Annotated in this window: 46 protein-coding genes, 4 tRNA genes, 3 rRNA genes and 1 riboswitch (2 of these 54 only partly in view); of the genes, 17 read left to right on the top strand and 36 right to left on the bottom strand. The window is 54.1% G+C overall.

Features of this window, described 5'->3' with window-relative positions:
- The 4 genes from wzzE to trxA all read right to left on the bottom strand — a co-directional run.
- A protein-coding gene (gene wzzE, locus M8Q36_RS06750) for an ECA polysaccharide chain length modulation protein (protein WP_249880400.1) crosses the window boundary here: on the bottom strand, positions 1-442 show its start. It extends 605 nt beyond the left edge of the window; only the first 442 of its 1047 coding nucleotides appear in the window; it begins with the start codon at positions 440-442; its stop codon lies beyond the left edge, outside the window.
- Between the two features lie 13 nt (positions 443-455).
- Positions 456-1559: a UDP-N-acetylglucosamine--undecaprenyl-phosphate N-acetylglucosaminephosphotransferase gene (gene wecA / locus M8Q36_RS06745; protein ID WP_249880399.1), complete on the bottom strand. Its 1104-nt coding sequence runs from the start codon at positions 1557-1559 to the stop codon at positions 456-458.
- A gap of 244 nt (positions 1560-1803) precedes the next feature.
- Positions 1804-3063 carry a transcription termination factor Rho gene (gene rho, locus M8Q36_RS06740; protein WP_004386383.1) on the bottom strand — a complete coding sequence of 420 codons (1260 nt, stop codon included), beginning with the start codon at positions 3061-3063 and terminating at the stop codon, positions 1804-1806.
- Positions 3064-3407: 344 nt separating this feature from the next.
- Positions 3408-3737 (bottom strand): thioredoxin TrxA, encoded by a 330-nt coding sequence (trxA, locus tag M8Q36_RS06735; protein WP_017459713.1) that lies wholly within the window; start codon positions 3735-3737, stop codon positions 3408-3410.
- Positions 3738-3881: 144 nt separating this feature from the next.
- Here trxA and rhlB point away from each other — a divergent pair, with 144 nt between their 5' ends.
- Together rhlB and gppA are read left to right on the top strand one after the other, a co-directional pair.
- Positions 3882-5150 (top strand): ATP-dependent RNA helicase RhlB, encoded by a 1269-nt coding sequence (gene rhlB / locus M8Q36_RS06730; protein ID WP_249880398.1) that lies wholly within the window; start codon positions 3882-3884, stop codon positions 5148-5150.
- Between the two features lie 4 nt (positions 5151-5154).
- On the top strand, positions 5155-6639 hold the full coding sequence (gene gppA, locus M8Q36_RS06725; protein ID WP_200553529.1) for a guanosine-5'-triphosphate,3'-diphosphate diphosphatase: 1485 nt from the start codon (positions 5155-5157) through the stop codon (positions 6637-6639).
- A 173-nt stretch (positions 6640-6812) separates the two neighbouring features.
- Here the strand turns inward: gppA and rep are convergent, their stop codons facing one another.
- Entirely contained in the window at positions 6813-8834 is a 2022-nt protein-coding gene (gene rep / locus M8Q36_RS06720) for a DNA helicase Rep (RefSeq protein WP_017459710.1), read from the bottom strand.
- Positions 8835-9095: 261 nt separating this feature from the next.
- On the opposite strand from rep, the gene ppiC reads away from it, so the two are divergent.
- The gene (gene ppiC / locus M8Q36_RS06715; RefSeq protein WP_001140255.1) at positions 9096-9377 is read left to right on the top strand and encodes a peptidylprolyl isomerase PpiC; all 282 of its coding nucleotides are present in this window, start codon (positions 9096-9098) and stop codon (positions 9375-9377) included.
- Positions 9378-9411: 34 nt separating this feature from the next.
- On the opposite strand, the gene M8Q36_RS06710 is transcribed toward ppiC, so the two are convergent.
- The 3 genes from M8Q36_RS06710 to ilvC form a co-directional block, all read right to left on the bottom strand.
- Entirely contained in the window at positions 9412-9777 is a 366-nt protein-coding gene (locus tag M8Q36_RS06710; protein WP_097407616.1) for a DUF1360 domain-containing protein, read from the bottom strand.
- On the bottom strand, positions 9777-10214 hold the full coding sequence (locus M8Q36_RS06705; protein WP_249880397.1) for an RrF2 family transcriptional regulator: 438 nt from the start codon (positions 10212-10214) through the stop codon (positions 9777-9779). Before M8Q36_RS06705 ends, M8Q36_RS06710 begins: the two co-directional genes overlap by 1 nt.
- A 157-nt stretch (positions 10215-10371) precedes the next feature.
- Positions 10372-11847 (bottom strand): ketol-acid reductoisomerase, encoded by a 1476-nt coding sequence (gene ilvC, locus M8Q36_RS06700; RefSeq protein ID WP_249880396.1) that lies wholly within the window; start codon positions 11845-11847, stop codon positions 10372-10374.
- Positions 11848-12064: 217 nt separating this feature from the next.
- On the opposite strand from ilvC, the gene ilvY reads away from it, so the two are divergent.
- Positions 12065-12955, top strand: coding sequence for an HTH-type transcriptional activator IlvY (gene ilvY / locus M8Q36_RS06695; protein ID WP_249880395.1), 891 nt, complete (start codon positions 12065-12067; stop codon positions 12953-12955).
- On the opposite strand, the gene ilvA is transcribed toward ilvY, so the two are convergent.
- The 7 genes from ilvA to ilvL all read right to left on the bottom strand — a co-directional run bounded on the left by ilvA (position 12952) and on the right by ilvL (position 19633).
- Positions 12952-14496, bottom strand: coding sequence for a threonine ammonia-lyase, biosynthetic (gene ilvA, locus M8Q36_RS06690; protein WP_249882726.1), 1545 nt, complete (start codon positions 14494-14496; stop codon positions 12952-12954). The genes ilvY and ilvA overlap by 4 nt on opposite strands.
- A 2-nt stretch (positions 14497-14498) precedes the next feature.
- Positions 14499-16349 (bottom strand): dihydroxy-acid dehydratase, encoded by a 1851-nt coding sequence (gene ilvD / locus M8Q36_RS06685; protein ID WP_249880394.1) that lies wholly within the window; start codon positions 16347-16349, stop codon positions 14499-14501.
- A 186-nt stretch (positions 16350-16535) separates the two neighbouring features.
- Positions 16536-17465, bottom strand: coding sequence for a branched-chain amino acid transaminase (locus M8Q36_RS06680; protein ID WP_020455988.1), 930 nt, complete (start codon positions 17463-17465; stop codon positions 16536-16538).
- A 17-nt stretch (positions 17466-17482) separates the two neighbouring features.
- Entirely contained in the window at positions 17483-17752 is a 270-nt protein-coding gene (ilvM, locus tag M8Q36_RS06675) for an acetolactate synthase 2 small subunit (protein WP_017459702.1), read from the bottom strand.
- Entirely contained in the window at positions 17749-19395 is a 1647-nt protein-coding gene (gene ilvG / locus M8Q36_RS06670) for an acetolactate synthase 2 catalytic subunit (protein WP_249880393.1), read from the bottom strand. The genes ilvM and ilvG overlap by 4 nt, the downstream gene beginning before the upstream one ends.
- Before the next feature lie 2 nt (positions 19396-19397).
- Positions 19398-19448, bottom strand: coding sequence for a peptide IlvX (gene ilvX / locus M8Q36_RS25560; protein WP_202819293.1), 51 nt, complete (start codon positions 19446-19448; stop codon positions 19398-19400).
- Positions 19449-19534: 86 nt separating this feature from the next.
- Complete coding sequence (gene ilvL, locus M8Q36_RS06665; protein ID WP_015966468.1) at positions 19535-19633, bottom strand: ilv operon leader peptide; 99 nt, start codon at positions 19631-19633, stop codon at positions 19535-19537.
- Between the two features lie 318 nt (positions 19634-19951).
- Here ilvL and M8Q36_RS06660 point away from each other — a divergent pair, with 318 nt between their 5' ends.
- Positions 19952-21472 carry a YifB family Mg chelatase-like AAA ATPase gene (locus tag M8Q36_RS06660; protein WP_249880392.1) on the top strand — a complete coding sequence of 507 codons (1521 nt, stop codon included), beginning with the start codon at positions 19952-19954 and terminating at the stop codon, positions 21470-21472.
- Between the two features lie 26 nt (positions 21473-21498).
- Here the strand turns inward: M8Q36_RS06660 and M8Q36_RS06655 are convergent, their stop codons facing one another.
- On the bottom strand, positions 21499-21837 hold the full coding sequence (locus M8Q36_RS06655) for a MaoP family protein (RefSeq protein WP_017459699.1): 339 nt from the start codon (positions 21835-21837) through the stop codon (positions 21499-21501).
- A 106-nt stretch (positions 21838-21943) separates the two neighbouring features.
- Here M8Q36_RS06655 and hdfR point away from each other — a divergent pair, with 106 nt between their 5' ends.
- A complete protein-coding gene (gene hdfR, locus M8Q36_RS06650; protein WP_249880391.1) occupies positions 21944-22777 on the top strand; it encodes an HTH-type transcriptional regulator HdfR in 834 nt (277 codons plus the stop codon).
- Positions 22778-22871: 94 nt separating this feature from the next.
- On the opposite strand, the gene M8Q36_RS06645 is transcribed toward hdfR, so the two are convergent.
- The 9 genes from M8Q36_RS06645 to btuB all read right to left on the bottom strand — a co-directional run bounded on the left by M8Q36_RS06645 (position 22872) and on the right by btuB (position 31276).
- A tRNA-Trp gene (locus M8Q36_RS06645) sits at positions 22872-22947 on the bottom strand.
- An 8-nt stretch (positions 22948-22955) separates the two neighbouring features.
- A tRNA-Asp gene (locus M8Q36_RS06640) sits at positions 22956-23032 on the bottom strand.
- 54 nt (positions 23033-23086) lie between these two features.
- Positions 23087-23202 (bottom strand): 5S ribosomal RNA (gene rrf, locus M8Q36_RS06635).
- Positions 23203-23293: 91 nt separating this feature from the next.
- A 23S ribosomal RNA gene (locus tag M8Q36_RS06630) occupies positions 23294-26201 on the bottom strand.
- Positions 26202-26380: 179 nt separating this feature from the next.
- Positions 26381-26456, bottom strand: a tRNA-Ala gene (locus M8Q36_RS06625).
- A 107-nt stretch (positions 26457-26563) separates the two neighbouring features.
- Positions 26564-26640 (bottom strand) — tRNA-Ile (locus M8Q36_RS06620).
- Positions 26641-26712: 72 nt separating this feature from the next.
- Positions 26713-28252: ribosomal RNA gene (locus M8Q36_RS06615) — 16S ribosomal RNA — on the bottom strand.
- Together the 16S, 23S and 5S rRNA genes with 4 tRNA genes alongside form the textbook arrangement of a ribosomal RNA operon.
- A 377-nt stretch (positions 28253-28629) precedes the next feature.
- Positions 28630-29481, bottom strand: coding sequence for a glutamate racemase (murI, locus tag M8Q36_RS06610; RefSeq protein ID WP_249880390.1), 852 nt, complete (start codon positions 29479-29481; stop codon positions 28630-28632).
- Entirely contained in the window at positions 29426-31276 is a 1851-nt protein-coding gene (gene btuB / locus M8Q36_RS06605) for a TonB-dependent vitamin B12 receptor BtuB (RefSeq protein ID WP_249880389.1), read from the bottom strand. Before btuB ends, murI begins: the two co-directional genes overlap by 56 nt.
- Positions 31277-31342: 66 nt before the next feature.
- A riboswitch (cobalamin riboswitch) is annotated at positions 31343-31514 on the bottom strand.
- A 117-nt stretch (positions 31515-31631) separates the two neighbouring features.
- On the opposite strand from btuB, the gene trmA reads away from it, so the two are divergent.
- Entirely contained in the window at positions 31632-32738 is a 1107-nt protein-coding gene (gene trmA / locus M8Q36_RS06600; protein ID WP_249882725.1) for a tRNA (uridine(54)-C5)-methyltransferase TrmA, read from the top strand.
- A 266-nt stretch (positions 32739-33004) separates the two neighbouring features.
- Here trmA and M8Q36_RS06595 read toward each other — a convergent pair whose 3' ends face one another.
- From M8Q36_RS06595 to fabR, 3 genes are all read right to left on the bottom strand, one after another.
- A complete protein-coding gene (locus M8Q36_RS06595; protein WP_249880388.1) occupies positions 33005-33454 on the bottom strand; it encodes a cupin domain-containing protein in 450 nt (149 codons plus the stop codon).
- Positions 33455-33696: 242 nt separating this feature from the next.
- The gene (locus M8Q36_RS06590) at positions 33697-34056 is read right to left on the bottom strand and encodes a YijD family membrane protein (RefSeq protein ID WP_020455977.1); all 360 of its coding nucleotides are present in this window, start codon (positions 34054-34056) and stop codon (positions 33697-33699) included.
- A gap of 3 nt (positions 34057-34059) precedes the next feature.
- On the bottom strand, positions 34060-34704 hold the full coding sequence (gene fabR / locus M8Q36_RS06585; protein WP_017459617.1) for an HTH-type transcriptional repressor FabR: 645 nt from the start codon (positions 34702-34704) through the stop codon (positions 34060-34062).
- Between the two features lie 196 nt (positions 34705-34900).
- Here fabR and sthA point away from each other — a divergent pair, with 196 nt between their 5' ends.
- Positions 34901-36301, top strand: coding sequence for a Si-specific NAD(P)(+) transhydrogenase (gene sthA, locus M8Q36_RS06580; protein ID WP_044489539.1), 1401 nt, complete (start codon positions 34901-34903; stop codon positions 36299-36301).
- Here sthA and oxyR read toward each other — a convergent pair.
- The 4 genes from oxyR to argC form a co-directional block, all read right to left on the bottom strand.
- On the bottom strand, positions 36284-37201 hold the full coding sequence (oxyR, locus tag M8Q36_RS06575; protein WP_017459619.1) for a DNA-binding transcriptional regulator OxyR: 918 nt from the start codon (positions 37199-37201) through the stop codon (positions 36284-36286). The two genes, sthA and oxyR, sit on opposite strands and share 18 nt — an antisense overlap.
- 261 nt (positions 37202-37462) lie before the next feature.
- Complete coding sequence (gene argH, locus M8Q36_RS06570) at positions 37463-38836, bottom strand: argininosuccinate lyase (RefSeq protein WP_045512284.1); 1374 nt, start codon at positions 38834-38836, stop codon at positions 37463-37465.
- 74 nt (positions 38837-38910) lie between these two features.
- Entirely contained in the window at positions 38911-39687 is a 777-nt protein-coding gene (gene argB, locus M8Q36_RS06565) for an acetylglutamate kinase (protein ID WP_020455972.1), read from the bottom strand.
- Between the two features lie 13 nt (positions 39688-39700).
- Positions 39701-40705, bottom strand: coding sequence for an N-acetyl-gamma-glutamyl-phosphate reductase (gene argC, locus M8Q36_RS06560; protein ID WP_045512287.1), 1005 nt, complete (start codon positions 40703-40705; stop codon positions 39701-39703).
- Positions 40706-40874: 169 nt separating this feature from the next.
- Between argC and argE the strand changes: the two genes are divergently transcribed.
- The 5 genes from argE (at position 40875) to gldA (ending at position 47883) form a co-directional block, all read left to right on the top strand.
- Positions 40875-42026 carry an acetylornithine deacetylase gene (gene argE / locus M8Q36_RS06555; protein WP_249880387.1) on the top strand — a complete coding sequence of 384 codons (1152 nt, stop codon included), beginning with the start codon at positions 40875-40877 and terminating at the stop codon, positions 42024-42026.
- A 261-nt stretch (positions 42027-42287) separates the two neighbouring features.
- On the top strand, positions 42288-44939 hold the full coding sequence (gene ppc, locus M8Q36_RS06550; RefSeq protein WP_200553156.1) for a phosphoenolpyruvate carboxylase: 2652 nt from the start codon (positions 42288-42290) through the stop codon (positions 44937-44939).
- Positions 44940-45031: 92 nt separating this feature from the next.
- On the top strand, positions 45032-45892 hold the full coding sequence (locus M8Q36_RS06545) for an AraC family transcriptional regulator (protein WP_249880386.1): 861 nt from the start codon (positions 45032-45034) through the stop codon (positions 45890-45892).
- 213 nt (positions 45893-46105) lie between these two features.
- Positions 46106-46768: a fructose-6-phosphate aldolase gene (gene fsa / locus M8Q36_RS06540; RefSeq protein ID WP_249882724.1), complete on the top strand. Its 663-nt coding sequence runs from the start codon at positions 46106-46108 to the stop codon at positions 46766-46768.
- A gap of 11 nt (positions 46769-46779) precedes the next feature.
- A complete protein-coding gene (gene gldA / locus M8Q36_RS06535) occupies positions 46780-47883 on the top strand; it encodes a bifunctional L-1,2-propanediol dehydrogenase/glycerol dehydrogenase (RefSeq protein ID WP_045512293.1) in 1104 nt (367 codons plus the stop codon).
- Between the two features lie 214 nt (positions 47884-48097).
- Here the strand turns inward: gldA and metF are convergent, their stop codons facing one another.
- The 3 genes from metF to metB form a co-directional block, all read right to left on the bottom strand.
- Positions 48098-48988, bottom strand: coding sequence for a methylenetetrahydrofolate reductase (gene metF, locus M8Q36_RS06530; protein WP_249880385.1), 891 nt, complete (start codon positions 48986-48988; stop codon positions 48098-48100).
- Positions 48989-49195: 207 nt separating this feature from the next.
- Entirely contained in the window at positions 49196-51628 is a 2433-nt protein-coding gene (locus M8Q36_RS06525) for a bifunctional aspartate kinase/homoserine dehydrogenase II (protein ID WP_249880384.1), read from the bottom strand.
- Positions 51629-51630: 2 nt separating this feature from the next.
- Positions 51631-52791 carry a cystathionine gamma-synthase gene (gene metB, locus M8Q36_RS06520; protein WP_020455964.1) on the bottom strand — a complete coding sequence of 387 codons (1161 nt, stop codon included), beginning with the start codon at positions 52789-52791 and terminating at the stop codon, positions 51631-51633.
- 262 nt (positions 52792-53053) lie between these two features.
- Between metB and metJ the strand changes: the two genes are divergently transcribed.
- Entirely contained in the window at positions 53054-53371 is a 318-nt protein-coding gene (metJ, locus tag M8Q36_RS06515) for a met regulon transcriptional regulator MetJ (protein ID WP_007369220.1), read from the top strand.
- A 313-nt stretch (positions 53372-53684) separates the two neighbouring features.
- Here the strand turns inward: metJ and rpmE are convergent, their stop codons facing one another.
- Entirely contained in the window at positions 53685-53897 is a 213-nt protein-coding gene (gene rpmE, locus M8Q36_RS06510; protein ID WP_007369223.1) for a 50S ribosomal protein L31, read from the bottom strand.
- Between the two features lie 207 nt (positions 53898-54104).
- Here rpmE and priA point away from each other — a divergent pair, with 207 nt between their 5' ends.
- From priA to ftsN, 3 genes are all read left to right on the top strand, one after another.
- Positions 54105-56297 (top strand): primosomal protein N', encoded by a 2193-nt coding sequence (priA, locus tag M8Q36_RS06505; RefSeq protein ID WP_020455962.1) that lies wholly within the window; start codon positions 54105-54107, stop codon positions 56295-56297.
- A 124-nt stretch (positions 56298-56421) separates the two neighbouring features.
- Positions 56422-57447 (top strand): DNA-binding transcriptional regulator CytR, encoded by a 1026-nt coding sequence (gene cytR, locus M8Q36_RS06500; RefSeq protein WP_249880383.1) that lies wholly within the window; start codon positions 56422-56424, stop codon positions 57445-57447.
- A gap of 94 nt (positions 57448-57541) precedes the next feature.
- A protein-coding gene (gene ftsN / locus M8Q36_RS06495) for a cell division protein FtsN (protein ID WP_249880382.1) crosses the window boundary here: on the top strand, positions 57542-57671 show its 5' end (the start). It continues 887 nt past the right edge of the window; only the first 130 of its 1017 coding nucleotides appear in the window; its start codon is at positions 57542-57544; its stop codon lies beyond the right edge, outside the window.

The raw sequence follows: 57671 nt of genomic DNA, 5'->3' as shown, positions 1-57671 counted from the left end.
ACTGGATGTTATTGATGAGCTCATCGAGCGTCGCCGCATCCGCTTTGCTGTTACCGACCAGACGCTGTTTGTAATAATCCGTTTGCGACCAGAAATCGCGGCGCGTATCCCAGGAGGCGAGTTGCATGATGAACTCTTTGTACGCCTCATCCATGACCGATACCTGATCGGTAGGTGTCTGGTTAGCTTTGTCGTCCAGGTTACGCAGGAACTGTTGCTGGGAATAATAGCCCCCCAGCATATTAACAGTGGGACGGTCGGTAACTGCGGTCGCACTCCACTCCTGGGTAGCAAAGAAGGTCCAGACTAAGGCGAGCAAAGCAAACAGCAGTGCTATTCCCGCGATCCATAATTTTCCTACCCACAAAGTACGGAATAAACCTCGGATATCCAGTTCGTTTTCCGTTCCCATTGAAGGTGTTCCTGACGCTGGTTGAATCATCGCTTTCCCGGTTTTACTTGGTTAGTGTTGATTTTTGACCCCTGCTACGGCGTATTCTGCGTTTTACACGTTTAATAAAACGCGCCACTTTCCACGCACGCTTAATGCAGTAGCCATATAAAAAGAACGCAAGCAAGAACAATGCCAACATCACCCATTCTGGGGTGAGACGGAGATATTCTGCGGCAACGCCAATACTGGCCAGCAAAGCGGCTGCAAGGGTAATAAGCACAAAGGCCTGACGAGAAGTAAACCCTGCGCGCATGATCAGATGATGAATATGCTGACGATCCGGCGAAAAAGGACTCATCCCTTTGCGTAAACGGCGATACATGATTGCCACCATATCCATTAAAGGAATGGCGATGATCCATAAAGCCGTAACCGGGCTGATCGGGTGTGTTTGGCCCTGCGTCGTTTCGAGCAAAATCCAAATGACGGTAAAACCGATAAGCGTACTTCCGGCGTCGCCCATAAAGACTTTGTAGCGACGTCCCAGGATACCCAGGTTCAATAAGATGTAAGGTAGTATCGCGGCAATCATGGCGAAACACCACAGCGCAAGGCTGGATTGCCCGTCAAACCATAAGATGAAGCCGATTGCAGCAAACGAAACGCAGGAAAGCCCACCGAGAAGGCCATCAATGCCATCAACCATATTAAATGCGTTGATTGCTGCCCATACAGCAAACAATGTCAGTAAGTAGCCGAAAGGCCCGAGCACCATCTCCCATGAGCCAAAAATATAGCCGAGGCTGCTGAGATAAAGCTTGCCGACGACCATCATGACAATGGCAATCAGCGCCTGAATAGAGGCTCGGATTTTCACACTGATATCAAAGCGATCGTCCAGCGCACCTATAAATACCAGAACCCCTGCGCAAAAGAGATAGAGCGCTGCATGGGGAATATAGTAATCGGTAACGCTAAAGGTAAAACAAATCCCCGCATAAACTGAGATGCCCCCAACCAGCGGAATCAACCCTTGATGCCGTTTACGAAAGTTGGGTTTGTCCACCAGACCGATGCGTTTTGCCACTTTGCGGGCAAAAAACAAAAAAACGGTGGTGAACAAAAAAATACTGAATAATTCCGTCAAAGCAGTGAGTAAATTCACAATGCATGCTCTCAGCTAATGTTTATCCTGACAGTATAACGACGATGCCACGCCCCATAAAAGGAGAATGCAGGTCATTCACAGGCGTTATTGTTTACTTTTCAAACAAATAAATCATTCAAAATGATGAATAGTCTATTTGTTGTCGCCAGCGTTGGACAATGCCTGTCCCAGTGCATATAGCGTATAGCTCGCAAATAAAAAACGCCACGTAAAAACGTGGCGCTTCCGAGGTTTATTTATATTAAGAGCGCTTCATCATGTCGAAGAATTCATCATTGGTCTTCGTCATTGCCAGCTTGTTAATGAGGAACTCCATCGCGTCGATCTCACCCATCGGGTGAATGATTTTGCGCAGGATCCACATTTTCTGCAGCTCTTCCTGAGTGGTGAGCAGCTCTTCTTTACGCGTACCAGAACGGTTGTAATCAATCGCCGGGAAGACGCGTTTTTCAGCGATTTTACGCGAGAGGTGCAGTTCCATGTTACCGGTGCCTTTAAACTCTTCGTAAATCACTTCATCCATTTTTGAACCGGTATCAATCAGCGCGGTCGCGATAATGGTCAGGCTGCCGCCCTCTTCCACGTTACGCGCGGCACCGAAGAAGCGTTTCGGGCGGTGCAGGGCGTTCGCGTCGACACCACCGGTCAGTACCTTGCCAGAGGCCGGAACAACGGTATTGTAAGCGCGTGCCAGGCGAGTGATGGAGTCCAGCAGAATGATAACGTCTTTCTTGTGTTCGACCAGGCGTTTAGCCTTCTCGATAACCATTTCTGCAACCTGCACGTGACGGGAAGCCGGTTCGTCAAAGGTAGAAGCAACCACTTCGCCTTTAACCAGACGTTGCATCTCGGTCACTTCTTCCGGACGCTCGTCAATCAGCAGCACCATCAGTACGCAGTCAGGATGGTTGTAAGCAATGCTCTGCGCGATGTTCTGCAGCAGCATGGTTTTACCGGCTTTTGGCGGTGCGACAATCAGACCACGCTGACCACGACCGATCGGCGACGCCAGATCCAGTACGCGTGCGGTTAAGTCTTCCGTCGAGCCATTACCACGCTCCATACGCAGACGAGAATTCGCGTGCAGCGGCGTTAAGTTTTCGAACAGAATCTTATTGCGCGCATTTTCCGGCTTATCGAAGTTCACCTCGTTAACTTTCAGCAATGCAAAGTAACGTTCGCCTTCTTTCGGCGGGCGAATCTTACCTGAAATGGTGTCACCAGTGCGGAGGTTGAAACGGCGGATTTGGCTGGGGGATACGTAGATGTCGTCGGGGCCGGCGAGGTAGGAGCTGTCTGCGGAACGGAGGAAACCAAATCCATCCTGCAGAATCTCCAGCACGCCATCGCCAAAGATATCTTCGCCACTCTTCGCGTGCTGCTTCAGGATGGCGAAAATGATGTCCTGTTTGCGCATACGGGCCAGGTTTTCCAGCCCCATATTTTCGCCGAGAGTGATCAGCTCAGAAACCGGCGTATTCTTTAATTCGGTAAGATTCATAATGGTGTGGGTTCTTAAACTCGGGGTAGATCTCGAACTTAATGTTGTGAATGGTATGGCAGGGTCATCCATGCCTGTTAACGGCCATCAACTTATGTCTGATCGGTGCCTGGTCACAGGAAAGTACGCAGAACTGAAACGATAAGACGGAATAAGTGATAAGCCCGGAATCTGTCGACTTCTCTCGCGATGGTGTTGCTCTGCGGGAAGTATCGGGGTAATGCAAGATTCAAACAACTAAAGGTATGTTCAAAACGAAGTCAAAACTAAATTAGCACGGCTGAAGCCGGGCGTCCAGCGATCCAAAAAAATTAGGACTGCTGGCACGCCGGCAGAGTCTGGGGTTACGCCAGGTTGGCGTCCAGGAACTCTTTCAGTTGGCCTTTAGACAAGGCACCAACTTTGGTTGCTGCCACTTCGCCGTTTTTAAACAGCAGCAGGGTTGGGATACCACGGATGCCGTATTTCGGCGCGGTGCCTGGATTCTGGTCGATGTTCAGTTTCGCAATGGTCAGCTTGCCTTCGTACTCATCAGCGACTTCATCCAGAATCGGGGCGATCATTTTACACGGTCCACACCACTCTGCCCAGAAATCAACGAGCACAAGCCCGTCCGCTTTGAGTACATCCGTGTCAAAACTATCGTCAGTCAGGTGAATAATTTTATCGCTCATATATAACTCCACAGGAATAAGCCTGGCATGTTGGTGTAGCATAAAACAGCAACGTGTTGATGCCACAATAACCAACTAAAGGTTGACTTTATTTCACCGGATACGCTTTCGTAAAGCAATAGTAAGCTGATATTCTACCACACTATGAGCAAAACACATTTAACAGAACAGAAGTTTACCGACTTCGCCCTGCACCCAAAGGTGATCGAAGCCCTTGAAAAAAAAGGGTTTCATAATTGCACGCCTATTCAGGCTCTGGCTCTTCCGCTGACGCTGGCGGGCCGTGATGTTGCAGGTCAGGCGCAAACCGGTACCGGCAAAACGATGGCGTTTTTAACGTCAACGTTTCATTATCTTCTCTCTCACCCGGCAATCGAAGACCGTAAAGTGAACCAGCCGCGCGCAATTATTATGGCGCCGACACGTGAACTCGCGGTGCAAATTCACGCCGATGCAGAACCGCTGGCGCAGGCGACTGGCCTGAAGCTGGGTCTGGCTTACGGCGGTGACGGCTACGACAAACAGCTGAAAGTGCTGGAAAGCGGCGTCGATATTTTAATCGGCACCACGGGCCGAATGATCGATTACACCAAACAGAACCATATTAACCTGGGCGCGATCCAGGTCGTGGTGCTGGACGAAGCAGATCGTATGTACGATCTGGGCTTTATCAAAGATATCCGCTGGTTGTTCCGCCGCATGCCACCCGTGACTTCACGTTTGAACATGCTCTTCTCCGCCACGCTGTCCTACCGGGTGCGCGAGCTGGCATTTGAGCAGATGAATAACGCTGAATACGTCGAAGTGGAGCCGGAACAAAAAACGGGCCATCGTATAAAAGAAGAGCTTTTCTATCCGTCCAACGACGAGAAAATGCGTCTGCTGCAAACACTGATTGAAGAAGAGTGGCCGGATCGCGCCATTATCTTCGCTAACACCAAACACCGCTGTGAAGATATCTGGGGCAGCCTGGCTGCAGATGGTCATCGTGTTGGTTTGCTGACCGGCGATGTTGCGCAGAAAAAACGCCTGCGTATTCTTGATGAGTTCACGCGTGGCGATCTCGACATTCTGGTGGCGACTGACGTTGCAGCTCGTGGTCTGCATATTCCTGCGGTCACGCACGTCTTTAACTACGATCTGCCGGATGATTGCGAAGATTACGTTCACCGTATCGGTCGTACCGGTCGCGCTGGCGCCAGCGGTCATTCAATCAGCCTCGCTTGTGAAGAGTACGCATTGAACCTGCCGGCGATTGAGACCTATATCGGGCACTCGATTCCGGTCAGCAAATACGATCCGGATGCCCTGCTCACCGAGCTGCCGCCGCCAAAACGCCTGACGCGCTCACGCTCTGGCAACGGCCCACGCCGCAGCGGTGGCGCTCCACGTAATCGTCGTCGTTCAGGTTAAAAATATGCTCGGTTCCGCCTCGCTCTATGCCGCTATTGATCTTGGATCTAACAGTTTTCATATGCTGGTTGTGCGCGAGGTGGCGGGAAGCATTCAGACGCTTTCTCGCATCAAACGTAAAGTTCGCCTGGCTGCAGGATTAAGCCCCGATAATCGCCTTTCTCAGGAAGCGATGGAGCGAGGCTGGCAGTGCCTGCGGCTGTTTTCCGAACGTCTACAGGATATTCCCCAGGAGCAAATCCGCGTCGTAGCAACGGCCACGTTGCGCCTGGCGGTTAACGCGCAGGAATTTATCGACAAAGCGCAAGAAATCCTCGGCTGCCCGGTGCAAGTCATTAGCGGTGAGGAAGAAGCGCGACTGATTTATCAGGGCGTTGCGCACACGACAGGTGGCGCGGATCAGCGTCTGGTGGTTGATATTGGCGGCGCCAGCACGGAGCTGGTTACCGGCACCGGTGCACAAACGACCTCCCTTTTCAGCCTGTCGATGGGCTGTGTCACCTGGCTTGAGCGCTTTTTTACCGACCGAAATCTCGGGCAGGAAAACTTCGCCGCCGCCGAACAGGCTGCGCGTGAGGTGCTGCGCCCGGTTGCCGATGAGCTTCGCCGCCACGGCTGGAAAGTTTGTGTCGGGGCATCGGGTACGGTTCAGGCGCTGCAAGAAATTATGATGGCGCAGGGCATGGATGAGCGCATCACCCTTGCTAAATTGCAGCAGCTTAAACAGCGCGCCATACAGTGCGGACGGCTTGAAGAGCTGGAAATCGAAGGCCTGACGCTCGAACGCGCGTTGGTGTTCCCGAGCGGTCTGGCAATCCTTATCGCTATCTTCACCGAAATGAATATTGAAAGCATGACGCTGGCCGGTGGCGCATTACGCGAAGGTCTGGTCTACGGCATGTTGCACCTGGCGGTTGATGAAGACATTCGTAGCCGCACGCTGCGTAATATTCAACGCCGTTTTATTATCGATACCGATCAATCCCGCCGCGTGACAACGCTGGCCGGGCGTTTTGCGCAGAGCGTTGCTAAAGTGTGGGAATTAGATGCGTACAGCATCGAAATCCTGAAAGTTGCCTGCGAACTGCATGAAATTGGTTTGAGCATTGAGTTTAAGCAAGCACCGCTGCACGCGGCATGGCTGGTGCGTAATCTCGATTTGCCTGGGTTTACCCCCGCGCAAAAGAAACTGCTCGCGACACTGCTGCTTAATCAGACGAACGCGGTCGATCTCTCATCGTTGCATCAGCAAAACGCCGTACCACCGCGCGTAGCCGAGCATCTTTGTCGCCTGCTTCGTCTTGCCATTATTTTCGCCAGCCGTCGTCGTGACGATCTGCTGCCAGAAATCGCGGTCACCGCGCAGGGAGAGAAGCTGGTGCTGACGCTACCGCAAGGGTGGCTGGCGAGTCACCCACTCGGCGCAGAATTGATTGATCAGGAAAGCCAGTGGCAGAGTTATGTGCACTGGTCGCTGGAAATCCAGTAATTCTCATACGGAATATAGCCCGCTTGCTGCGGGCTTTTTTATTGCTTGCTGAAAACTAACGTTCAGCAGCGCTGCCGGATCCAACCTTACAGAGCGGGCAGACACCTCTTTTTACGTTTCCAGCCCGTACTTCAGGAGCCGTAATCCATGCCGCCTTCGCTGACGGTGGATTTTTATTTGTCCTTCGCTTTCGCCAGCATCGCGCGAATATTCGCCACGTTGGCCTGACCTTTATGCATGCGCTCTTCGGCGCTGACCACTTTGCGTTCCTGTTCCCAAATCAGATCGTCCTGCGGTAATTCCAGCAGGAAGCGGCTCGGCTCGGGGCGGACTAACTCACCGTACTGGCGGCGTTCTTTGCAGAGGGTGAAAATCAGCTCTTTCTGCGCACGGGTGATGCCCACATAAGCCAGCCGCCGCTCTTCATCGACGTTATCTTCATCGATACTGCTCTGGTGCGGCAATAACCCCTCTTCCATACCAACGAGAAAAACATACGGGAATTCAAGGCCCTTAGAAGCGTGCAGCGTCATCAACTGCACCTGATCGGATTCGTCGTCACTCTCGCCACGCTCCATCATGTCGCGCAGGGTAAAGCGCGTGACGACTTCCGCCAGCGTCATCGGCTCGTCCAGTTCGCTGCCTTCCAGCATCTCCGTCATCCAGCCGAACAGCGTGTTGACGTTTTTCATGCGCATCTCCGCCGCTTTCGGGCTGGCGGATGTTTCGAACAACCAGGATTCGTAATCGATGCCATGTATTAAATCGCGCACCGCCGCGATGGGTTCGCGTTCCGACAAGCGCTGAACCTCACCCAGCCAGTGAGTAAACCGCGTCAGCGCGTCGTAACCGCGCCCGGTCAGCGTCTGATTCAGGCCAACGTCAAAGCTAGCGGCAAACAGGCTCTTATTGCGCAACATCGCCCATTCGCCCAACTTCTGCAGCGTTGCTGAGCCAATTTCACGCTTTGGCGTATTCACGATGCGCAGAAATGCACTGTCATCATCCGTATTGGTCAGCACCCGCAAATAGGCCAGCAGATCTTTGATTTCCGGGCGAGAAAAGAACGAGGTGCCGCCTGAAATCTTGTACGGGATGCGGTTCTGCATCAGGAATTTTTCGAATACGCGCGACTGGTGGTTGCCGCGATAGAGGATCGCATAATCCTTATATTCGGTTTTATTCACGAAATGGTGAGCAATCAGCTCACCGGTCACGCGCTCGGCTTCATGTTCTTCGTGGTTGGCGCTGAGCACTTTCAGCTCCGCACCGTAACCCAGCTCGGAAAAAAGTCGCTTTTCGAACACGTGTGGGTTGTTGGCGATGAGGATATTCGCCGCTTTCAGGATGCGCCCGGAAGAGCGGTAGTTTTGCTCCAGCTTAATCACCTGCAATGCCGGGAAATCCTGGCTCAACAGCACCAGGTTTTGCGGCCGCGCCCCGCGCCACGAATAAATCGACTGGTCATCGTCACCCACGACGGTGAAGCGCGCGCGCTGGCCCACTAACAGCTTTACCAGCTCATACTGACTGGTGTTGGTGTCCTGATATTCATCCACCAGCAGATAACGGATCTTGTTCTGCCAGCGTTCGCGCACCTCTTCGTTGCGCTGCAATAACAGCGTCGGCAGCAGGATCAGGTCGTCAAAATCGAGTACGTTACACGCCTTCATATGGGCGTCGTACAGACCGTAGCAATGAGCAAAAATACGGTCGCGCTCGCCGTTTGCTCGCGCAGCGGCCTGCGGCGGCGTCAGCAGATCATTTTTCCAGTTTGAGATCGTGGAGATCAGTTGTTGCAACACCACTTTGTCATCGTCGATCAGCCCTTCGGTCAGATCTTTCAGCAACGCGACCTGATCGGTGTCGTCAAACAGAGAAAAGTTAGATTTCATCCCCAACGCGGCGAACTCACGTTTGATGATATTCAGCCCCAGCGTGTGGAACGTAGAGATCATCAATCCACGCGCCTCTTTGCGCCCCAGCGTCTGCGCAACACGTTCTTTCATCTCGCGCGCCGCTTTGTTGGTGAAGGTTACCGCCGCGATATGTTTCGCCTGATAGCCACAGCCACGGATCAAATGGGCGATTTTATTGGTGATCACGCGTGTTTTACCGGATCCCGCTCCCGCCAGCACCAGGCATGGTCCGGTGACAAATTCGACGGCTTGTTGTTGTCCGGGGTTTAAACGCATAAAAAATCACTCAATGAAAAGTCTGGAGGGGAAATATATACACAAAATCATTCAGGCCGTGAATCTTCAGCCGCTTACTAATGTAAGTGGTGGGATAACGAATCTGCCGGGATTCAGATTTTAACGCAGCTTACTGCGGTACCACGGCCCTCGCATAAGTTGAGCCGCAGGAGCAACTCAAAGCCGGGGCAGAATGAAGATCGAAGTGTATAAACGCGTGGTAGTATAGCCAGCCTCAACAACCTCACTCAAGGCACGATCATGGCAAAAACCGCAGCAGCACTGCATATCCTTGTTAAAGAAGAGAAACTGGCACTGGATCTTCTGGAACAGATCAAAAACGGCGGCGATTTCGAAAAGCTGGCGAAGAAACACTCTATCTGCCCGTCAGGCAAAAAAGGCGGACATTTGGGCGAATTCCGTCAGGGCCAGATGGTTCCCGCGTTCGATAAAGTGGTGTTCTCCTGCCCGGTGCTGGAGCCAACCGGCCCGCTGCACACCCAGTTCGGTTACCACATCATCAAAGTGCTGTACCGCAACTAATGATTGAGCCTCTCATCACAGAGAGGCTGTTTTTTTATTTGTGCGGTTGCAGTTTCTGCTGCGCGTCATGCTTCATCACATGCATGCTGATTGCCGCCTGGAACACTTTAAACATCAGGCCATTAATCAGGGTCGCCAGCGTAATGGTAATAAACGCCGTCATCACCCAGTCAATCAATGCAAAGCCGCTGTGCAACAGCGCAGGACGGTACACCAGCATGCCGCCAAACACCGCCCAGTGGCTCAGACAATAGAAACACTGAAATAAGTGCCCTATCATTGCGTTCTTTTTCACCGTCCATTCACGAAAAGCCGCAAACAGCTCCGTTTGCGTCACCGTAATTGAAATGCTGCTGGCAGCCAGCGCAATCATCAGGCAGGTGGTTAAATCTGCAATCATCAGTGGTGCCCCTTTTCGTTGAAGTAACTGATAAATTCCGCACCGACATCCTGTAGCGTCAGGTTTTTAAATCGTTCAAGGATCAGCGATTGTGCGTCGGCAAGCGTTGACGACATCACCCGGTTCACCCCTTGTTCAACCAGGCACTCAGGGTTCTCATTACGATTACCCAATGCGAACAACGCAGGCGATCCCAGTGCAATATAGATGTCGTAAAGAGTGACATGGTTGGCGGAGCGACAAAGCCGCCAGCCGCCGTGGTGCCCTTTGGTCGCGCAGACAATCTGTTTTTCCCGTAACCCGGCGAGCAGTTTGCGAATAAACGCCGGGTTACCGTCGATGTATTCAGCCATCTGTTCCGATGTCATCGGTTTATCGGCCTGTTCCATATGGAGCAGGATGTGCAGCGTCGCGGAGAATGAGTTATTTATTTTCATGTAACTTACGATATTACATAAAGACGAATTCAACAAGACAAATGGGCAAAAAAGATCGCGTCCAGTGTCGCGCATAAAAAAGCCCGGAAGCGCTAACGCCTCCGGGCTTGAATTTTTCGATGAATGTCGTCTTATCGTTGCCGAAAAACGACAGGATTTAGCTCGCGACGGCGATACGTTTCATATCCGTCATATAACCGCGCAGTTTCTGACCCACTTTCTCAATGGCGTGGCTGCGAATCGCATCATTCACATCGCGCAGCTGCGCGTTATCTACCGCGCCTTCGGCAATCGCTTTACCCAAATCGCCCGTTTGCAGCGTGGTCATAAACTCTTTCAGCAGCGGTACGCAAGCGTAAGAGAACAAGTAGTTGCCGTACTCTGCGGTATCGGAAATAACCACGTTCATCTCATACAGACGTTTACGCGCGATGGTGTTGGCAATCAGCGGCAGTTCGTGCAGCGATTCATAGTAAGCGGACTCTTCGATAATGCCGGACGCCACCATGGTTTCAAACGCCAGTTCAACGCCCGCTTTCACCATCGCAATCATCAGCACGCCTTTATCAAAGTACTCCTGCTCGCTGATTTTGCCTTCAAACTGCGGTGCGGTTTCGAACGCGGTTTTACCGGTTTCTTCACGCCAGGTCAGCAGTTTCTTATCATCGTTGGCCCAGTCAGCCATCATGCCGGAAGAGAACTCGCCGGAGATGATGTCGTCCATATGTTTCTGGAACAGCGGCGCCATGATGCCTTTCAGCTGTTCAGACAGCGCGTAAGCACGCAGTTTCGCCGGATTGGACAAGCGATCCATCATCAGCGTAATACCGCCCTGTTTCAGCGCTTCGGTGATGGTTTCCCAGCCGAACTGAATCAGTTTTTCTGCGTAAGCCGGGTCGGAACCTTCCGCCACCAGCTTGTCAAAGCACAGCAGAGAACCCGCCTGCAACATGCCGCAGAGGATAGTCTGCTCGCCCATCAGGTCGGATTTCACTTCCGCAACGAAAGAGGACTCCAGAACACCCGCACGGTGACCACCGGTTGCCGCAGCCCAGGCTTTAGCAATCGCCATTCCTTCGCCTTTCGGGTCGTTTTCCGGGTGGACGGCGATCAGCGTCGGAACACCGAAACCACGTTTGTACTCTTCACGCACTTCAGTGCCTGGGCACTTCGGTGCCACCATCACGACGGTAATGTCTTTACGGATCTGCTCACCCACTTCCACGATATTGAAACCGTGAGAGTAGCCCAGTGCCGCGCCGTCTTTCATCAGCGGCTGCACGGAACGCACGACGTCAGAGTGCTGTTTGTCCGGCGTCAGGTTCACTACCAGATCCGCCTGCGGGATCAGCTCTTCATACGTGCCGACTTTAAAACCGTTTTCGGTCGCTTTGCGCCAGGACGCGCGTTTTTCCGCAATGGCTTCTTTACGCAGCGCGTAAGAGATATCCAGACCGGAGTCGCGCATGTTCAGGCCCTGGTTCAGGCCCTGGGCACCGCAGCCGACGATGACCACTTTTTTACCCTGAAGGTAGCTTGCGCCATCGGCAAATTCGTCACGCGCCATAAAGCGGCATTTGCCCAGCTGCGCCAGCTGCTGGCGCAGGTTCAGTGTATTAAAGTAGTTAGCCATTTGAGACCTCGTCGTGTGATGTTGTGTTGTGCCGTTCTTCTTTTGCGCTAACGCTTTAGATTTTCTGTTGCGCAAATTATTCAGGGCAATATTTATTGTTCAGTTCGCTGATAAGCGAGATTGAACCCACTATATGACAGGAAATGCGTTGCTTAAATTGATATATTAACAATGTCACATTGCAATTTTTGCAATGTAAATTTGTGGAGTCTGTCTCATGGATTTACGCGATCTGAAAACGTTCCTGCATCTGGCCGAAAGCCGCCATTTTGGCCGCAGCGCGCGCGCCATGCATGTCAGCCCTTCCACGCTTTCGCGACAAATCCAGCGGCTGGAAGAAGATCTCGGGCAGCCACTGTTTGTGCGCGATAACCGTACCGTCACGCTGACTGAAGCGGGTGAAGAGTTGCGCGTTTTCGCGCAACAAACGTTATTGCAGTATCAGCAATTGCGCCACACCATCGACCAGCAAGGGCCGTCGCTCTCCGGCGAGCTGCATCTTTTCTGTTCCGTCACCGCGGCTTACAGCCATTTGCCGCCGATTCTTGATCGCTTTCGCGCGGAACACCCGTCGGTAGAGATCAAGCTCACCACCGGCGATGCCGCTGATGCGATGGAAAAAGTGGTCACTGGCGAAGCGGATCTGGCGATTGCCGGGAAACCGGAAACGCTGCCCGGCGCGGTTGCCTTTTCGATGCTGGAAAACCTGGCCGTGGTGCTGATAGCACCTGCGCTTCCCTGCCCGGTACGGAGCCAGGTTTCGCAGCCCGAACCGGACTGGTCAACCGTACCGTTTATCATGGCGGATCAAGGCCCGGTGCGCCGCCGTATCGAGCTGTGGTTCCGCCGCCACAAAATCAGCAACCCGTCGATTTACGCTACCGTCGGCGGTCACGAAGCGATGGTGTCAATGGTCGCACTCGGCTGCGGCGTGGCGCTAATCCCGGAAGTGGTGCTGGAAAACAGCCCGGAGCCGGTGCGCAACCGCGTGATGATCCTTGAGCGCAGCGATGAGAAAACGCCGTTTGAGCTTGGCGTGTGTGTACAAAAAAAGCGGCTCTATGAGCCGCTTATTGATGCGTTCTGGAAAATCCTGCCAAACAACTAACCGGCAAGGAAAAAGCGGAATGCCGGGTTATTTGTTTCGTCGTGGCACTCGTAGCCCAGCTCGTTGAGCCGGGTTTCGAAATCTGGCTCATGCTCGCCTAATTCGAATGCTGCCAGAACGCGCCCATAATCGGTGCCGTGGCTGCGGTAATGGAACAATGAAATATTCCAGTGCGTACCAAGCGTATGCAGGAACTTCAGCAGCGCGCCGGGCGATTCCGGGAACTCAAAACTGTACAGGCGTTCGCGCAGCGGTTTCGACGGTCGCCCGCCCACCATGTAACGCACGTGCAGTTTCGCCATCTCATCGTCGGAAAGATCCACCACGCTATAACCGCCTTCGTTCAGCAGCGCGAGGATCTCTTTGCGCTCCTCCAGCCCGCGGCTTAAACGCACGCCGACAAAAATGCAGGCGTCTTTGGCATCGGCAAAGCGATAGTTAAATTCGGTTACGGAACGCCCGCCCAACAACTGGCAGAACTTCAGGAAGCTACCTTTCTCTTCCGGAATAGTCACCGCCAGCAGCGCTTCCCGCTGCTCGCCCAGCTCGCAACGCTCAGAAACATAACGTAAGCCGTGGAAATTCACATTCGCGCCGGAAAGCACATGCGCCAGCCGCTCGCCGCGGATGTTGTGTTTAGCGATGTATTTTTTCATCCCCGCCAGCGCCAGCGCGCCGGACGGTTCCGCCACCGCACGGACATCTTCGAACAGATCTTTCATCGCCGCACAAATCGCATCGCTATCGACAGTGATGATGTCATCGAGATACGCCTGGCACAGACGGAAAGTTTCGTTACCAATGCGTTTTACCGCCACGCCTTCGGCAAACAAGCCCACGCGCGGTAACTCGACCGGATGGCCCGCATCCAGCGCCGCTTTCAGGCAGGCAGAGTCTTCCGCTTCAACGGCGATCACTTTGATTTGCGGCATCAACTGTTTAATCAACACCGCCACGCCCGCCGCTAAACCACCACCGCCGACCGGCACAAAAACCCGATCGATATGCGCGTCCTGTTGCAGCAACTCCAGTGCCAGCGTGCCCTGTCCGGCAATCACCATCGGGTGATCAAACGGCGGTACAAAGGTGAAACCTTGTTGCTCAGCCAGCTCAATGGCTTTCGCTTTCGCTTCGTCGAAATTGGCACCGTGCAACAGCACTTCGCCACCAAAGCTGCGCACCGCATCCACTTTGATATCCGCAGTGGCAACCGGCATCACAATCAGCGATTTGATACCCAGCCGCGTGGATGACATCGCCACGCCCTGCGCGTGGTTGCCCGCAGAAGCGGTAATCACGCCATGCGCTTTCTGCTCAGGCGTCAGCCCGGCAATCATTGCGTACGCGCCACGCAGCTTAAAGCTGTGCACCGGCTGGCGGTCTTCGCGCTTCACCAGGATCACGTTGTCGAGACGCGAAGAGAGCTTTTCCATTTTTTGCAGCGGCGTTACCTGCGCCGCTTCGTAAACCGGCGCACGCAGCACCGCTCTCAGATATTCCGCCCCTTCGGGAGCGGCTGAGAGGGGTTGGGATTCGGCCATCATTAACCCCCAAGTTTGGATTTATCGCGTACCGCGCCTTTATCCGCACTGGTCGCGAGACTGGCATAAGCGCGCAGCGCGAAGGAGACCTGACGCTCACGGTCAACCGGTGTCCAGGCTTTATCACCACGGGCTTCCTGTGCTTCACGGCGCGCTGCCAGTTCACGGTCGCTCAGTTGCAGTTGAATGCTACGGCCCGGAATATCGATAGCGATGATATCGCCGTCTTCAATCAGACCGATATTGCCGCCGCTTGCCGCTTCCGGGGAAACGTGACCGATAGACAAACCTGATGTTCCGCCGGAGAAACGCCCATCGGTGATCAGCGCACACGCTTTGCCGAGGCCCATCGATTTCAGGAAGCTGGTTGGGTAGAGCATTTCCTGCATCCCCGGCCCGCCTTTCGGCCCTTCATAGCGAATCACCACCACATCACCAGCGACAACTTTACCGCCGAGAATGGCTTCCACCGCCGCGTCCTGGCTTTCATACACTTTTGCCGGACCGGTAAAGGTCAGGTTGCTGTCATCAACGCCTGCGGTTTTAACGATACAGCCGTTTTCCGCAAAGTTACCGTACAGTACCGCCAGACCACCATCTTTGCTGTAAGCATGCTCCAGCGAACGGATGCAGCCTTCAGCGCGATCGTCATCCAGCGTGTCCCAGCGGCAATTCTGCGAGAACGCCTGCGTGGTGCGAATACCGGCTGGCCCCGCGCGGAACATGGTTTTCACCGCGTCGTCTTTGGTCAGCATCACGTCGTACTGCTCAAGGGTTTGCGGCAGTGTCAGACCGAGCACGTTTTTCACGTCACGGTTTAACAAGTTAGCGCGATCCAGCTCACCCAGGATGCCCAGCACGCCACCGGCGCGGTGCACATCTTCCATATGGTATTTCTGCGTACTCGGCGCGACTTTACACAGCTGCGGAACGTTGCGGGACAGCTTATCGATATCACTCATGGTGAAATCAATTTCTGCTTCCTGCGCGGCGGCCAGCAGATGCAGAACGGTATTAGTAGAGCCGCCCATGGCGATATCCAGCGTCATGGCATTTTCAAACGCCGCTTTACTGGCGATGGAACGCGGCAGTGCGCTGGTGTCATCCTGCTCGTAATAGCGTTTGGTCAGCTCAACAATGCGTTTGCCCGCGTTGATGAACAGTTCTTTGCGGTCAGCGTGGGTTGCCAGCAGCGAGCCGTTACCCGGCTGTGACAGCCCCAACGCTTCGGTCAGACAGTTCATTGAGTTGGCGGTAAACATGCCGGAGCAGGAGCCGCAAGTTGGGCAGGCGGAACGTTCTACCTGCTCGCTCTGATCGTCAGAGACTTTCGGATCTGCGCCCTGAATCATCGCATCCACCAGATCGAGTTTAATTATCTGGTTGGAGAGTTTTGTTTTCCCGGCTTCCATCGGGCCGCCGGAGACGAAAATCACCGGAATATTCAACCGCAGAGAGGCCATCAACATCCCTGGGGTGATTTTGTCGCAGTTGGAAATACACACCATCGCGTCAGCGCAGTGGGCATTAACCATATATTCAACGGAATCGGCAATCAGCTCGCGGGAAGGTAGTGAGTAAAGCATGCCGCCGTGGCCCATGGCGATGCCATCATCAACGGCGATGGTGTTGAACTCTTTCGCCACGCCGCCTGCGGCTTCGATTTGCTCCGCAACCAGCTTACCGAGATCGCGCAGGTGAACGTGGCCCGGCACGAACTGGGTAAACGAGTTCACGACGGCGATAATCGGCTTGCCAAAATCGGCGTCGGTCATCCCGGTTGCGCGCCACAGCGCGCGGGCACCCGCCATATTGCGCCCGTGGGTGGTGGTGGCGGAACGGTACTTAGGCATGCTCTTTTACTCCCGTCTATCTTGTCGATGGGGTGGTGCGTGCCATCCCATATTTATTTGCTATACCCTAAATAATTCGGGTTGTAGGAAGGCGGCAAGCGAGCGAATCCCCGGGAGCTTACATAAGTAAGTGCTGGGGTGAACGAGTGCGGCCAACACACCTACAACCTGAAGTATGACGGGTATTTATGGATTAACTTGATCCAACCAGCCCCACTTATCTTCCGTCTCACCGGTGAAGAGGCCAAAGAATGCTTGCTGAATACGTTTAGTGACCGGGCCGCAACGACCTTCCCCAACCTGAATACCGTCGACACTGCGTACCGGCGTGATTTCCGCTGCGGTACCGGACATAAACACTTCATCCGCCAGATACAGCGATTCGCGGGACAGCACTTGCTCGCGAACTTCGATGTTCAGCTCTTTCGCCAGCTTGATGATCGCATCGCGGGTGATACCCGGCAGGGCAGAAGAGGTAAACGGCGGCGTGAACAGGATGCCGTCTTTTACTTCAAACAGGTTTTCGCCTGCGCCTTCAGAGATGTAGCCGTTAACATCCAGCGCAATCCCTTCCTGATAGCCGTGGCGGCGCGCTTCGCTGCCAACCAGCAGAGAAGAGAGGTAGTTACCGCCCGCTTTTGCGGCTGTCGGGATGGTGTTCGGCGCAACACGGTTCCAGGAAGACACCATCGCGTCGATCCCCTGATCCAGTGCTTCCGCACCGAGGTAAGCCCCCCACGGGAAGGCAGCGATAATCACATCAGTGGTGTAGCCCGCCGGCGGGTTAACGCCCATGCCAACATCGCCCACAAACACCAGCGGACGAATATAGGCGCTGGTCAGATTGTTTTTGCGGATCACTGCGCGGCAGGCTTCCATCAGCTCATCAACGCTCTGGGATACCGGGAAACGATAGATTTTGGCGGAATCGCGCAGACGCTGCATATGTTCACGATGGCGGAAGACTACCGGGCCTTTGTGCGAGTCATAGCAACGGATGCCTTCAAATACGGAAGTACCGTAATGCAGCGCGTGGGACATCACGTGGACTTTTGCATCTTCCCAACGAACCATCTCGCCATTAGACCAAATGTAGTCTGCTTTTTTCGTCGTCATTATTCTTCCTTTTGCGCTTACGCGCGGATTTGTTGTGATTGTGATGATGTGGCACGCTGGCGGATATCAACCCGGGCAACGTCAACAAGTTTGCTTAACTGGCTAAACAGTAATTCGACAGGCCGCGGGCTGGCAACGGTCAATTCGATATTTATGTTCCGTGCATCACTGGCGGTTTCCATATTCATGGCACACACCTGAAAGCCACGGTGGCGCACCACGCGCAGCACGCGTTCTAATGTTTCCGGATTGAAGCGGGCCTCAACGGCGACCTGATGTTGCATCATGATAATTTCTCCAGCATTTGTGAGTTACTGGCGCCGGGCGGCACCAACGGCCAGACATTCTCAAGTTCATCAATTGAGACATGAAGCAGGTATGGCCCTGGGCTCGTGAGCATCGTGTCGAGTGCCGCTTCAACCTGGTCTTTTCGGGTGATGTGCTGGCCGGGAATGCCGAAAGCGCTGGCCAGCGTGAGGAAATCGGGGTTATCAGTCAGGGTAGTTTCGCTATAACGCTCGTTGAAGAATAACTGCTGCCACTGGCGAACCATCCCTAAACGCTGGTTGTCCAGTAAGACAATCTTCAGCGGTAATTGCTTACGTTTAACGGTGCCGAGCTCCTGAACATTCATCATGAAGGAGCCGTCACCGGAGATACAGATTACCGTATCGTCCGGGCGGGCAACCTGCGCGCCAACGGCGGCCGGCAAACCGAAGCCCATCGTACCTAATCCGCTGGACGTGATGAAATCTTCCGGGCGGCTGAAACACAGATGTTGCGCCGCCCACATCTGATGCTGGCCAACGTCGGTAGTGACCACGCTGTTTTCCGGTTTGCGATCGGAGAGCTGTTTTAACAATAGCGGCGCGTAAATAGCGTCGCCTGGATGATCGTAGCGCCAGGCATGTTCGCGACGCAGATCCGCGCTGTAGTGACGCCACGCATCAATTGCCAGCGGCTGTTGCAGCGCAGGCAGCAACGCATTTAAATCGCCCTGCAACGCAACGTGCGCCTGGCGTAGTTTGCTCATTTCCGCCGGGTCGATATCCATATGGATCACTTTGGCATTCGGTGCGAAGGTATTCAGCTTGCCGGTCACGCGATCGTCAAAGCGAGCACCAACGGCAATCAGTAGGTCGCACTGCTGCACGGCAAAATTTGCGGCTTTCGTACCGTGCATCCCCAGCATGCCAAGATAGTAAGCATACTCAGCCTCCACCGCGCCCAGCCCTTTCAGCGTGCAAGTGACCGGCATTTGCGTCACGCTCAGAAACTCACGCAGCGCCGGAACCGCCTGCGCCATGCCCACGCCGCCGCCAACATAGAGCATTGGTTTTGTTGCCTGCAAGAGCATCTGCACGGCCTGTTCAACTTCAGCCTGCGGGAAATAATGCTCATCGTCGACGGTCGCGAACGAGGGATCAAGATCGCCAACAGCCAGTTGAATGTCTTTCGGAATATCAACCAGAACCGGGCCAGGGCGGCCGGAATTGGCCACGTAGAAAGCCTCAGCCATGACGCGTGGTAATTCTTCCAGCGATTCAACCAGAAAGCTGTGCTTCGTGCAGGCGAGGGATAAACCCAGTACGTCCACTTCCTGAAACGCATCGGTGCCAATAAGCGGAGCTGCAACCTGGCCGGTAATGGCAACAACCGGAACGGAATCTAATAACGCGTCAGCAAGACCGGTGATCAGATTCGTCGCACCTGGGCCGGAAGTGGCGATGCAAACGCCGGTTTTACCGGTGGCACGAGCATAGCCGATAGCGGCCATCGCCGCGCCCTGCTCATGCCGGCAAAGTAGGTGTTCCACGCCGCCGTCATACAATGCATCGTAAACCGGCATAATTGCGCCGCCCGGATAGCCGAAGACGATATCGACTTTCTGCGCTCGCAACGCATGTACTACCCACTGTGCCCCATTCATAGTCAGTTCCCCGCCGGATATCGGGAGAAACAGAATTTTGTGCTACTACTCATTCTCTGCTCCTCGTTTATGTTTTTAGGTCATAAAAAAACCCCCGGACCTTTCGGTGCGGGGGTCTTAGTTCGTTAAGGCTTGTTTTTTAAGCCTTTCCTCGTCCAAGTGCAGCCCCGCACGGTGGGATAATAATCACCACCACGCTAATCACGACCAGGCTAATCACTCGTAGAAGGGCTTTCATTTGTGTTCGTTCTTGCTTCATGTTCGAAGGAATGCCTAAAGAGGTAACACAGATTTAAGACAAGAAACAAGAAAAATTTATGACGCAGTTTGCGGCCGCACCGACAAATTGACGAAAAATGTTTGTTTTATATAGAGAAAAGTCTCAATGAAAAATTCTCACGCCTGGCAGTCGTGATTAAACGTTGCGATCAACATCCCAACACGATGAAAAAAGTGACTAATTGCAGTGAAATTCAGGAAACGTGCACGCAAAAGCAGCTTTCCGATAATGAAAAACGATAACCAAAACAGATAATGTCTGCGAAAAGGAGAGCCTATGGCATTGTCTGTAATTTTTACACGAGCGGCGTTAGGCGTGACGGCCCCCCTGGTCACCGTTGAAGTGCATATCAGTAACGGGCTGCCGGGGCTGACTATTGTCGGGCTACCGGAAACCACGGTTAAAGAAGCACGTGATCGTGTTCGTAGCGCCATTATCAACAGCGGATATGAATTCCCGGCGAAACGGATCACGATCAACCTGGCACCCGCGGATCTACCCAAAGAAGGTGGACGGTATGATTTACCCATCGCTATCGCGCTTCTGTCCGCTTCTGAGCAGCTAACGGCATCAGAATTGAGTCGTTATGAGTTTGTCGGCGAACTTGCCCTTACAGGCGCATTACGTGGGGTTCCCGGCGCCATCTCTTCTGTCATTGAAGCGGTAAAAGCCAACAGGCGCATTGTTATTGCCAGAGAAAACGAAGCTGAAGCTAGCCTTACAGAAACACAGGAGTGTCTGGTTGCCGACCATTTACAGGAAGTGTGTGCGTTTCTGGAAGGAAAACAGGCATTAGCTTCACCTGTCCCCTTTTGTGGTAGCCAGGAGGCCTACAGTGAGGATTTAAGCGATGTTATTGGCCAGGAACAAGGGAAGCGCGCACTGGAAATCACTGCGGCAGGTGGACATAACCTGTTGTTAATAGGGCCTCCGGGCACGGGCAAGACCATGCTGGCTAGTCGATTGGGGGGATTGTTGCCGCCATTGAATAACCAGGAGGCGCTGGAAAGCGCGGCAATTATGAGCGTGGTAAATTCAGCAGCACTCTCTCGTCACTGGCGCAGACGCCCATTCAGAGCACCGCATCACAGTGCTTCACTGGCGGCGCTTGTCGGCGGCGGCTCCATACCCGGTCCGGGGGAGATTTCACTGGCGCATAATGGCGTTCTGTTTCTGGATGAATTACCGGAATTTGAACGCCGTGTGCTGGATGCACTCCGCGAGCCTATTGAATCGGGACAAATCCATCTCTCGCGGGCAAGGGCGAAAGTTACCTATCCCGCACGTTTCCAGTTAATCGCCGCCATGAACCCGAGCCCGACCGGCCATTATCGGGGAAACCATAACCGCTCGACACCGGAGCAAACGCTGCGCTATTTGGGAAAGTTATCAGGCCCTTTTCTCGATCGCTTCGATCTCTCGCTCGAGATCCCCCTGCTTGCACCAGGGTTGATTAGCCAGCAACAGCATAAAGGTGAAAGCAGCGAAACAGTACGCTTACGGGTTATTCAGGCCCGGGCAAGACAATACCAGCGACAAAATAAACTCAACGCGCGTCTGGATAGCAGCGAAACGAAACAGCTTTGTATACTTACCAGAGAAGATGGGAACTGGCTGGAAGAGGCCTTAACACGTCTGGGATTGTCGGTACGCGCCTGGCAACGCCTGTTGAGAGTTGCACGAACGATAGCCGATCTTGAAGAAGAGCCAGCGATCCAGCGAGCGCACCTGCAGGAAGCGTTAAGTTATCGCGCAATCGACAGGCTACTGATTCATTTGCAAAAGATGCAGATGTAAAAAAAGGGGCCGTAGCCCCTTTTCTCTTAATCTTCGGAATCCGTATAGTCTTCCGCACCTTCCATCTGTGGTTTCCCACCAGAAAGAGTGTGAAAGCGCTTCGGACGCTTAATGCGCGCCATATACTTGATCCAGACACGTTCTGCTTCGGTGTCTGGCTCACGCTCTCCACGGCACACTGCAACAAATTGCGTTTCTTCCGCAGTCACTGGTTCACGCTTACCGAGTTCCAGTTCGTTAAAAGCATAACCATGGCGCTCAAGCAGTTGCGCCTCTTTGATGGTGAAGTCACCGTGGCGAGAGAACCCGCGCGGATAATTCTTATTGTCGAAAAAACGATTCGTCGTCGTAAAGCTTTCCGCCATCCTGCACGCTCCTAATTCTTTGGCCGAGCTATTTATGGCGCGGAGTATTAGTTACGCTTGACAGAGTGTAAAACAAAACATTTAAATCATTACGACAAATATTTTTGTGGAGAAAACTGTGGATACGGAATTATTAAAAACTTTCCTCGAAGTTAGCAGGACTCGTCACTTCGGTCGTGCAGCCGAAGCACTCTATCTGACCCAGTCCGCGGTGAGTTTTCGTATTCGCCAGTTAGAGAACCAACTTGGGGTTAATCTATTTACACGCCATCGCAACAATATCCGCCTGACAGCAGCGGGCGAAAAGCTGCTGCCGTATGCGGAAACATTGATGAGCACCTGGCAAGCAGCAAGAAAGGAAGTGGCGCACACATCGCGACACCACCAATTTTCAATTGGTGCCAGCGCATCCCTGTGGGAATGCATGCTTAGCGATTGGTTAACCCGGCTGTATAATCTGCAAGGAAACCTTCAGTTCGAAGCACGAATTGCACAACGGCAATCATTGGTTAAACAGCTACATGAGCGGCAACTGGATCTGCTGATCACGACTGAAACACCGAAGATGGATGAATTTAGCAGCCAGTTGCTCGGTCATTTCACACTTGCGCTTTATTGCGCAACCCCCGAAAAGAGCAAGTCAGAGTTGAATTACCTGCGCCTCGAATGGGGTCCCGATTTTCAGCAGCATGAGGCAGAGTTAATCGCCAGTGATGACGTGCCAACATTGACGACCAGTTCAGCAGAAGTGGCGCATCAGCAATTACCGCAGCTCAATGGCTGCACCTGGCTGCCTGTCTCATGGGCAGAGCAAAAAGAGAAGTTGCATCCGGTTGCTGACACAACGACGCTTTCTCGCCCACTTTATGCAATTTGGCTGCAGAATAGCGATAAACAGAATCAGATCCGCGATCTTTTGAAAATCAAAGTGATTGATTGAACATTTCTGGCAAGGATGCCATGCGAGAGATTATCTAGCGTGGATGCCGAAAAAGAAGCAAAAAAAATCCTTAGCAGATGCTAAGGATTATTTCTGGCAGGGGCGGAGGGACTCGAACCCCCAACACCCGGTTTTGGAGACCGGTGCTCTACCAATTGAACTACGCCCCTAATAAGGGTGGCGGAACGGACGGGACTCGAACCCGCGACCCCCTGCGTGACAGGCAGGTATTCTAACCGACTGAACTACCGCTCCACCGAATTTCTTTACAACCACCGGTTTAATGCCCCGGTTCACTGCTAATTTGATGCCTGGCAGTTCCCTACTCTCGCATGGGGAGACCCCACACTACCATCGGCGCTACGGCGTTTCACTTCTGAGTTCGGCATGGGGTCAGGTGGGACCACCGCGCTACTGCCGCCAGGCAAATTCTGTTGTCAGACCGTTCTCACGCCCTGACGTAATCTGTATCAAGCTGATTTCATCTCTCTCACGCCAAAACATCTTCGGCGTTGTAAGGTTAAGCCTCACGGTTCATTAGTACCGGTTAGCTCAACGCATCGCTGCGCTTACACACCCGGCCTATCAACGTCGTCGTCTTCAACGTTCCTTCAGGAGACCTAAAGTCTCAGGGAGAACTCATCTCGGGGCAAGTTTCGTGCTTAGATGCTTTCAGCACTTATCTCTTCCGCATTTAGCTACCGGGCAGTGCCATTGGCATGACAACCCGAACACCAGTGATGCGTCCACTCCGGTCCTCTCGTACTAGGAGCAGCCCCCCTCAATTCTCCAGCGCCCACGGCAGATAGGGACCGAACTGTCTCACGACGTTCTAAACCCAGCTCGCGTACCACTTTAAATGGCGAACAGCCATACCCTTGGGACCTACTTCAGCCCCAGGATGTGATGAGCCGACATCGAGGTGCCAAACACCGCCGTCGATATGAACTCTTGGGCGGTATCAGCCTGTTATCCCCGGAGTACCTTTTATCCGTTGAGCGATGGCCCTTCCATTCAGAACCACCGGATCACTATGACCTGCTTTCGCACCTGCTCGCGCCGTCACGCTCGCAGTCAAGCCAGCTTATGCCATTGCACTAACCTCCTGATGTCCGACCAGGATTAGCTGACCTTCGTGCTCCTCCGTTACGCTTTAGGAGGAGACCGCCCCAGTCAAACTACCCACCAGACACTGTCCGCAACCCGGGTAACGGGTCCACGTTAGAACACCAGCCATTAAAGGGTGGTATTTCAAGGGCGGCTCCACGCAGACTGGCGTCCACGCTTCAAAGCCTCCCACCTATCCTACACATCAAGGACCAGTGTTCAGTGTCAAGCTATAGTAAAGGTTCACGGGGTCTTTCCGTCTTGCCGCGGGTACACTGCATCTTCACAGCGAGTTCAATTTCACTGAGTCTCGGGTGGAGACAGCCTGGCCATCATTACGCCATTCGTGCAGGTCGGAACTTACCCGACAAGGAATTTCGCTACCTTAGGACCGTTATAGTTACGGCCGCCGTTTACCGGGGCTTCGATCAAGAGCTTCTCCTTACGGATGACCCCATCAATTAACCTTCCGGCACCGGGCAGGCGTCACACCGTATACGTCCACTTTCGTGTTTGCACAGTGCTGTGTTTTTAATAAACAGTTGCAGCCAGCTGGTATCTTCGACTGATTTCAGCTCCACGAGCAAGTCGCTTCACCTACGCATCAGCGTGCCTTCTCCCGAAGTTACGGCACCATTTTGCCTAGTTCCTTCACCCGAGTTCTCTCAAGCGCCTTGGTATTCTCTACCTGACCACCTGTGTCGGTTTGGGGTACGATTTCGTGTTACCTGGAGCTTAGAGGCTTTTCCTGGAAGCAGGGCATTTGTTACTTCAGCACCGTAGTGCCTCGTCATCACGCCTCAGTGTTAAAGTCCTCCGGATTTGCCTGGAGCACACACCTTCACGCTTAAACCGGGACAACCGTCGCCCGGCTAACATAGCCTTCTCCGTCCCCCCTTCGCAGTAACACCAAGTACAGGAATATTAACCTGTTTCCCATCGACTACGCCTTTCGGCCTCGCCTTAGGGGTCGACTCACCCTGCCCCGATTAACGTTGGACAGGAACCCTTGGTCTTCCGGCGAGCGGGCTTTTCACCCGCTTTATCGTTACTTATGTCAGCATTCGCACTTCTGATACCTCCAGCATGCCTCACAGCACACCTTCGCAGGCTTACAGAACGCTCCCCTACCCAACAACACATAAGTGTCGCTGCCGCAGCTTCGGTGCATGGTTTAGCCCCGTTACATCTTCCGCGCAGGCCGACTCGACCAGTGAGCTATTACGCTTTCTTTAAATGATGGCTGCTTCTAAGCCAACATCCTGGCTGTCTGGGCCTTCCCACATCGTTTCCCACTTAACCATGACTTTGGGACCTTAGCTGGCGGTCTGGGTTGTTTCCCTCTTCACGACGGACGTTAGCACCCGCCGTGTGTCTCCCGTGATAACATTCTCCGGTATTCGTAGTTTGCATCGGGTTGGTAAGCCGGGATGGCCCCCTAGCCGAAACAGTGCTCTACCCCCGGAGATGAATTCACGAGGCGCTACCTAAATAGCTTTCGGGGAGAACCAGCTATCTCCCGGTTTGATTGGCCTTTCACCCCCAGCCACAGGTCATCCGCTAATTTTTCAACATTAGTCGGTTCGGTCCTCCAGTTAGTGTTACCCAACCTTCAACCTGCCCATGGCTAGATCACCGGGTTTCGGGTCTATACCCTGCAACTTAACGCCCAGTTAAGACTCGGTTTCCCTTCGGCTCCCCTATTCGGTTAACCTTGCTACAGAATATAAGTCGCTGACCCATTATACAAAAGGTACGCAGTCACACCCCGAAGGATGCTCCCACTGCTTGTACGTACACGGTTTCAGGTTCTTTTTCACTCCCCTCGCCGGGGTTCTTTTCGCCTTTCCCTCACGGTACTGGTTCACTATCGGTCAGTCAGGAGTATTTAGCCTTGGAGGATGGTCCCCCCATATTCAGACAGGATACCACGTGTCCCGCCCTACTCATCGAGCTCACAGCCTGTGTGCTTTTGTGTACGGGGCTGTCACCCTGTATCGCGCGACTTTCCAGACGCTTCCACTAACACACAAGCTGATTCAGGCTCTGGGCTCCTCCCCGTTCGCTCGCCGCTACTGGGGGAATCTCGGTTGATTTCTTTTCCTCGGGGTACTTAGATGTTTCAGTTCCCCCGGTTCGCCTCATTAACCTATGGATTCAGTTAATGATAGTGTGACGAGTCACACTGGGTTTCCCCATTCGGACATCGCCGGCTATAACGGTTCATATCACCTTACCGGCGCTTTTCGCAGATTAGCACGTCCTTCATCGCCTCTGACTGCCAGGGCATCCACCGTGTACGCTTAGTCGCTTAACCTCACAACCCGAAGATGTTTCGTGAAACATCCGCGTGTCGCGAAAATTTGAGAGACTCACAGAACAGTTCGCACTGTTCAGTGTTTCAATTTTCAGCTTGATCCAGATTTTTAAAGAGCAAAACTTCGCAGCACACACAGAATGTGTACTCTGAAGTTTTCTTGTGCCGAACAGTAAAGATGGTGGAGCTATGCGGGATCGAACCGCAGACCTCCTGCGTGCAAAGCAGGCGCTCTCCCAGCTGAGCTATAGCCCCATCGTAGTTAAATCCCGTTACCTTGAATTCGTTACCGGGCGCGGCGTGTTGACGCGAAGCATACTGAAGTATGTGAGCGTTAACACAACAAAGCACGGGAGCGAATTTGGTAGGCCTGAGTGGACTTGAACCACCGACCTCACCCTTATCAGGGGTGCGCTCTAACCACCTGAGCTACAAGCCTGCAGAGATTTTTTACTGCTCGTTATTTCATCAGACAATCTGTGTGGACACTGCAGAGAACGGTTCTTTAAGGTAAGGAGGTGATCCAACCGCAGGTTCCCCTACGGTTACCTTGTTACGACTTCACCCCAGTCATGAATCACAAAGTGGTAAGCGCCCTCCCGAAGGTTAAGCTACCTACTTCTTTTGCAACCCACTCCCATGGTGTGACGGGCGGTGTGTACAAGGCCCGGGAACGTATTCACCGTGGCATTCTGATCCACGATTACTAGCGATTCCGACTTCATGGAGTCGAGTTGCAGACTCCAATCCGGACTACGACGCACTTTATGAGGTCCGCTTGCTCTCGCGAGGTCGCTTCTCTTTGTATGCGCCATTGTAGCACGTGTGTAGCCCTGGTCGTAAGGGCCATGATGACTTGACGTCATCCCCACCTTCCTCCAGTTTATCACTGGCAGTCTCCTTTGAGTTCCCGGCCTAACCGCTGGCAACAAAGGATAAGGGTTGCGCTCGTTGCGGGACTTAACCCAACATTTCACAACACGAGCTGACGACAGCCATGCAGCACCTGTCTCACAGTTCCCGAAGGCACCAAAGCATCTCTGCTAAGTTCTGTGGATGTCAAGACCAGGTAAGGTTCTTCGCGTTGCATCGAATTAAACCACATGCTCCACCGCTTGTGCGGGCCCCCGTCAATTCATTTGAGTTTTAACCTTGCGGCCGTACTCCCCAGGCGGTCTATTTAACGCGTTAGCTCCGGAAGCCACGCCTCAAGGGCACAACCTCCAAATAGACATCGTTTACGGCGTGGACTACCAGGGTATCTAATCCTGTTTGCTCCCCACGCTTTCGCACCTGAGCGTCAGTCTTCGTCCAGGAGGCCGCCTTCGCCACCGGTATTCCTCCAGATCTCTACGCATTTCACCGCTACACCTGGAATTCTACCTCCCTCTACGAGACTCAAGCCTGCCAGTTTCGGATGCAGTTCCCAGGTTGAGCCCGGGGATTTCACATCCGACTTGACAGACCGCCTGCGTGCGCTTTACGCCCAGTAATTCCGATTAACGCTTGCACCCTCCGTATTACCGCGGCTGCTGGCACGGAGTTAGCCGGTGCTTCTTCTGCGGGTAACGTCAATGAGCAAGGTTATTAACCTTACTCCCTTCCTCCCCGCTGAAAGTACTTTACAACCCGAAGGCCTTCTTCATACACGCGGCATGGCTGCATCAGGCTTGCGCCCATTGTGCAATATTCCCCACTGCTGCCTCCCGTAGGAGTCTGGACCGTGTCTCAGTTCCAGTGTGGCTGGTCATCCTCTCAGACCAGCTAGGGATCGTCGCCTAGGTGAGCCGTTACCCCACCTACTAGCTAATCCCATCTGGGCACATCTGATGGCAAGAGGCCCGAAGGTCCCCCTCTTTGGTCTTGCGACGTTATGCGGTATTAGCTACCGTTTCCAGTAGTTATCCCCCTCCATCAGGCAGTTTCCCAGACATTACTCACCCGTCCGCCACTCGTCACCCGAGAGCAAGCTCTCTGTGTTACCGTTCGACTTGCATGTGTTAGGCCTGCCGCCAGCGTTCAATCTGAGCCATGATCAAACTCTTCAATTTAAAAGTTTGATGCTCAATGCTTCTTTATTTCTAAAGAAAAGAACTTCGTAATGAATTACGTGTTCACTCGTTGAGACTTGGTATTCATTTTTCGTCCGAGGACGTTCAAGAATCCAGTCACCCTGAGTGCCCACACAGATTGTCTGATAAATTGTTAAAGAGCAGTGCCGCCTCGCTTTTTGCTGCGGCGCGGGTTGCGTATACTACGCTTTCCCGCTGTGAAGTCAACTGTTTATTTTCAGATTTCTTCACCTGACAGGCCGGTGTGTTTGCCGTTGTGCCGTGTCAGTGGAGGCGCATTATAGGGAGTTAATTCCCGCTGACAACCCTTAATTTCAAAAAACTTTTCAACCGTCTCTTTTTTGCGCAAAACTGCTCTAATGTGCCAGTTTTTCGAGCTTTTTGAACCCATAGCGCTGCAAAACGGGCAATAATTGCGCAGTCTCTGGCGTTAATGCCATGCAATAGGCAATATTCTCATCGGAAGATTTCGCATCCGGCGCTTCGTGTTCAAGCAGCCAGGCAGTACGACGCGCAATTGCCGCGCCTGAATCAATCAAACGCGTTCCTTCCGGCAACACTTGCAGCAACTCGTCTTGCAGTAAAGGAAAGTGCGTACATCCCAGTACCACCGTATCCGGCGGCTCTTTCATGCGCAGCCATGGGCGAAGGATATGTCGCAGCTCATCCAGCGAGACCGTTTCACCATGCAGTTTCGCTTCCGCCAATACAACCAGCTCCGCCGAACCCAGCATCTCAATCCGACACTCATTCGCGAAACGCGAAATCAGTTCGTGAGTATAAGGACGCTTCACCGTACCCCGCGTGGCCAGCAGCCCTACAACACCGTTCGCCGTTAGACGCGCGGCGGGTTTGATGGCAGGCACGACGCCGACGACAGGGAAGGAAAAAGTCTCCCGCAGCGCGGGCAAAGAGACGGTGCTCGCCGTATTACAGGCAATAACAGCCAGTGCGAGGGGGTATTGGGCCTGGACGGCGGTAACGATTTCGACAACACGCTCAACAATAAACGCTTCGCTTTTCTCACCATAGGGGAAAGCGACATTGTCAAACGCGTAGATGTAATGCAGATCCGGCAGGAGATGCCGGATCTCATCATAAACGGATAACCCACCGACGCCGGAGTCAAATACCAGCACGGTGGGACGTGCGTCAGAAGGTGTAGCTGCCAGACAAGGTGTATTCCCGTCCTGCAGTTTGGTAGCCATATGCTGTCTCGTACTCTTTATCGAACAGGTTGGCGATTTTACCACGAACTGTTAAATGAGAGGTCACAGGATATGAGGCAGAAAAATCAACCGTACTATAACTTGGCAAAATACGTTGCTCAGGATTATAGGTTGACGTGCGGTTGTCATAGCGCTTCCCGAAGTACTCCCAGGCCAGATCCATATCGACATTTAATACGGACCAGTCAAGCTGGTACTTCGCCTGACGCTTCGCACGACGCGGCAGCACTTCATTGGTTTCATCATCACGCGGGTCAATATATTGCAGCGTCACGCGATGCGAGAAGATGCCGGTATCTACACTGCCCGTCCACTCAACGCCTTTAATGGTGGCAGAGTTGATGTTGTAGTAAGCCGTATCGCTGTAGGTGATCAGATTTTCAATCTCATAGCGATAGGCAGACAAACGCCAGTCCAGCGGGCCGGTTAAGCCTTCAACACCCGCTTCCCACTGTCTGGACTCTTCCGGTTTCAGGTTCGGGTTGGAAGCAATGCCAAAACGCTTCGCACCAAACTGCTGGCCTAAAGAAGGCGCCAGGAAGCCGGTGCCATAAGAGACGGTCAGACGGTAATTCTCAACGAACTCCCATCCGGCAGCGGTCTGCCAGGTACCATGCCAGCCGAACTCGTCATCTTTATCTTCACGGCCCGAGGCTTCCAGCGTGACATCGCCGAACTGCTGCATCCCGTTCAGGTACAAGCCCGTATTCTCACGCTCATAAGCATCGCGCGTCGTTTTATTCGATGAAACCAGGCGCTCTTGTTTCCAGTCTACGCCCGCGCCAACAGAACCTTTGCCGACATTAACGTTGTTACCCCACTGAATGTATCGCTGCTCCATATCATCCAGCGTGGTGCCATCGTTATAGCGGCCATAAATGCTGCTGTAGTTGTAGTCTTTGCTTTTCTGGTAGCTGGCCAGCAACTGGGACGAATAGATCCCCTCGGCGAAATTCAGTCCGGTATCCCAACCCTGCACAAACAGTTGACGCTCATCGGCGCTATAGTCTGGCGCGAACGGTGGGCTGCCAAGATCGTAATCCACGTTATTGCTAAAGTTGTAGCCGCGAAAGAAGCCGTCGAAGTTGTCGTTGAATTTGTGCTGTAGGCTGCCCCAGAACGTTTTGTTGCGATAACCGTCGCGATCACTGTCGTGATCCCAGGTTGAACCGGGCTGCACATTAAAACCGCGCGTGCTGGTATAAGAACCTGCCGCCGTCGCCACGGTGTCGCCAAAGCGCTGCCGCAGCGTGCCGTCATATGTCTGATAGCCCTTCGAGCCAACGCCGGCATTGATTTGCGATTTCTCATTGCCGGTCATGGTAATGACGTTAACCACCCCGCCAATCGCCCCGGAGCCATACACGGCAGAGCGCGGCCCGCGAATATATTCAACGCGTTGCACTAAAGAGAGCGGGATTTGATTCAGCTCGGGATCGTTGGAAATCCCTGAGCGCGCAACCGGTACGCCATCAATCAGCAGCAGCAGGTGTTTCGCTTCTGTACCCCGCACATAAACCGAGGCGGTTTGACCTAATCCGCCGTTTTGCGCGATATCAACCCCAGGCAGGCGACGCAGCACGTCAACCAGTGAGCGCGACTGCCAGCGATCGATGTCCTCACGCGTCACCACTTCAGTTGGTGCAAGCACCGTCTTAGCGGGTTGTTGAAAACGATTTGCTGTCACCACCAAATTGTCTGAGCTGCTATCTTGCGCCCAGCCGGAAAAAGCTGTGACGGAGAGCGCCGTCAGCAGCGAAGCTTTTTTAATCATTGTGAAAGCATCCACAAAAGAGTAAGGATGCCGCAGGTTCCATCAATAGCACGCGATGATGTCAACCAGATGCGACGTATACCGGCAGGTCTTCGGGCTTGGAGGTACATCAAGAAAGCGACTTCCCACCCAACAGGCAGTGTCTGCTCTCTCACCTTGATCCTTACCGCTGCGCGTCAGCCCCAGATTCTCACTGGGTTCCCTTTTAACTCACAGGACCGGAACAAGGATGCTACATTCTGTAACATATGGATGTCCAGACTGCTAACTGACTATTTAGCTCACATCCGGGGCTGGACATCGCCTGAGCAATGCCTACAATCCCCGCGTTATTCTTAATCACTCAGGAAGCATGATGACCCCCGAACACCTGCCGACAGAACAGTACGAAGCCCAGCTGGCCGAAAAAGTGGTGCGTCTGCAATCAATGATGACGCCTTTTTCCGCGCCGCTTCCGGAGGTGTTCCGCTCACCGGTCAGCCATTACCGTATGCGCGCCGAATTCCGCATCTGGCATGACGGCGACGATCTCTACCACATCATTTTCGATCAGCAGACGAAATCGCGGATCCGCGTGGACAGCTTCCCGGCGGCAAGCGAGCTGATTAACCAATTAATGACGGTAATGATCGAGGCGGTACGCGGCAATAAAACACTGCGTCATAAGCTGTTCCAGATTGATTACCTGAGCACCATGAGCAACCAGGCGATTGTTACTCTGCTCTATCACAAAAAGCTGGATGATGAATGGCAGGCAGAAGCTGCGCACCTGCGTGACGCGCTGCGCGCGCAGAATCTGAATGTGCAGTTAATTGGTCGTGCGACCAAAACCAAAATCGAGCTGGATCAGGATTTTGTCGATGAGCGTCTGCCGGTCGGTGGCAGAGAGATGATCTACCGCCAGGTGGAGAACAGCTTTACGCAGCCTAACGCCGCGATGAATATCCAAATGCTGGAATGGGCGCTTGATGTCACGCGCGATTCAACGGGCGATCTGCTGGAGTTGTATTGCGGCAACGGCAACTTCTCGCTGGCGCTGGCGCGCAATTTCGATCGTGTGCTGGCCACCGAAATCGCCAAACCGTCCGTGGCGGCAGCGCAATACAATATCGCAGCTAACCACATCGATAACGTGCAGATTATCCGCATGTCCGCCGAAGAATTTACGCAGGCGATGAATGGCGTACGCGCTTTTAACCGCTTGCAGGGTATCGATCTTGCGAGCTACCAGTGCGAAACGATTTTCGTCGATCCGCCGCGCAGCGGGCTGGATGCGGAGACCGAGAAAATGGTGCAGGCCTATCCGCGTATTCTGTATATTTCCTGCAACCCGGAAACGCTGTGTAAAAATCTGGAAACATTAAGCCAGACACATGATATTTCACGTCTGGCGCTGTTCGATCAATTCCCGTATACGCACCATATGGAGTGCGGCGTACTGCTTACGCGTAAAAATAAATAGCGCTATATAAAACCCGGCAATTCCGTTTAACGGCTGGCCTGTCAATCAGGCCAGCCGAATAATAGCAGTGAGAGGGAAATGACTGCTGCGCGTAACTATTTATTTATCAGAATAATGACCATTGCGGAACGTGATCGCGCTAACATTATTTTATAATGGTTTGCGAATGTTCTGATGCGGTATTTATATCACCAGAGATATTTGTTCCTAGTATTAAGCGATCAGCCCCGCACGAAACAGGGCTGATAAATAATGCAGTTCACTGGTTATTTATCGGCAATAAAGTGGTCATCATCACCCACCGGAATATAAACGCGAACCCACTCTTTACCGTCGACAATATCCCAGCTGTGACCTTCGCCCGCCGTGTCTGCCGCAAGCAGAACAGTGCCGGGTTCGATGATGAAGGTTGAGCCATCGCTCACCCTGAACTTCAACTTACCTTTCATCGTCACTACGTATTGCTTCTTCGGTGCTGGATGTACTCCTTTCTGCCACTCTTCGAACGTATTGCTGAAGTAGAGATTTTGCGAAGAGAGCTTCGCCAGCGAGGGAACAGAGCCTTTAATAAACGCAGAGTGGTTATCTTGCGTATTAATGAGCTTTATCGCCGGAATACGGTGCTCGCTCTCATTCGTTTTTATTGTATCCGCAGATGCGGCGACCGAAATAACGAAACCGGCCGTGGCTAACAGAAGTTGTGTTATTTTTTTCATCAGGATGTCCAGAGTTAATTTTAACCTGCCACCTGGATCAAGCGATCGTCAGGCAACCGAATAAAATGCCGGATCAGTACATCAGATGAAATGTGTTTTACCGTAGATTTTTTTAATTAATAAATTATTGATGGATTCTGGCAGGGAGTTATTTTGCAAGCGCAGAAGAAAGGAATTAATAATTCCCAACGCTTGATTCATTGGGGATGAAAATCCCCTCTCGCAGGGAGAGGGGATAACGCTTATTCAGAGGCTTCGTGTTTGCGATCGCGCAGACGAAAACCAATCCAGAAAACCAGCACCACCGACAAAACGGCAGGCAGGAAGTTAGAACCGATATCCGGATACTCGGCGCGCACCACCGTACTGTAAATCAGCACACCGAGGATAAAACAGGCGGCGGCAAGGCCTGGCAGCCCCACCGGCATCGTGCGATTTTGATAGCGCTGATGCAGACAATACACCGTCAGCACCAGCGAAATAATCGGGAATATTGAAAACGGTACAATCGAGCTGAACACGGCGGAGAACGTACCGTTAATCGATAAGCCAGCGATGAGCGCCAGCAGCAACGTACCTTTATCTTGACCAGACTGTTTCATTACTCATCCTTCACTCGTCGGTTGATGCGCCAGTTTTTCCTGTTCACGGCGATACCAGTAATACGCGCCTTTTGAAATCATGCGCAATTGTAGTACCAGTCGCTCTTCTAATTGCCTGCGTTGTTCCGCCCCTACATCCAGCGCCTCAGCACCGGCGTTGAAGACAATTGTCACCATCGCTTCGGCTTGCGCTTCAGTGAACGCTCGCGGCATATGGTTTTCGAGTTCAAGGTAGTCGGCAAGTTCCGCAATAAAATGTTGGATCTCACGCGCCACCGCCGCACGAAAGGCTGCGGACGTTCCGGAGCGTTCCCGCAACAGGAGCTGAAAAGCGTTGGGATTATTGCCGATAAATTCCATAAATGTGGAAACCGATGTGCGGATCACGCTACCGCCTTTCGCAATACGCTGACGCGCCTGGCGCATCAACTGGCGCAGCATTAACCCGCTTTCATCCACCATGGTCAGACCGAGTTCATCCACATCCCGAAAATGACGATAAAAAGACGTTGGCGCAATACCTGCCTCACGGGCGACTTCCCGCAGGCTCAGGCTGGCGAAGCTGCGCTCCGCGCTGAGTTGGCTAAATGCGGCTTCGATCAGCGAACGCCGCGTTCTCTCTTTTTGTTGCGCTCTTACACCCATCACGATGTTTGAATCCTTCCAGGGGCCCGCTGGCACTATACCAGAGAATAAATCCGATCCGATTGTACTGGATTGTGACTGATTGTTTACGCGCAGTTTCTTCTTTTTCGTGGCAAAAGAGCACAACGATAATTGGGTTACCGCCGCTTTGATGTTAGTATTATGTTGCTTTTATGTATAAGAACAGGTAAGCCTTACCATGCCACATTCCTACGATTATGATGCAATAGTAATAGGCTCCGGCCCCGGCGGCGAAGGCGCAGCCATGGGCCTGGTTAAACAAGGAGCACGGGTCGCGGTTATTGAGCGTTACCACAATGTCGGCGGCGGCTGTACGCATTGGGGCACCATCCCCTCAAAAGCGTTGCGCCACGCCGTTAGCCGAATTATCGAATTCAACCAAAACCCGCTCTACAGTGACCACACCCGCCTTCTCCGCTCCTCTTTCGCCGATATCCTGAACCATGCTGAAAGCGTGATTAATCAGCAAACGCGCATGCGTCAGGGCTTTTATGAGCGTAACCGCTGCGAAATTTTAGAAGGCAACGCCCATTTTATTGATGACCACACACTGGCGCTGGAGTGCCACGACGGCACTGTCGAAACCATCACCGCCGAAAAATTTGTTATCGCCTGCGGCTCCCGCCCCTACCGTCCGGCCGATGTCGATTTTGCCCATCCGCGCGTTTACGACAGCGACTCGATTCTTGATATGCACCACGAACCCCGCCATGTGATCATCTACGGCGCGGGGGTGATCGGTTGCGAATATGCATCGATCTTCCGTGGTATGAACGTCAAAGTGGATCTGATCAACACCCGCGATCGCCTGCTGGCGTTCCTTGATCAGGAGATGTCGGACTCACTCTCTTATCACTTCTGGAATAGCGGCGTCGTTATCCGCCATAACGAAGAGTACGAGCGTATCGAGCCGCTGGATGACGGGGTGATTATGCACCTGAAATCCGGCAAAAAACTGAAAGCCGACTGCCTGCTCTACGCCAACGGCCGTACCGGGAACACCGACAGCCTGCAACTGGCGAATATTGGCCTTGAAGCGGACGGCCGCGGTCAGTTGAAAGTAAACAGCATGTACCAGACCGCGCTGCCGCACGTCTATGCGGTAGGCGATGTGATTGGTTACCCAAGCCTGGCATCAGCGGCTTATGACCAGGGTCGCATTGCCGCGCAGGCGATGGTCAAAGGCGAAGCTACGGCGCATCTGATTGAAGATATTCCGACCGGGATTTACACCATTCCGGAGATCAGTTCCGTGGGCAAAACCGAACAGCAGCTCACGGCGATGAAAGTGCCGTATGAAGTGGGTCGTGCGCAGTTTAAACACCTGGCGCGGGCGCAGATTGTCGGCATGAATGTCGGTACGCTGAAGATCCTGTTCCACCGCGAAACGAAAGAGATTTTGGGAATTCACTGCTTTGGCGAGCGCGCGGCCGAAATTATTCATATCGGCCAGGCGATTATGGAGCAGAAAGGTGGCGGTAACACCATTGAGTACTTCGTTAACACCACCTTTAACTACCCGACAATGGCGGAAGCCTACCGGGTAGCGGCGCTAAATGGCTTAAACCGCCTGTTTTAACGCTGTGTCGAAATGGCCATCCATCGCACCACGGATGGCCTCTGCCAGCTGCTCATAGCGGCTGCGCAGCGGCGAACCTGGGCGATACACCAGCCCAACCGTGCGTTTCGGTTCAGGTTTGATGCACGGTAAGTAAACCACGCCATCGCGTTTGCGCTCGCGCGGAACGGAAAGCGCAGGCAGCAGCGTGATACCACTCCCGGCGGCGACCATATTGCGCAGCGTTTCCAGGCTGGTTGCGCGGAAATGCGTATCTTCGTCCGCACCCGCTTCGAAGCAGAAGCCCATCGCCTGGTCGCGCAAGCAGTGCCCGTCTTCCAGCATCAGCAGCTTTTCGCCCGCCAGGTCAGCCATCGGCACACATTCGCGGTTCGCCCACGGGTGATCTTCATAAATCGCCAGCATCATTGGCTCATCGTACAGCGGCACCTCAATAAAGGCTTCGCTCTCTTTCACCAGCGCGAGGATCGCACAGTCGAGCTTGCCGCTGTCCAACTGCGCTAAAAGCTGATGCGTCTGCGCTTCATGCAGATACATTTCCAGTTTCGGGAAAGTCTGGTGCAACAGCGGAATGATGTGCGGCAACAGGTAAGGTCCAACGGTTGGGATCAGGCCAATATGCAGCGGGCCGGACATCGTTTCCCCCTGCTGGCTTGCCATTTCCTTCAGCACTTTGACCTCGCGCAGCACAGTGCGCGCCTGATCTACCAGCAACAAACCCGCCTGGGTGAACAGCACTTTGCGACTGGTACGCTCCAGCAGCATTACGCCAAGTTCATCTTCCAGTTTACGGATCTGCCCGCTCAGCGTGGGCTGGCTGACGTGGCAAGAATCGGCTGCACGGCGAAAATGGCGGTGTTCGGCTAACGCCACCAGGTACTCAAGATCACGAATATTCATTATTCATCCTCCGTCGCCACGATAGTTCGTGGCGATAGATAGCATAGCAACGAACGATTATCCCTATCAAGCATTCTGTTCAATAATTAGCACCAGAAACGAAGCGGCACCTCAGCTTGACCCGTGATGAGGCAACTACCCTCTGTTTCTCTCTGAACAACTAAAGCCAACGTGAACGTTTTGCGGACCTTAGCGTCCGCTTTTTTTTGCATAAAAAAGCCCGGCGTAACGCCAGGCTCCTGTTTGCAAACCGCGCCCCACTTACACCAACCGCGCCTTCGCATCCGCAATGGCCTGCGCGACCTGCACCGGTGACACGCCGCCTTTCGCCGCGCGTTTATCAAGGCAGGATTGCAGTGACAGAATGGGATAAACATCGTCGCCAATCACATCGCTGAATTTTTGTAGATCGGCAAGTGGCAGATCTTCCAGCGGTTTGCCTTGGCGAATCGCTTCCACCACCGCTTCACCAACGATGTGGTGCGCTTCGCGAAACGGTACACCTTTCGCGACAAGGTAATCCGCCAGTTCAGTGGCATTAGCGTAACCCTGCTGCGCCGCTTCCTGACAACGCGGGCGTTTCACCTGAATGCCGTCCAGCACCAGCGCCGCCATGTGCAGGCAGTCAAGCCAGGTGTCGAGCGCGTCGAACAGCCCTTCTTTGTCTTCCTGCATATCTTTGTTGTACGCCAGCGGCAGGCCTTTAAGCGTCATCATCATGCCGGTTAACGCGCCCTGCACACGGCCGCATTTACCACGGATCAGCTCCAGCGCATCCGGGTTTTTCTTTTGCGGCATCAGTGAAGAACCAGAGGTTACGCGGTCAGAAAGCTCAACAAACGCCGCTTCGCCGGAGTTAAAGAAAATCAGATCTTCGGCAAAGCGCGACAGATGCACCATACCGATTGAAGCGTCAGAGAGCAGTTCCAGCACGTGGTCGCGGTCGGATACGCTGTCCAGGCTGTTGCGGGTTGCCGAGGCAAAACCCAGCCAGCCCGCTAACTGCTCACGGTCGATTTCATAAGCCGTTCCCGCCAGCGCGCCGCTGCCCAGCGGGCTGACATCCAGGCGTTTTAGCGTATCCTGCAAGCGGCTTTCATCACGCGCCAGCATCTCAACATAGGCCAGCGACCAGTGCGCGAACGTCACCGGCTGCGCGCGTTGCAGGTGCGTATAACCAGGCATGACTGCGTCCTGGTTATTTTCCGCCGTCACCACCAGCGCGCTCTGCAACTGGCGATTCGCCAGCAGCAATTCACTGATGGTGTCTTTACACCACAGTTTCAGATCGGTCGCTACCTGGTCATTACGGCTGCGCCCGGTGTGCAGTTTTTTGCCCAGTTGACCCACTTTGTCGATCAACTTGCCTTCCACCCAACTGTGAATATCTTCCGCGTCGCTTTGCAGGATCTGCTGCGGATTAGCGCGCACCTCTTCCAGCAGATTATTCAACGCTTCTTCCAGTTGCTGCTGCTCAGCCGCAGTCAGCACGCCAACGGTCACCAGCGCTTTAGACCAGGCCACAGAGCCAACGATATCCTGCTCCGCCAGGCGATAGTCAAAGCGCAAAGAGTCGTTGAACTGTTTGAACCGTTGATCCGCTGCCTGAGTAAAACGCCCGCCCCAAAGTGCCATAGTTTGCTTCCTTCTCTTTATCCGTTTTGCCGGACGGCGCAGCGCCTGCCCGGCCTACATAAATTGTTGTGTCGTTACGCCAGAATACGGGTGCCGATCGGCGTGCCGTTAAACAGCGCGGGTAGCTGCTCGGCATGACGCCAGGAGGCGATATCCACCGGGCGACCCAGCGTGCGCGCCGCGTCCAGCGCCGCGTTCACTTTTACGATCATGCCATCGGTAATGATGCCCTGGGCGATCAGTTGCTCCGCTTTCGCCGCCGTCATCTCGGCGATACGCTGGCCTTTGCCATCCAGAATACCGCTTACATCGGAGAGCAGAATCAGATCTGCGCCCAATGTTGCAGCCAGTGCGGTTGCTGCCTGGTCGGCGTTGACGTTCATCAGCTCACCTTCATCGGTGACGCCGATGGAGCTGATCACCGGCAAAAAGCCGCCATCAAGCAGCGCATTGATCAGTTTCGGTGAACCCGGTTGTGCCAGGCCGACATGCCCCAGCTCTTCATCCAGTTGCGTCACTTTCACGCTGTCGCCATCACCGAGGAACAGGCCGACAGAGGCGATATGGTGTTTCTTCGCCCACGCCAGCAGGGTTTTGTTGGCCGTACCGGCCAGCGCACCGGTGATGATGTCAATCTGATCCGCCGGGGTTACGCGCAGGCCATTTTTCTTTTTAACCGGCAGGTTAAGCTGTTTCATCAGCTCATCCACCACGCAGCCGCCGCCGTGGACAATCACTAACGGGCGCTGATGAGACTCACGATAGTGCACCAGTGCCGTAAACAAACGCTCCAGCGCTTCCTCGCTATCCAGCAGTACGCCACCGAGCTTAATAATTAATGGATTCATCATCACGCCTGTTCAATTAAATAAGTGACTGAGTTTCAGCATAGCCAAAACGAATATTCGCGCACTGTACTGCCTGCGCCGCCGCGCCTTTCAGCAGGTTATCTTCCGTGGCGACGACAATCAGGTGCTCATCCTGTACCGCAAAACCGATATCGCAGAACGGCAGGCCAACCACGTTTTTCAACGCCGGAACGCCTTTGTCATACAGACGCACCAGCGGTTTATCGCCATACGCTTGTTTGAATACATCCGCCACCTGTGCGTGGGTAACGCCCGGTTGCAAACGGCAGGTAATAGTTTCAAGGATCCCACGCGGGAAGCTCGCCAGGTGCGGGGTGAAGATCACACTCGCGCCAAGGTGAGTAGCGATTTCCGGATGGTGGCGATGGTTGAAAACACCGTACGGTTGCAGGCTCACTTCGCAGAAACTGTTAGAAAGCGCCGCTTTGCGCCCCGCGCCGCTTACGCCGCTGGTGGCGTTGATCACCGGCCACTGGTTCAGATCCAGCAGCCCGGCGTCGATCAGCGGTTTTAACGACAACTGCGCCGCCGTCGGATAGCACCCCGGCACGGCAATTAATTGCGCTTCTTTCAGTTTGTCATGGTTCCACTCCGCCAGCCCATACACCGCCTGTGCCAGCAGATCGGTATGCTGATGGGTGAAGCCGTAGAATTTTTCGTAAAACGCGGGATCGTTAACGCGGAACGCACCAGAGAGATCGAACACCACGCATCCCGCCGCCAGGCAGGTTGGCGCCAGATCGTGGCTCACTTCATGGGCGGTGGCGAGGAAGACAACATCCACGCCCTCCAGGAAATCGCCAATATCGGACATCGGTTGTAACGGGAGATCAACAATGCCTTTCAACTGCGGATGTAAATCAGAGATACATTTTCCTGCATCATTACTTTGCGCAGAAACCGTCAAAGCGGTTATGTTCATATGAGGATGGCGATTTACATAGGTCACTAGCTCTGCACCAGCATAACCGCTGGCACCCACAATTAATGTGTTCAACATTGGGGCGGTTTACCTTCTTACGTCATGTGTGCCAGGGAAAGACTCGGCATCAATCCCGCGTCGCTGAGCAAAGTCGCCGCATGGGTTCCTTTACGCTCAACATTAATGTATTTTTATTCACATTTAGTGCATGAATATTGATACTATCACGAACTCAGGTATGTCAACAATGAAAATGAATTTGCCACCATTTATCGAGATCTACCGCGCCCTGATAGCCACGCCGTCGATCAGCGCGACGGAAGAAGCGCTGGATCAGAGCAATGCGTCTTTAATCAATTTGCTGGCTGGATGGTTTGGCGATCTCGGTTTCAAGGTTGAAGTGCAGCCGGTTCCCGGCACCCGTAACAAATTCAATATGCTTGCCAGTGCCGGAACCGGCGCGGGCGGCCTGTTGCTGACCGGTCACACCGACACAGTGCCGTTTGATGATGGTCGCTGGACGCGCGACCCGTTTACGCTCACCGAGCATGACAACAAGCTCTACGGTCTGGGCACCGCCGACATGAAAGGCTTTTTCGCCTTTATTCTTGATGCGCTGCGTGACGTTGATGTGACAAAACTGAGCAAGCCGCTATATGTGCTCGCCACCGCCGATGAAGAGACCAGCATGGCTGGTGCGCGCTATTTCTCCGAGAACACGCAGCTGCGCCCGGACTGCGCCATCATCGGCGAACCGACCTCTTTACAGCCGGTGCGTGCGCACAAAGGCCATATCTCCAATGCGATTCGCATTCTTGGTCAATCGGGCCACTCCAGCGATCCGGCGCGCGGCGTCAACGCCATCGAACTGATGCACGATGCCATCGGCCATATTCTGCAACTGCGCGACAGTCTGAAAGAACGCTATCACTATGACGCGTTCACCGTGCCCTATCCGACGCTGAACCTTGGGCATATTCACGGTGGTGATGCGGCAAACCGTATCTGCGCCTGTTGCGAACTGCATATGGATATTCGTCCGCTACCGGGCATGACGCTTAACGATCTCAATGGGCTGTTAAACGATGCGCTGGAGCCGGTAAGTTCCCGCTGGCCGGGTCGTTTAACCATTTCCGAGCTGCACCCGCCGATTCCGGGATACGAATGCCCGCCAGATCATCAACTGGTAGAAGTGGTAGAAAAACTGCTCGGCATCGAAACCGAAGTAGTGAACTACTGCACCGAAGCGCCTTTTATTCAGACGCTTTGCCCAACGCTGGTGCTGGGGCCGGGGTCTATCAACCAGGCACACCAGCCGGATGAATATCTGGAAACCCGCTTTATTAAACCAACGCGTGAACTCATCACCCAGGTTGTTCATCATTTCTGCTGGCGCTGACGTGTTTTTCGTTTTTTACCCCCTCGAATGAGGGGGTTTTTATGGACGGAAAAGCGTGACAATTGTCACGATCCCATAAGCAATACTTATTGGACACGATGCGAATTAAATTTCGTAAATTGCCGACATTTATTCGTTTGCTGAAGCGATTTCGCAACAATTGACGCGGTGGGTTTTACGTGGCTTTATAAAAGACGGTGTCTTATATCTGCTCAACGGCAGGTATAACAAAATAAAATGAGATGGGGTGTCTGGGGTAACATGAACGAACAATATTCCGCTTTGCGTAGTAATGTCAGTATGCTCGGCAAACTGCTGGGAGATACCATTAAGGATGCTCTCGGCGAGAACATTCTCGACCGGGTAGAAACAATCCGCAAGCTGTCCAAATCTTCCCGCGCCGGGAATGAAGCCAGCCGTCAGGAACTGCTCACCACCTTGCAGAATCTGTCCAATGACGAACTGCTGCCGGTAGCACGCGCGTTTAGCCAGTTCCTGAACCTTGCTAACACCGCTGAGCAATACCATAGCATTTCAGCGAAAGGTGAAGCGGCCAGCAACCCGGAAGTGATTGCCCAGACCATCAGAAAGCTGAAAGACCAACCCAATCTCAACGAAGCCACGATTATCAACGCGATTGAATCACTGTCGCTGGAGCTGGTGCTGACTGCGCACCCGACCGAAATCACTCGCCGTACGCTGATCCACAAAATGGTGGAAGTGAACAACTGCTTAAAGCAGCTGGATAACAGCGATATCGCCGATTATGAACGCCACCAGCTGATGCGCCGCTTGCGCCAGTTGATTGCCCAGTCCTGGCATACCGATGAAATCCGCAGAAACCGCCCGAGCCCGGTAGATGAAGCCAAATGGGGCTTTGCGGTGGTGGAAAACAGCCTGTGGGAAGGCGTACCAAACTATCTGCGCGAGCTGAACGAACAGCTGGAAGAGAACCTCAATTACAAACTGCCGGTGGATTTTGTTCCGGTGCGTTTTACCTCGTGGATGGGCGGCGACCGTGACGGCAACCCGAACGTTACCGCCGATATCACCCGCCATGTCCTGCTGCTCAGCCGCTGGAAAGCAACCGATCTGTTCCTGAAGGACGTTCAGTTGCTGATTTCCGAACTGTCGATGGTGGAGTGTACCGACGAGTTGCGCGAACTGGCGGGCGCAGAAGGAGCGCGCGAACCGTATCGCTACCTGATGAAGAAGCTGCGCGGCGATCTGATGGCCACCCAGGCCTGGCTGGAAGCGCGCCTGAAAGGCCAGAAATTACCGAAACCGGCCGGGCTGCTGACGCAAAACGAGCAACTGTGGGAACCGCTCTACGCCTGTTATAAATCGTTGCAGGCCTGCGGCATGGGCATTATCGCCAATGGTGAACTGCTCGATACATTACGCCGCGTGAAGAGTTTTGGCGTGCCGCTGGTGCGCATCGATATTCGCCAGGAGAGCACCCGTCATACGGAGGCGCTGGGCGAATTAACGCGTTACCTGGGTATTGGCGACTACGAAAGCTGGTCGGAAGCGGACAAACAGGCATTCCTGATCCGCGAACTGAACTCTAAACGTCCGCTGCTGCCGCGCCAGTGGGAGCCAAGCGAAGAGACCCGCGAAGTGCTGGACACCTGCCGGGTGATCGCCGAAGCGCCGCGCGGATCTATCGCCGCGTATGTGATCTCAATGGCGAAGACACCTTCAGACGTACTGGCAGTTCACCTGCTGCTGAAAGAAGCCGGTATCGGTTTTGCGCTGCCGGTCGCGCCGCTGTTTGAAACCCTTGATGACCTGAATAACGCCGACGACGTGATGACCCAGTTGCTGAATATCGACTGGTATCGCGGCTTTATCCAGGGCAAACAGATGGTGATGATTGGCTACTCCGACTCGGCGAAAGACGCGGGCGTGATGGCCGCTTCATGGGCGCAATACCAGGCGCAGGACGCGTTAATCAAAACCTGCGAGAAAGCCGGTATTGAGCTGACATTGTTCCACGGTCGCGGCGGCTCTATTGGCCGTGGCGGCGCACCGGCTCATGCCGCACTGCTTTCGCAACCGCCAGGCAGCCTGAAAGGCGGCTTACGCGTCACCGAACAGGGCGAAATGATTCGTTTCAAATACGGTCTGCCGGAAGTCACCATCAGCAGCTTGTCGCTCTATACCAGCGCCATCATGGAAGCCAACCTGCTGCCGCCGCCGGAGCCAAAAACCGAGTGGCGCCATATTATGGACGAGCTGTCGGATATCTCCTGCGATATGTACCGTGGCTATGTGCGTGAAAACAAAGATTTCGTACCGTATTTCCGCTCCGCCACGCCGGAACAGGAACTGGGCAAACTGCCGCTGGGTTCTCGCCCGGCGAAACGTCGCCCGACCGGCGGCGTTGAATCGCTGCGCGCAATCCCGTGGATCTTCGCCTGGACGCAAAACCGCCTGATGCTGCCAGCCTGGCTGGGCGCGGGCGCGGCATTGCAGAAAGTGGTGGAAGACGGCAAACAGAGCGAGCTGGAAGCCATGTGCCGCGACTGGCCATTCTTCTCCACCCGGCTTGGCATGCTGGAAATGGTGTTCTCGAAAGCCGACCTGTGGCTGGCAGAATATTACGATCAGCGCCTGGTGAAACCCGAACTGTGGGCGCTGGGTAGCGAACTGCGCAAACTGCTGGAAGCGGATATCAACGTGGTGCTGGCAATCGCCAACGATTCGCACTTAATGGCCGATCTGCCGTGGATCGCCGAATCTATCCAGCTGCGTAATATCTATACCGACCCGCTGAACGTGTTGCAGGCCGAGCTGCTGCACCGCTCGCGCCTTGCGGAAGAGGAAGGCAAAGAGCCGGATCATCGCGTTGAGCAAGCGCTAATGGTCACGATCGCCGGGGTGGCTGCGGGTATGCGTAATACCGGCTAATTGAGCGGTTATCGCAAAAGGCCACACTGGTTGTGGCCTTTTTTGATCCTGCCAGTTAAGGTTGTCCCTTCGCCAGCAACCAAAGGGACACCATGAGTCTCGATGTCAGCTATCTTATCTCGCGCCTGATAAACGGCCCGGCTCCGCTACGGCAGATATGCTTTGCGGGCGTGACCGGAACCGCGCCTGCGCAGGCCTGCCAGGTAGATTTCCCGCGCCTGGAAATTGTGCTGGAAGGAACAGTAACCGATACGGGTATCAATGGCGAAACCGCGCGAATGTCACAGCACGACGTGCTGTATGTTCCCGCAGGTAGCTGGAATCACCCACAATGGCAGCTACCGGCCACCACCTTGAGCGTGCTGTTTGGCAAGCAACAGCTCAGTTTTAACGTCACGCAGTGGGATGGCGCCATGCTGCAAAACCTGGCGAAACAGCATGTTGCGCGTCGCGGCCCGCGCGTCGGCTCCTTCCTGCTACAAACCCTGCATGAAATGCAGATGCAGCCGCATGAACAGCAAACCGCACGCCTGATCGTCACCAGCCTGCTCAGCCATTGTCATGACTTGCTCGGCAGCCAGATCCAAACGGCTTCGCGCAGCCAGGCGCTGTTCGAAGCCGTTCGCGACTATATCGACGAAAATTACGCTTTACCGCTTACGCGCGAATCAGTGGCGCAGGCGTTTTATATTTCACCCAATTACCTGTCGCACCTGTTTCAGAAAACCGGTTCTGTTGGTTTCAACGAATACCTGACTCATACCCGGCTGGAACACGCCAAAACGCTGCTCAAAGGGTACGACTTAAAAGTGAAAGAAGTGGCGCACAGCTGTGGGTTTGTTGACAGCAACTACTTCTGCCGCCTGTTTCGAAAAAACACGGAACGCTCCCCCTCGGAATACCGCCAGCAGTATCACAGCCATCTCAGCGAAAAAACCCCGCAGGACGAATAACGCCAGAACTGGATTTTTGTACGTTAAAAAAGCCACTTTTGTTTCAACAGCACTCTACAACGGCTCTTTTCATCAACTATCACGCAACTTGTGAACCAGCTCGCACTTTGCTCTCTCGATCACATTTGTCCAGTGTTTGGCAGATTTGTTATATGGCGAGCACACAACCCGCGCTCTTATGCTGTGTGCAGAAACGCTATATGAGGAAGCATGATGGAACTGTATCTGGACACCGCAAACGTAGCGGAAGTGGAGCGCCTGGCGCGCATTTACCCGCTGGCGGGTGTAACCACCAATCCGAGCATTATCGCCGCCGGTAAAGACGCCCTGTGGGATGTATTGCCCCGCCTGCAACGCGTTATTGGCCCACAAGGAACGCTGTTTGCCCAGGTGATGAGCCGCGAAGCAGTTAGCATGGTGGCGGAGGCCAAACGCCTCAATAACGCCGTGCCGGATATCGTGGTCAAAATTCCGGTCACTGCTGAAGGCCTGGCCGCCATCAAACAACTGAAAAAAGAGGGCATTGTCACGCTGGGTACGGCAGTTTACAGCGCCGCGCAGGGGCTGCTTGCCGCGCTGGCGGGTGCCAAATATGTCGCCCCGTATGTTAACCGCGTCGATGCACAGGGCGGAGACGGGATCCGCATGGTGCAGGAGCTGCAAACCCTGCTGAAACTCCATGCGCCAGAGAGCAAAGTGCTGGCCGCGAGTTTTAAAACGCCGCGCCAGGCACTGGAGTGTTTGTTGGTCGGATGCGAAGCAATCACGCTCCCATTAGATGTAGCGCAACAAATGCTCAATACGCCCGCAGTAGAGTCAGCCATTGAGAAGTTTGAACAGGACTGGAAAACAGCTTTTGGCAACCTCAACTTGTAAGGAGGCAGTATATGGACCGCATCATCCAGTCGCCGGGCAAGTATATCCAGGGTGCAGACGTTATCACCCGCCTCGGTGACTATCTCAAACCGCTGGCCGATCGCTGGCTGGTGGTCGGTGACAAATTTGTTCTCGGTTTTGCGCAGGAAACGCTGCAAAAAAGCCTGGTGGATGCCGGGCTGGCCTGCGAAATCGCGCCGTTCGGCGGCGAATGTTCACAAAACGAAATTGACCGGCTGCGAGGCGTGGCAGAAAGCGCCCGCTGTGGCGCGGTGCTCGGCATCGGCGGTGGCAAAACGCTGGATACCGCTAAAGCGCTGGCGCATTTCATGCACGTACCGGTAGCAATTGCTCCCACTATCGCATCGACCGATGCGCCCTGTAGCGCGTTATCGGTTATCTACACCGACAGCGGCGAGTTCGATCGCTACTTGCTGCTGCCCAACAACCCGGATCGGGTGATTGTCGACACCAAAATTGTCGCCGGAGCCCCTGCGCGTTTGCTGGCAGCCGGGATTGGCGATGCGCTCTCGACCTGGTTTGAAGCGCGTGCTTGTTCACGCAGCGGCGCAAAAACCATGGCGGGTGGTCAGTGTACACAATCCGCCCTCGCGCTGGCGGAGCTGTGTTACAACACGCTGCTTGAAGAGGGTGAAAAAGCGATGTTCGCCGCCGAACAGCATGTGGTAACGCCTGCGCTGGAGCGCGTGGTGGAAGCCAATACTTACCTGAGCGGCGTCGGTTTTGAGAGTGGCGGTCTGGCGGCAGCACACGCCATTCATAACGGCATCACGGCTATTCCGGAAGCGCATCATTACTACCATGGCGAAAAAGTGGCGTTTGGCACCTTAACTCAACTGGTACTGGAAAACGCGCCGCTGGAAGAGATCGAAACCGTCGCCGCCCTGTGTCATACCGTAGGTTTGCCAATTACGCTGGCGCAACTGGGGATTAAAACTGACATTCCAGAGAAAATGCGCATCGTGGCGCAGGCTGCCTGTGCACAAGGGGAAACCATTCATAATATGCCGGGCGGTGCGACACCGGATCAGGTCTATGCCGCGCTACTGGTCGCCGATCAGTATGGGCAGCGTTTTCTTGAAGAGTGGGAATAGCGCTCAGGTTTACAGAGGGTGGCTCTGATTGCGCCCTCACGGGGAGTATCAAGCGCCTAAAAAGCGTCTCTGCCAACCCTGTGAGATGTAAATCCAAAACAAGGCAGAGCTAAAATCGGTTGATGACCACGCGCATAAGGCGTGGTTTTCAGTCAGCCATAAAAAAGCCGGATCGCAATCCGGCTTTTCTTTAATTTTTCCACTGCAAGGATTCTTACACTGTCGGGCGAACGCCCAGCGTGTGGCAAATGGCGTAACTCATTTCGGCGCGGTTCAGCGTATAGAAGTGGAAATCTTTCACCCCTTCGCGGCTTAAAATTTTCACCATATCCATGGCGATATTCGCGCCCACCAGCTTGCGGGTTTCCGCATCGTCATCCAGGCCGTCGAACATCTGCGACATCCACGCCGGGATACGCACATTGGTCATATCGGCGAATTTTTTCGCCTGCTTAAAGTTGGAGACCGGCAGGATACCCGGCACGATCTCAACATCAATACCGGTCGCCGCGCAGCGATCGCGAAACCGCAGGTAGCTTTCCACATCGAAGAAGAACTGGGTAATCGCGCGGCTCGCGCCCGCATCCACTTTGCGTTTCAGGTTCAGCAGATCGGCCTGTGCGCTTTTCGCTTCCGGGTGAACTTCCGGATAAGCGGCGACGGAGATATCGAAATCGGCGACCTCTTTTAACAACGTCACCAGATCGGCGGCGTACATATCCGGCTTACCGCCGCCCGGCGGTAAATCACCGCGCAATGCCACAATGTGGCGGATGCCGTTGTTCCAGTAATCCTGCGCGATAGTGCGCAACTCGTCACGTGTGGCATCGATGCAGGTCAAATGCGGCACCGCTTCCAGCCCGGTGCGATCTTTGATGCCTTTAATGATGCTGTGTGTGCGATCGCGCTCGCCCGAGTTTGCACCATAGGTCACCGAAACAAATTTCGGCTTCAGGCTGCTTAAACGATCGATGGAGTGCCATAAGGTCTGTTCCATTTCACTGGTGCGCGGCGGGAAAAATTCAAAGGAAACATTAATCTGGCCGTGAACTTCCGCCAGGCTCTGATTCAGGGCTTCCCGCTGGTTGGCGTGAAAAAAGCTCATACCTTACCTCATCAATCGCGTGTCATTGTCTGTTGTTTTGTGAACTTCTATACGTTTAGACGTCCAGATGTAAAAATGACGGAAAACGATCGGGGCGTCAACAGGAAAATCACTATTCTGTGTGAGGAATGTTCAGCGAAGATGAAAAAAGTTCATGATGCCGCAAAGCATCCTCTCCCGGTTCAGGGAGAGGATAAAAGAAAGGAACTACAGTAACTGTGCGAGGCGATTGATATCCGACTGGATAGCGCCAGCGGTCACATCGCGCCCCGCGCCCGGCCCGCGGATCACCAGCGGGTTATCGCGGTACCAGCGGCTTTCAATGGCGAAGACGTTATCCCCCGGCAAAACCGCCGCCAGCGGGTGTTCCGGGCGAACGGCCTCAACACCGACGCGCGCTTTACCGTTAGCATCAAAACGCGCCACATAACGCAGCACCAGCCCCATTTCGCGGGCGGCTTCCAGGCGCTGCACCATCTGATCATTCAGCTCATCGCCATTTTCAAAAAAGTGATCGACCGAGCCCTCTTCGCAACCCGCAGGCACTAAAGACTCTACGCGTACCTGGTCTGGTTCGATGTCGTAACCTGCCTCGCGGGCGAGGATCACCAGCTTGCGCATCACATCTTTGCCGGAAAGGTCAACGCGCGGATCCGGCTCGGTCAACCCTTGCTGCCAGGCCTGATCCACTAAATCGGTAAACGGCACGGTGCCGTCGAATTGCAGGAACAGCCAGGAGAGCGTACCGGAGAAAATTCCGCTGATCGCCAGAATCGCATCGCCGCTTTCACGCAGATCACGCACGGTATGATTCACCGGCAGACCGGCACCAACCGTCGCGTTATACAACCAGCGGCGACCGGTTTTTTCGAACGCATCGTGGATTTGACGATAGGTATCGGTCGTGCTGGCTCCGGCCAGTTTGTTGGCGCTGATCACATGGAAGCCATGGCTGGCGAAATCCAGATATTGCTCCGCCAGCTGTGAGCTTGCGGTAACATCCAGCACCACCAGATCGTCGTACGGATGGGCGCGCATCCATAAAAACAGCGACTCCTCATCCTGTTCCACCGCTTCATCATTAAAGAACGCCAGCGCGCGGCTGGCATCCAGCCCGTCATAGCTCAGCAAGCTGCGGCGGCTATCCACCACGCCCGCCAGCACAAATTCAAAACCGGTACGCGCCGACAACGCGCTCTGCTCGCGCGAGAACAGCTCCAGCCAGCGGGAACCGATATTGCCTTTGCCAAACAGCACCAGACCTATGCGTTTCTCCGCGCGGAACAGCGACTGATGCAGACCCTGAATCAGGCTTTCCGTTGGGCCAACGCGCAGCACGGCGACCAGGCTAATACCTTCGTCAGATTGCCAGATAAACTCCACCGGCTGGCCTTTAAGCTGCTGCCAGAAACGGTGGCTGTGCAACGGATTGCGACAAACACCCGCACCAACCATCGCTACCAGCGCCAGCCCCTGACGCAAACGCAATTCACCCGGTAAACCGGCCTCATCAAGCAGTTTAAAGACGCTATCGACAACTTCTGAGGTGTAGCAAAGCTGCAGCAGGTTGCGGTCCGCATGTGCGCCAACCGCCAGCGGGCGCACCTGCGCACGCTTCAGGATCAGGTCAATCTCTTTGTGCGCCAGTTTGAAGTCCTGCCCGGACGGCACCAGGAACTCAATCAGGCAGACGTCATCATGGCTGGTGACAATCCGCGCCCCGGTACCGGAAGCCAGCACGCGTTCAATGCGTGTCGACCCCTGTTCCGGGTTATAACTACAGCGCAATTGCAGATCGATATTGCTGCCGGAGACCGGTTGTAGCGTACGCGCATGCAGCACCGGTGCCGCCAGACGCGCCAGCTCGCTGGCTTCATCAAGGCGCAGCAGCGGTAACAGGCAGGCATCTTTCACTTTACGCGGGTCCGCGCTGTAAACACCAGCCACGTCACTCCAGATGGTTACGCGGGTAACATCGCCCAGCGCACCAATTTGCGTGGCCGAGTAGTCCGAACCGTTACGTCCCAACAGCACGGTTTCACCGGCTTCGTTGCGGCTGATAAAACCGGTCACGACAATACGTTTGCCCGGATACTGCGCCAGCTGTTGTTGCAGCAGCGGATAAGACGCACCTTCATTTACCTGCGGCTGTGCCGCGCGTTCGGCACGCAGGAAATCGCGGGCATCCAGCCAGGCGGCATCCAGACCTTGCTGGTTCAGCACGGCGGCCATTAAACGCGCCGACCAGATTTCACCATGACCAACCACTTCGGCGTAAACCGCGTCGGTGATGCCGCCATCCAGCAGCACCGCCAGATGTTCAAGATCGTGAATAAACTCGCTGGTCAAACCGTCTGCTATCGCGGCGGGCAACAGCCCACTGATTAAATCACTCTGGTAACGACGCAGCGATTGTTGAACCTGATGCGCAGAAAGCCTGTCAGTCTGGCTCAATTTCAGCCAGTTGATCAGCTGGTTGGTGGTGCTGCCCGCGGCCGAGACAACCATCATGTCGCCCGGTTGTGAATACTCCGCCATGATCCCTGCGACGCGCAGGTAACATTTCACATCCGCCAGACTACTCCCACCAAATTTGTGCAGCTGACGAGCCTTCGTCCCTGCCTGCGCAATCACACTCATGTTTACCCCTCAGCTGCGACCCGGAAGCCATTTTCCAGATCGGCAATTAGATCTTCACTGTCTTCAATACCGGTTGAGATACGCAATAGCGTCTCAGAAATTCCCGCTGCGGCGCGCGCTTCCGGCGCCATGCCTGCGTGGGTCATTGTCGCGGCGTGGGAGATTAAACTTTCAACCCCGCCTAATGATTCCGCCAGCGTAAACAACGATAGACCACTTAAGAAACGACGCAGCGTTTGTTCGTCGCCATCCAGCTCAAAACTTAACATCGCGCCAAAGCCTTTTTGTTGACGCGCAGCAATCTCGTGCCCCTGATTATCCGGCAGAGACGGGTGGTACAGTTTTTTCACCAACGGCTGTTTTTGCAGGAAATCGACGATCGCCTGAGCATTACGCTGCGCCACTTCCATGCGCGGCGACAACGTACGCAGACCACGCAACAGCAGATAGCTGTCGAAGGCGCTACCGGTGACGCCAATATTATTCGCCCACCATGCCAGTTCGGTGACAGTCGCCTCATCTTTCGCAATCACCACGCCCGCCACCACATCGGAATGACCGTTGAGGTATTTGGTGCAGGAGTGCAGTACCAAATCCGCGCCCAGCGCCAGCGGGTTTTGCAAGGCCGGGCTCAGGAATGTGTTATCCACCACGCTGATTGCGCCAGCTTCACGCGCAAGCTGGCAGATTTTCGCGATATCCACAACGCGCAACAGCGGGTTGCTTGGGCTTTCGACCAGCACCAGCTTCGGTTGTTCCGCCAGCGCCGCTTTCAATGCTTGCTCATCGCCCTGATCAACAAATTTCACCCGGTAGCAACCGCGTTTCGCCAGGCTATCGAACAGGCGATAGCTACCGCCATAGCAGTCGTGCGGCGCAACCAGCAGATCGCCTGGTTTGAGAAAGACGGTCGTCACCAGATGAATTGCCGACATGCCGGTATTGGTCAATACCGCGCCCGCGCCACCTTCCAGTTCCGCCAGCGCACGCTGAACCACATCACGCGTTGGGTTGCCGCGACGCGAATAGTCATGCGCACGCGGTTCGTTAAAGCCGGTGAAATTATAAGTACTGGAGAGATGAATCGGCGGGACAACGCAACCGTACTGCTCGTCATCGTTCAATCCGCTACGCACTGCGATGGTGGCCTGTTTACGCGTCATGGTGAAGGCTTCCTGGCTTAATGGATGAAAAGTCTCACGACAGAGTAAACATTGCGACAATAGACGTCAATACATCTGGACATCTAAACTTCTTTGCGTATAGATTGAGCAAAAGTACAATAGCCGTTAAAATTATACGCTTTAGTACCGGTAGCTGAGCGATACACCGTGTCACCCTGTTGACTCTACGGTAAACTACGCGGAATTACGGCCCGGCGGTGTCCGGGTTTAGACTAATGACTGAGAGGATTAAAGGTATCTCATGGCTGAATGGAGCGGCGAATATATCAGCCCATACGCTGAGCACGGCAAGAAGAGTGAGCAAGTAAAAAAAATTACGGTTTCCATTCCTCTTAAGGTGTTAAAAATCCTCACCGATGAACGTACCCGTCGTCAGGTGAACAACTTGCGTCACGCCACCAACAGCGAGCTGTTGTGTGAAGCGTTTTTGCATGCGTTTACCGGTCAACCCCTGCCGAACGATGAAGACCTGCGTAAAGAGCGTAGCGACGAAATCCCGGAAGAGGCGAAAGTGATTATGCGTGAACTGGGGATCGACCCGGATACGTGGGAATACTGATCGCAATAAAAAAGGGCGGAAGATATCTTCCGCCCTTTTTGTTTCAATCTGTTTATCTTATCGGCTCACTCAGAAGCGCGTGACTTCCGGATGCACTTCCGCCAGTGAGAGCAGATAAGACATAAATACGTTTTTCACAGCCGTAAGCAAATCGCTCATTTTTTTCGCTCGGGTCACAGGAGTGGATGGCGAAAAGGATATGCTCGTTTTTTAAGCAGAGCAATATTTTTGTGACTTTTATCACAAAAAAGCGCCCCTTCGGCAAAACGCAGAGACAAAAAAAGCGCCTTTCGGCGCTTTTTTCTTTGGCAACTTATTTGCTGCCCGGGATGCTGAAGCGTTTGTTGAAACGCTCAACACGACCACCGGTATCAACAACACGTTGTTTACCAGTAAAGAACGGGTGGCATTTGCCGCATACGTCCAGGTTCAGGTCGTGACCCACGGTGGAGTGGGTTTTGATCACGTTACCGCAAGAACAGGTTGCAGTAATCGCTACATAATTCGGGTGAATACCTTTTTTCATGGGAAACCTCAGTTTAAGGCCGCGTCGCTCTTCCAGCCCTAACGCCAGACACCACGCGAGTTAATATGTAAGTGTATCTTTGGCACGTTCAAAACGCATCAAAGGCGGCGAATCATACAGAAATTAGCCAGCACATGCAAACTGATCCGCTCGCCAGTAGCAACAATGTGTATACTATCCCGCCAGTTTTCAAGTCAGGATGATGAGATGCCCGTCGCCCGCGTTGCGCTATCTGTACCGTTGCCCCGCACGTTCGATTACCTGTTGCCGGATGAGATGTCCGCGCGCGCGGGTTGTCGCGTGCGTGTGCCGTTTGGTAACCAGCACCGCGTCGGTATTGTGCTGTCAGTGGGCGACGAAAGCGAACTGCCGCTGGCCGATCTCAAAAGCGTGGAAGAGGTGCTCGACAGCGAACCGGTTTTTTCCCCGGCGGTCTGGCGGTTATTGCTATGGGCTGCAGATTATTACCACCATCCGATCGGGGATGTGTTGTTCAACGCCCTTCCCGTTCTGCTGCGCCAGACTAAGCCCGCCAGCGCGGAGTTCCAGGGCTACTGGTTTGCGACCGAGCAGGGCCAGGCAATGGACATCAACCGCGTCAAATCAGCCAAACAACAGCAGGCGCTCTCAGCGCTGCGGAAAGGCAAAATCTGGCAGCATCAACTGGCAGCGCTGGATCTGAAAAGCGTTACCCTGCAAGCGCTGCGCGCCAAAGGGCTGGCGGAGATGAACAGCGAAACACCAGCCTTTAATGACTGGCGCACGACATTTTCCGTAAGCGGCGACCGACTGCGCCTGAACACAGAGCAAGCCACCGCCGTTGGCGCTATTCACAGCGCAGCGGATCGCTTTTCCGCCTGGTTACTGGCGGGCGTGACCGGTTCCGGTAAAACAGAAGTCTATTTAAGCGTGCTGGAAAACGTGCTGGCGCAGGGGAAACAGGCGCTGGTGATGGTGCCGGAGATTGGCCTGACGCCGCAAACAATTGCCCGTTTTCGTGAGCGCTTTAACGCGCCAGTTGAAGTACTGCACTCCGGGCTGAACGACAGCGAACGCCTGATAACATGGCAAAAAGCAAAGAGCGGTGAAGCGGCGATTGTAATTGGCACGCGCTCATCGCTGTTTACTCCGTTTAAGAATCTTGGCGTGATCGTCATCGACGAAGAGCACGACAGTTCCTATAAACAGCAGGAAGGCTGGCGTTATCACGCCCGCGATCTGGCGGTTTACCGCGCCCACAGCGAACAGATCCCGATTATTCTTGGCTCAGCAACGCCCGCGCTGGAAACCCTGCACAACGTGCGGTCGCGCAAATACCATCTGCTGCGCCTGACTCGCCGCGCAGGCCACGCGCGACCGGCGATGCAGCATGTGCTGGATCTGAAAGGCCAGCCGTTACAGGCCGGCCTGGCTCCGGCGCTGATCAACCGTATGCGCCAGCATTTACAGGCGGGAAACCAGGTTATTTTGTTCCTTAACCGCCGTGGTTTTTCGCCTGCATTGCTGTGTCATGACTGCGGCTGGATAGCGGAATGCCCGCGCTGCGATCACTATTACACCTTCCACCAGGCGCAACAGCATTTGCGCTGTCACCACTGCGACAGCCAACGCCCGGTGCCGCGCCAGTGTCCGTCCTGCGGTTCTACACATTTATTGCCTGTTGGCCTTGGCACTGAACAGCTGGAACACGCGCTAACGCCGATGTTTCCCGGTGTGCCGCTATCACGCATTGACCGCGATACCACCAGCCGCAAAGGCGCGCTGGAGCAGCATCTTGCCGAAGTACATCGCGGCGGTGCGCGCATTCTGATTGGCACGCAAATGCTGGCAAAAGGCCACCACTTCCCGGATGTTACGCTGGTTGCGCTGCTGGATGTCGACGGCGCGTTATTTTCGGCAGATTTCCGCGCTGCCGAGCGTTTCGCCCAGCTTTATACCCAGGTTTCCGGCCGTGCCGGGCGCGCAGGCAAACAGGGCGAAGTGGTACTGCAAACGCACCACCCGGAACATCCGCTTCTGCAAACGCTACTGCATAAAGGCTATGACACCTTCGCGGAACAGGCGCTGGCGGAGCGGCAAACCATGCAATTGCCGCCGTGGACCAGCCATGTGCTGATCCGCGCGGAAGATCAGAACAACCAGCACGCGCCGCTGTTTCTGCAACAGCTTAAAAATCTGCTGCAAGCCAGCCCACTGGCGGACAACCAGCTCTGGATCCTGGGCCCGGTTCCGGCGCTGGCGGCCAAACGCGCCGGGCGTTACCGCTGGCAGTTGCTGCTACAACACCCTTCCCGTATTCGCCTGCAGCATATCGTCACCGGCGCGCTGGCCCTGATTAACACCCTGCCGGACGCTCGGCGGGTGAAATGGGTGCTGGATGTCGACCCGATTGAAAGTTAAGGCTGCGAGCCGGCGTATAAAATTCAACTTTCATCACACTTTTCATGAAAATTCTGTAACCGGTGCGCTTAACTATCTGATAAAAATGTGACAACGCCTGCGCCGTGCATGCGAGGAGAACAAGGTGAAACCCAAAAATCAGGTTGCGGCAGCGACCATGAAAGATGTTGCCATGAAAGCCAAGGTTTCGACGGCAACTGTGTCACGTGCATTAATGAACCCGGAAAAAGTGTCGCAGGCTACCCGCAACCGGGTGGAACAAGCGGCAATGGAAGTGGGTTATTTGCCTCAGTCAATGGGACGCAACGTCAAACGCAATGAATCACGCACACTGCTGGTGATTGTGCCGGATATTTGCGATCCCTTTTTCAGCGAGATTATTCGCGGCATTGAAGTGACCGCTGCGGAACATGGCTATCTGGTGCTGATTGGCGACTGCGCCCATCAAAATCAGCAGGAAAAAACCTTTATCGACCTGATTATCACCAAGCAAATCGACGGCATGCTGCTGCTCGGCTCGCGTTTGCCGTTTGACGCCAGCATTGAAGAGCAACGCAATTTACCGCCAATGGTGATGGCTAACGAATTCGCGCCGGAGCTGGAGCTGCCGACGGTGCATATTGATAACCTGACCGCTGCGTTTAATGCCGTTAACTATTTGCAGGAACAGGGCCACCAGCGGATCGGTTGTATCGCCGGTCCGGAAGAGATGCCGCTGTGCCATTACCGCTTGCAGGGCTATGTTCAGGCGCTGCGCCGCTCTGGCGTGACCGTTGATCCGCATTACATCACGCGCGGCGATTTCACTTTCGAGGCGGGTGCGCGGGCGTTGGATCAGTTATTGATGCTTGCGAAGCCGCCAACTGCCGTGTTCTGCCACAGCGATGTGATGGCGCTTGGCGCGCTGTCGCAAGCTAAACGCCGGGGTTTGAAAGTACCGGACGACTTATCGATCATTGGCTTTGATAACATTTCCCTGGCTGAATTCTGCGACCCGCCGTTGACCACCGTTTCGCAACCGCGTTATCAGATTGGTCGCGAAGCCATGTTATTGCTGCTGGAGCAATTGCAGGGGCATAACGTAAGCAGCGGTTCGCGCTTGCTGGAGTGTGAATTAATCCTGCGCGGCAGCACCCGGGCGCTGAAGTAAAGGCGCGGCCTTTCAGACGCCCTCTTCTGGTCAAAACCCCGTCGCTTAAGTAACATGGCGGGCTGATAAACGAAATAAATACAGCGAAACGATAGTGGCACAACGAGATTATGTACGCCGCAGCCAGTCGGCTCCTGCGCGGCGAAAGACGAGTAACTCAAGGAAAAAACAGCGCAGCAAGTCTGCGGTCTCTCCAGCTATGGTCGCCATGGCGGCCGCTGTGC

The organism is Kosakonia sp. R1.Fl (assembly GCF_023516815.1).
Classification (GTDB): domain Bacteria; phylum Pseudomonadota; class Gammaproteobacteria; order Enterobacterales; family Enterobacteriaceae; genus Kosakonia.
This window is presented reverse-complemented; position numbering and strand designations above follow the sequence as displayed.

Coding starts and splice junctions, on each gene's coding strand:
- ilvM (WP_017459702.1), bottom strand. CDS start 17,752: ATGATGCAACATCAGGTCGCCGTTGAGGCCCGCTTCAATCCGGAAACA.
- trxA (WP_017459713.1), bottom strand. CDS start 3,737: ATGAGCGATAAAATTATTCACCTGACTGACGATAGTTTTGACACGGAT.
- ilvL (WP_015966468.1), bottom strand. CDS start 19,633: ATGAAAGCCCTTCTACGAGTGATTAGCCTGGTCGTGATTAGCGTGGTG.
- ppc (WP_200553156.1), top strand. CDS start 42,288: ATGAACGAACAATATTCCGCTTTGCGTAGTAATGTCAGTATGCTCGGC.
- M8Q36_RS06545 (WP_249880386.1), top strand. CDS start 45,032: ATGAGTCTCGATGTCAGCTATCTTATCTCGCGCCTGATAAACGGCCCG.
- argH (WP_045512284.1), bottom strand. CDS start 38,836: ATGGCACTTTGGGGCGGGCGTTTTACTCAGGCAGCGGATCAACGGTTC.
- priA (WP_020455962.1), top strand. CDS start 54,105: ATGCCCGTCGCCCGCGTTGCGCTATCTGTACCGTTGCCCCGCACGTTC.
- sthA (WP_044489539.1), top strand. CDS start 34,901: ATGCCACATTCCTACGATTATGATGCAATAGTAATAGGCTCCGGCCCC.
- M8Q36_RS06590 (WP_020455977.1), bottom strand. CDS start 34,056: ATGAAACAGTCTGGTCAAGATAAAGGTACGTTGCTGCTGGCGCTCATC.
- metB (WP_020455964.1), bottom strand. CDS start 52,791: ATGACGCGTAAACAGGCCACCATCGCAGTGCGTAGCGGATTGAACGAT.
- ilvG (WP_249880393.1), bottom strand. CDS start 19,395: ATGAATGGGGCACAGTGGGTAGTACATGCGTTGCGAGCGCAGAAAGTC.
- rhlB (WP_249880398.1), top strand. CDS start 3,882: ATGAGCAAAACACATTTAACAGAACAGAAGTTTACCGACTTCGCCCTG.
- ilvA (WP_249882726.1), bottom strand. CDS start 14,496: ATGGCCGAATCCCAACCCCTCTCAGCCGCTCCCGAAGGGGCGGAATAT.
- ilvD (WP_249880394.1), bottom strand. CDS start 16,349: ATGCCTAAGTACCGTTCCGCCACCACCACCCACGGGCGCAATATGGCG.
- gldA (WP_045512293.1), top strand. CDS start 46,780: ATGGACCGCATCATCCAGTCGCCGGGCAAGTATATCCAGGGTGCAGAC.
- murI (WP_249880390.1), bottom strand. CDS start 29,481: ATGGCTACCAAACTGCAGGACGGGAATACACCTTGTCTGGCAGCTACA.
- argC (WP_045512287.1), bottom strand. CDS start 40,705: ATGTTGAACACATTAATTGTGGGTGCCAGCGGTTATGCTGGTGCAGAG.
- argB (WP_020455972.1), bottom strand. CDS start 39,687: ATGATGAATCCATTAATTATTAAGCTCGGTGGCGTACTGCTGGATAGC.
- M8Q36_RS06705 (WP_249880397.1), bottom strand. CDS start 10,214: ATGAAAATAAATAACTCATTCTCCGCGACGCTGCACATCCTGCTCCAT.
- M8Q36_RS06655 (WP_017459699.1), bottom strand. CDS start 21,837: ATGGCGGAAAGCTTTACGACGACGAATCGTTTTTTCGACAATAAGAAT.
- rep (WP_017459710.1), bottom strand. CDS start 8,834: ATGCGTTTAAACCCCGGACAACAACAAGCCGTCGAATTTGTCACCGGA.
- rho (WP_004386383.1), bottom strand. CDS start 3,063: ATGAATCTTACCGAATTAAAGAATACGCCGGTTTCTGAGCTGATCACT.
- oxyR (WP_017459619.1), bottom strand. CDS start 37,201: ATGAATATTCGTGATCTTGAGTACCTGGTGGCGTTAGCCGAACACCGC.
- ilvY (WP_249880395.1), top strand. CDS start 12,065: ATGGATTTACGCGATCTGAAAACGTTCCTGCATCTGGCCGAAAGCCGC.
- rpmE (WP_007369223.1), bottom strand. CDS start 53,897: ATGAAAAAAGGTATTCACCCGAATTATGTAGCGATTACTGCAACCTGT.
- M8Q36_RS06595 (WP_249880388.1), bottom strand. CDS start 33,454: ATGAAAAAAATAACACAACTTCTGTTAGCCACGGCCGGTTTCGTTATT.
- metJ (WP_007369220.1), top strand. CDS start 53,054: ATGGCTGAATGGAGCGGCGAATATATCAGCCCATACGCTGAGCACGGC.
- ilvC (WP_249880396.1), bottom strand. CDS start 11,847: ATGGCTAACTACTTTAATACACTGAACCTGCGCCAGCAGCTGGCGCAG.
- ppiC (WP_001140255.1), top strand. CDS start 9,096: ATGGCAAAAACCGCAGCAGCACTGCATATCCTTGTTAAAGAAGAGAAA.
- M8Q36_RS06710 (WP_097407616.1), bottom strand. CDS start 9,777: ATGATTGCAGATTTAACCACCTGCCTGATGATTGCGCTGGCTGCCAGC.
- metF (WP_249880385.1), bottom strand. CDS start 48,988: ATGAGCTTTTTTCACGCCAACCAGCGGGAAGCCCTGAATCAGAGCCTG.
- M8Q36_RS06660 (WP_249880392.1), top strand. CDS start 19,952: ATGGCATTGTCTGTAATTTTTACACGAGCGGCGTTAGGCGTGACGGCC.
- M8Q36_RS06525 (WP_249880384.1), bottom strand. CDS start 51,628: ATGAGTGTGATTGCGCAGGCAGGGACGAAGGCTCGTCAGCTGCACAAA.
- trmA (WP_249882725.1), top strand. CDS start 31,632: ATGACCCCCGAACACCTGCCGACAGAACAGTACGAAGCCCAGCTGGCC.
- fsa (WP_249882724.1), top strand. CDS start 46,106: ATGGAACTGTATCTGGACACCGCAAACGTAGCGGAAGTGGAGCGCCTG.
- gppA (WP_200553529.1), top strand. CDS start 5,155: ATGCTCGGTTCCGCCTCGCTCTATGCCGCTATTGATCTTGGATCTAAC.
- btuB (WP_249880389.1), bottom strand. CDS start 31,276: ATGATTAAAAAAGCTTCGCTGCTGACGGCGCTCTCCGTCACAGCTTTT.
- M8Q36_RS06680 (WP_020455988.1), bottom strand. CDS start 17,465: ATGACGACGAAAAAAGCAGACTACATTTGGTCTAATGGCGAGATGGTT.
- argE (WP_249880387.1), top strand. CDS start 40,875: ATGAAAATGAATTTGCCACCATTTATCGAGATCTACCGCGCCCTGATA.